Below are 57671 nucleotides of genomic sequence, written 5' to 3' on the forward strand. Positions count from 1 at the left end.
CAGAAATCTAACAAAAAAAGGTGGCAGGTGGCCAGGCGGGGGAGGAGGCCTCCTCCCCCGCCTGGCACCTCATTGATCCATCCCAGATGGATATTCTACAAGCTTACACAAACTTCTTGACGCTACCAGTATCCCGGTAGAATAGGGAGAATAACGGTACAATCGCCGCTATTTCTCTCGGATAGTCATAGGAAGCTGCGGGAGCAAAGCGGCTCTGGCATGAGTAGCCGGCTACTCGTACACAACCCCCGCGTAGAACTCCACAACATCGCGGACGATCATGAAGAACTCGCCGTTCGTGATGGCGGCGCGATCGTCGATCGCGTCCAGCGTCTCCGGCAGCAGCCAGCCTCGCGCTACGAATTCATCCAAGGTGAGCGCGGCCGCTTCTTCTCCTCCGATCGCGCTTCCGATCGTCTTCACGGCCTGCTCCAGCGACAGCGGCTGCTCGTCGAAAGGCTCCGCGACGCCAACCAGCGCGGCGGACGGGTCGCCGAGGAAGAAGTCCGGATGCTGCTTCGACACCCGCCGCATGCTGTTGACGACACGCTCCGGATTCGACTTGCCGTCCAGGTCGAAGTCCATATTGTTCTCGCCGCCGCTCGTGAGCAGCATGCTGACGGCGGCGACCAGCCCTCGGTACGCCTTGTGCGACTTGTAGTACGGCGTTTCGATCGCGTCCACGTTCATGTACAGATCCATGCCCTGGTCGGTCAGACGCTGGCGAAGCTCCGCGATCAGCTCCTTCGAGCGGGACAGCTCGCGGAACGACATGCCGTTCTCGGCGGCCAGCTTAGCCGCCGCGCCCGCCGCTTGGCCGGTCGCCATCCCGAGCGGGATGACGCGCGCGCTGCCGTGCGGCAGCGAGTCGAAGCTCGCGGCGCGTCCGACGACGAGCAGACCGTCTACCTCAAGCGGCACGAGCGTGCGGAACGGCACGCCGTACTGCGCCGGCGAATAGAGCACGTATCCCCAGTCCGTGTGACTGGCCGCTTGAATGTCGACGTCGTAGGAGCCGTAGGCGATAGCGTCCCAATGGTCGCGGTTATCGAGCAGGTCGGCCATCGTCAAGCGGTACTCGCCCTCTATATGTCTCGATTCCCTGACATACAGCTCATCGAACGTATAGGCAAACTCCAAGCTCTCGAACTGCTCGTAGGTTTCCTTCAAATACTCCACGATGCGCGGCGCCTCCGCCTGCCCGATCTCCATGGCCGCCCGAAGGCTGTCCGGATCCAGCGGATCGACCTGGAAGATGTGCATGGCGTTGATCAGAATGGTGTCGTCGTTCTGCCGGCCGACGTTAAGCCCGCGGAGCTTCACGCGCTCCGGGTTGCTGGACACGTAATCCTTCGCTTTGTGAAAGCCCCACGCGCTCATCGAATCGATGCTCGTATCCGGGATGTCGTCGAACGAATCCCATATCTCCTGCGTCACGCCCTTCAAAGCGAAGACAAGCGTAACGGCCATCTGGGCGTCCGGTTCGCCGATATCCGCCCGTCCGAGCGTGTACGGAACGCCCGCCGACGCCGCGATATCGCCATCCTGCGTGGCGTCGATGACGGATGGCGCGGTAACGTCGAGCGCGGTCCCATCCTCCTGCACGATGCGCAGGCCTTTCACGGCTCTAGTGCCGTCCGGTCCGGCCTCGACCAAGGGCTCCATCGACTGCGCCTTAAGCAGCAGGTCGATGTTCTCCTCCTCCTTCACCATGCGGTTGAACGCGTTGGCGGCCGAATGCACATCGAAGGACGTTCCTTCGAGCTGGTCGTACCATTCCTGGAAGATGCCTTTGTTCAGAAAAATAAGCTGGCCCGGAATTGCCGATTTCTTGGGCGAATAGTTAAGGTCGAGCGAATTCAGTCCGCCTTCCGTGAGCAGGCCGCCCAGAATGTCGCGCTCCCTGCCGTCGACGAGCAGCACGCTAAGGCCGTTCCGCGCGGCGGAGATAGCCGCTGCTATGCCTTCCGCGTCTGTCCCCGCCACGATGACGTCGTAGCCGCTCCGAATCTCGCTTGCGGAAGCGATCGTCTCCAGCTCCTGACGCGGATGGCCGTTCTCCGTGCTGTTCGTCCGCAGCCAGGCATAGCCCGCCGCCGTCGTTACGATGGCAATGAGGAGCAGCGATACGGAGGCAATGACGACCTTTTTCTTGACGGCGGTCCCGGATGGCCTCTCCGTCACTTCCCGAGCCGGCACTTGGCCGAACAGGATCCAGCCGAACGGGACGAAGCGGGAGACAAGCGCGACCGTGATCCAGGAGCCCGCGAGCATAACCGCCCAGCTGCCGAAGTAGCGCAAGTGCTCAAGCAGGGCCGAGCCGAAATGCGGGATAAAGCGGTCGTACAGGAACAAGAATAAGAGATGAATCAAATAAATGCCGAATGAAAGCTGTCCGATGCCGTGCAGCGTTCCCGAAATCCATTTCGGAAGATGGCGATAGATGAAGAACGAAAGGCCAAGCGCGGTGAACGCGGAAAATAGTGTATGGAAATTCCATAAATACTCATACCACAAACCATGGTAGATAACCCCGTTCGCGCGAGCGTTGTGATACATGTACACATGGGACAGAGCTACCGTAAGCCAGGCGCCGAGCAGCAGCAGCCAAAAAGCGACCCGCCCGGCCGTCGCATGCTCCCGGGTCATCGCGATCCACTTCTTCACCTTCGGGTAATAGATGCCGAGGAACGCGCCCGTGAAGAAGAACGAGAAGTAGGAAAGCGACCAGCTTCCCTTGTCCGGCACCGGCTCCACGTAATAGTTGTATACGACGAAAATCCATTGCGCCGCGAAGCCGAAGGGGATGAAGCCGTACGCGATGCGAGGCCATCTCTTCGCCACCCACAGCACGATCGGGAACAGCAGATAGAACTGAATGCTAATATAGACGAAATACAGATGCGAATAGACATCTCCCTTCCGCAGCTTCGTCCAAAATTCTTGAAGCGAATCCGGAGACAGCAGCGGCTGGTTGTTCACTAGTTTGATATAAACGAAATATATAGCCGAAAAGACGATGTACGGAATCAATATGTATAAGAGCCGCTTCTTATAAAAGCCGGTGATCAGCTTCCTGTCGAGCGGGCGGTTGTAGTAGCTGTAGAACAAGACGAAGCTGCTGAGCAGGATGAAGGTCGGCGTGCCGAACCGCATGAAGATATTGACCAGGTTATAAAAGAAATAATAAGCGGACTCCTGCATGTAGATGGTGGCCGACGCGCTTGCGTGGACGGAGAGAACGCCGATGATGGCGATCGCGCGGACGAGCTGAAGCTCGGGAATACGTTCTTTTTTTACGATTGAGGGTAGCGTGTTCATAGTCTTCCTTTCCTCTTGCGTAGTCATCACTTAATAAAACGCAATTGGAAGAAAAGATGTTGCGCTTCCTGATATTGAGAATCCGTAAAGCCAAAGAACGGAGGCCCCGTCAGGTGCGCTCCGTTCTTCGCTTTACTCTATTTTCCGCTAACGCTCCTTGTCGAAGACGTCGATCAGCTCCTTTGCCCGTTCCACATCGTTCTTGTGCACTTTCACCCGTTTCACCGTGCCGCCGTCGAATTCGACCTTGGCTTTGAGGCCCTGCTCCTTGAACAACGCGTACAGCCGGTCGATCTCATCGGCTCTTGCGCCGCTCTCCGACCGCATGACGACCCAACGATTCCCAAACAAACCCATCGTGTTCACCTCCTAGGCGCCTTGGAGTGCGCAAATTGGAGACTCGTTACATGTATATTCGGGTATGGGATGCCATGATGACGATTTCGTCGCATGATGAGAAAAGTTTCATTCTGAGGCGAGTTCGAATAAGCAAACCGCTCTTGCCCCAAACTATAAGCGACGCGGGCGGCGGACTCTTGACAACATCAACTGTAACGGATATTATTACAGTATAAAGCAGGGAGGCCCGCTGACAGTGAATAGTGAATTTACGATCGCCGTACACAGTCTCGTATATTTGGCTTATTTGCCGGATAAGATGGCAAGCAGCGATATGATCGCCGAGAACGTCGGCACGCATTCCGCGCGCGTCCGCAAGGTGATGAGCGGCCTTCGCAAGGGCGGCTACGTGGAGACGAGGGAAGGCTCGGGAGGCGGCTACCGCCTAACGATCGATCCGGATTCCGTGACGCTCGCCGACATTTACCGCGTCATGGCGCAGGGGTCGCTGATTCCGAGCTGGTGCTCCGGCAATCCGGAGATGGATTGCGTCGTAGGCTCCAACATGAACGCCGTCATGTACGGCATCTTCTGCAAGGCGGAGAAGCATCTGGAGGATCATTTCAGCGGCATTACGATAAGCGATGTGCTGAAGAAGATTCACGCCTGCTAGGAAGCTTAAGCTTGGGTGAGACGGGTTTTCCCTTAATCATACATTGGATAGAGAGGATGATTGACAATGACAGTAGCATTGACGAAAGACAACTTCACGCAAAGCATTGAAAGCGGCGTATCTTTGGTAGACTTCTGGGCCCCATGGTGCGGACCTTGCAAAATGCAGCTTCCGATCGTAGACGAACTCTCGACAGAGCTGGAAGGCCAAGCGACCATCGCGAAAATCAACGTGGACGAAGAGCCTGAGCTCGCTTCCCAATTCGGCGTAATGAGCATTCCGACGCTGATCCTGTTCAAAGACGGCCAGCCGGTCGACAAGATGGTCGGTCTGCAAAGCAAAGACGCGCTGAAAGCGAAAATTTCGAATCAGCTGTAAGAGCAATACCGGTAAGATCCGCAGGTTATGCAGCGAGAGCTGCAAGCCTGCGGATTTTTTTTGTGCGCTGCTGCAACCGATCGTCCGCTAGCCTCGTCTAAAAAATGAAGATATTTACAATTATTTAAGGAGGTTAATAACAAGTGAGCGTACATATGAGAAAGAAAATGGCTATTCTGCTTGCGGCCGCGATGCTGGTCGGAACGGCGGTCGTGCCGTCCGCTTTCGCGGAGGACGCCGTTTCGGAGTCGCAAACGACGGAGGGGACGGAGGTGCCGGCGGAATCCCCGGCAGGAGAAACCGCCGAGGATCCGGAAGACGCGGCCATCTCCAAGGAGCAAGCCGAGAAGCTGCTGCGCCAATATATCAGCATTCCGGACGATTATAAGCTGCAGCGGTCCAGCTATTCGGGCCAGAAGCTGTTCGACGGCGAGCAAAAAATATGGCGTCTGGTGTTCACGAAGACGGTGAACGGCAGAGAGATGGGCAATATATACGCGTCCTTGGATTCGGATACCGGTCAGCTGCTCGGCTTCGATTCTTATTCGAACGAGCCAGGGGCGGCCCCGACCTATCCGCTTAAGGTGGACCGCGAGGCCGCCCAAGAGCTGGCCGAAGGCTTTATTAAGGAAGTGGCCGCGGATTATGTTCCGCAGATCGCGTTCAATGAAACGGATGGCGCGGACTTGCTGCCGCCGTTGTCCGGCAAGATCGTGCATCAGCTGCGCTTCGACCGGATCGTGAACGGCATGCCGTATACGGACAATTACATTCATTTAAGCGTAGACAGCGAAGGTCACGTTCTCGGCTTCCAGCTGCAGTGGGATGACACCATCGAATTTCCGAAGCCTTCGAAAACGTTAACCGCGGAGCAAGCGACGGCGGCCGTGAAGAAGCTGGCGAAGCCGGAGCTGGCCTATATCGTGACCCATGGCGAAGGAGGAAAGCGGGAGCCTATCTTATCGTACGGCCTATCTCCGATCGTTATCGATGCGGCAACCGGCGAAGAGCTGCAGGCCGGCGGCTATGGCGCGTGGGACGACGGCGTCGTGCAGGATGCGCCGCTGACGGAGAAGCCGCTCTCGGCTCCCCCGAAGGCAGGTAAGCTGTCCGAGGAGCAAGCTGCCGAAGCGGTGAAGAAGGCGTTCGGCTTGCCGGAGGGCGCCAAGCTGACGGAATCCAATTACAATGAATACGTAACGGAATCCGGAGAGACGAGCACGAGCTGGGATTTGAGCTGGTCTCTCATGAAGGACGGCAAGGAAGACGGCTATGTCTTCGCCAGCGTGAACGGCAGCACGGGCGCCGTGCGTTCCTACTACGGGTATTCCCACAGCGAACCGGCCGCGACGGGCTCGGTCCTGCCGCTGGATCAAGCCTTACAGAAAGCAGTTGATGCCGTTAAGGCCCAACTCCCGTGGCTGACCGACGAGCTGTACCTTGTGAAGCCGAATGAGGATCGCTACAAAAACGTTGCGCCGGACGAAATCGGTTCGTACCGGATCTCGTTCAAACATAAGGTGCATGGCGCTTCGGTCGATTACGACTACGTATCGCTGAACGTCAACGCGCGCACCGGCAAGGTGGAGAGCTACGATGCGAGCATCTCGGAATACGACTACCCGTCCAATGCGCCGAAGACGATCGATGCGGCAGAGGCGGTCGAGAGCTATCTGAATTACTACGATGTCGCGCTTACATATCGCGTGTTCCAGGAATTCTGGTGGGAAGGCAATCCGCTTCCCATCGAGAAATACAAACTGATGATGGCGTCGGGCGAGATCGAAGGCAGTGAAGTCGAGTCGAAATCGAAGGTGGAGCTGGTCTACAAGCTGCAGCAGAAGCCGCTGCACGAATCCGTATTCCTCGACGCGCAGAACGGCGAGTGGCGCAGCAGAGAGACGGGCGCGGTCACGACGCTCGAGGTGCCGAAGCCGACGGACGCCGCCGGGCATTGGGCGGAGGAGCCTCTTAGTCTGATGGTGGCGTATAAAGCGCTGGATCTGGAAGACGGCAAGGTGAGACCGAACGAAAAAATAACGCGCGGCGAGCTGATCAAGATGCTCGTACTGGCGAGGAACAGCGGCGGCGGCTATTATCCAATGTACGGAATGGACCAGGCGGGATCGGCGGAGAAGTCGACGGCATCCTTCGCCGACGTGGCGGCGGACTCCGAATATTTCGCCTATGTCGAGAGCGCGCTCCAGCAGAACTTGATCGACCTCGGCGACGGCTCGTTCAATCCGGAGGGGCTGGTCACGCGCGACGAGATGGCGGAGCTGATCGTAAGGGCGCTGGGCTATAACACGCTGGCCGATTACGACCATATCTTCAAATCGAATTTCAAGGACGAAGCGGCGATCGATAACAAGGGCCAGGCGGCGATCGTGGTCGGCCTCAAGATCATGAGCTTGTCGGACGGCAAGTTCCTGCCGGACAAAGAGGTGTCGCGAGCGGAAGCCTCCATCGCGTTCTATCGTTACCTGCAGAAGCGGGCGGAGCTTCAGGAAGCGCCGCTCCGGATGTAATAGACAGACGGCTGGTCCGAAATAACCGCATATAGACGAAGAGGGACATTTCCTAGGCGAAATGTCCCTTTCTGCCGTATCGCCAGAAATGGATAGAAAGAGCACCCTAGGAAAGTATCCCTGCTTCGCGGGAATACGAAATTTCCCCCTGTTTCGGAGAAAAATCTCCCTATTTCCCAGAGGAATCTCTCCCCCGAAATGATAGGAATGTAGCCCCGCAAACCGTTGATTTCACTAGTAAATCTGCCCTAGAATTTTAAGTGTAAGGCACGCAGAACTCGGGAAATAACCCGCTCTGGTCCTACTAACTTTAAGGGGGATTTATCAGTGAAGAAATCAGCACTCACGATTCTTAGCCTTATCCTCATGATGTCGATGTTCCTCGCGGCTTGCGGCGGCGGCAACAACGGCGGCAACAACAATACCGGCGCGACAAACACGCCATCGGCAACGCCTTCGGAATCAACCGAGCCTTCTAAGGCGCCGGATCCGGTCGACCTTCGCGTATTCTCGACCTTCGGCGGCACGGACGCGGCCCGCGAAGCGTTCCAGAAAGCGCTGGACGACTTTACGGCGGCCAACCCGCACGTGAAGATCGAGAACGACGTAATGTCCGCGAACGACGACGGCTTCCGTACGAAAGTCAACACGGACATGACAAGCGGTAACGAACCAGACCTGCTGTTCTACTTCGTAGGCGCCGACGCCAACGAAATCATCAGCTCCGGCAAAGTCGTAGCGCTGGACGAAGAGCTGGCGGCCGACCCTGAGTGGAAGAACGGATTTGCTCCGGCAGCTCTCGAGTTCACGAAGCACACCGACGGCAAAACGTACGCGATTCCATTGACCGGCTTCTTCGAAGGTCTGATGGTGAACAAGAAGATTTTCGCCGATAACGGCATCGAGCTTCCTACCGATTGGGAGAAATTCAAAGCAGCAGTATCCGCTCTGAAAGCAAAAGGCATTATTCCATTGTCCGGTCCATTCGACCAATCGCACTACCTGATCGAGCACTTCGTATTGGCGGCAGCCGGCGCGGAAGGTCAGAAGAAAGGCTTGAAAGACGGCGTCGACCCGAACTGGGAGAAAGGCCTTGCGGCGATGAAAGAAGTGTACGATCTGGGCGCATTCCCCGAGGACGCGGCGACGATCGACCTGGGCATGGCGGCGAACTACTACTCCGAAGGCCTTGCGGCTATGATCCTTGAAGGTTCGTGGGCAATCGGCGGCTTCTCCGACGACGTGAAAGCGAACACGACGGTTCTTCCATTCCCTGCGATCCCTGGCGGCGCGGGCACGGGCAAAGACGTGGTAGGAGGCTTCGGTACGGGCTTCTACATGTCGAAAGCGGCTTACGACGACGCGGCGAAGAAAGACGCTACAATCGCGCTCTTGAAACACCTGACTTCCCCTGAAGTAATCAAAAACATCGCGACAGCAAACGGCGGTACGCCTGCAGCTGCCGGCGTGCAGCCGGAAGGCTTGGCGCAAGCGGTGCTTGACGGCTTCGCGATGGTATCCGAAGCGACTTCCGTGAACTCGCCGATCGACTCCAAAGTGACGCCGGAGACGTTCAACACGATCCGCGCGAACATCCAGCCGGTCGTAACGGGCAAGAAGACGCCTGCCGAAGCGCTTGCCGAAGCGAAAGAGATTGAAACCGCAGCGAAATAATAGCGGAGTTAACGCAACCCGAACGAATGATAGTCGCCGCCCCTCTGATTCAAGGGCGGCGTCATCATTTCAGAGCCTTGCGTGAAAAATAAACATCGAAGGTGATGAATGATGAAGGGCGATCGCAAGTATATCGTGATGTTTCTGCTGCCTGCGGCGGCATTCTTGTCCATCTTCTTGTATTATCCGTTCTTTAAGAGCATGTATCTTAGCTTCTTCCGGACAAAGGGCTTTACGACCAAGACCTGGGTCGGCTTAGACAACTACGTTCGAATGTTCTCCGACGACCTGCTTGGCGCCGCGACGCTGAACACGCTCGAGCTGATGGCCTACGTCATCATCTTCCAAGTCGGCTTGGCGCTGCTGCTGGCGATATTGGTCGACAATATCACCTGGGGCAAAGGCTTCTTCCGGATGGTATTCTTCTTCCCGGTCGTCATCTCCGGAACGGCCATCGCTTTGCTGTTCGTGCTGTTCTACAATTTCCAATTCGGCTTGCTGAATACGCTGCTGCAGGATATGGGTTTCGACAAAGTAAACTGGCTTAGCGAAAATATGGCATTAAAAGCCGTAGCGATTCCTACGGTATGGCATTACGTCGGTTTTTATTTCGTACTGTTCCTGACCGCTATGTCCAAGATTCCGTCCGATTTCTACGAAGCGGCCAAGCTGGAAGGCATAACCGGGATCAAGAAGACGTTCCTGCTCACCATTCCGCTTATCATGAGCGACATCAAGGTCGTCATCACGCTCGCGATTACCGGCACGCTCAAGGTGTTCGAATTCATATTCGTCTTGACCCGGGGCCAGAACGACACGGAAGTGCTCGGTACGTATATGTACAAAAAAGCGCTCGTGGACCAGAACTTCGGCTACGGCTCGACGATCGCGATCTACATCGTCGTATTCGGCGTGCTGCTGTCGCTGCTCGCGAACCGTCTTCTGAAAAGGGATGAAATCACATACTAAGTGGTATTAGGGGTGTACGCGTATGCAATCTGTGCAATCAGTGAAGAAGCCTATCCGCATAAAGCCAGGCGTCGTCTTCATCTACGTCATCTTGTTCGGCTGGGCCTTAACGACGATTTACTCCATGTTTTGGATCGTGAACAACTCGTTCAAGCTGTCCCGGGATGTCATGAACCAATCATTTACCCTTGCATTCGATCCGGTTATGGATAACTATACAAATGCATTCGACCGAATCAACATCGGCAAAAGCTATCTGAACAGCTTGATCATGTCCGGCAGCACGGTTCTGCTGGTTCTGTTGTTCGGCGGACTAGCCGCCTATGTGCTGTCCCGGTTCCAGTTCCGCGGGAGAAGGGCGCTGTTCTCGATTCTGTACGCCAGCTTGCTCATTCCTGCGTTTGCGACGGTCGTACCGGTTTATGAGCTGGTGATCAAGTGGAAGATCGTGAATACGTATTTAGGTCTTATTTTCCCGCAGACGGCAGGCAACCTGACGTTCGCCATCCTCGTTCTGGCCGGCTATATGTCGACCATTCCGAAGGAGCTCGAGGAAGCGGCTTTTATCGACGGGTGCAACCGCTGGTCGCTGTTTACCCGAATTTTGTTCCCGATTTCCCGGCCCGCGTTCGCATCTGCCGCGATATTCGTCTTCCTGTGGTCGTACAACGACCTGTTCTCGGCCCTGATCTTCGTGAACAAAGAGACGGTTCGCCCGATCGTGGCGCTGCTCAGCGAGATCAGCTCCCAGTACGGAACGGACTTCGGTCTGATGGCGACGGCCGTCTCTCTGACCGTTGTGCCGGTGCTGATCATCTACCTGTTCATCCAGAAATATATCGAGAAAGGTCTGACGGAAGGCGCGGTCAAAGGCTAATGAACCGTCGCGCGCCTGCTCCCGAACGATCGCTCTACAGCCACGCTGTAACCGGTAAGGACCGGTTATGACGTGGCTGTAGGAGTTTATGGAGACGCGTTCGGCGCAGCTGTTGACGTATAAGAAAACATTAGAAGCTGGAGTCCGTTTTTTTCTCCTTTTTGTTAGAGAAGTTCGTGACGGACTTGGCGTCCTCAATCGTGTCGTTCACGAACGCCATGTCCTGATTCTTGGCATGCATCGCGGTCGTGCCTTTGTAATTGCCCTTGTGGTTCTGATTTTCCATGGATGTCACCTCCCTCGCTCCGCATAGTATTGCCCGAGCGGACGGAGGCATTCAGGGAGAGGTAGTTCAAAAAGTCCACTTTTGATCACGAAGCATATCGAGGAGCATACTCGACGTCGAATACCTCCTGTTTCCCACGAAAGTGAAGGGAAGCTTCGAAGCTTATTCCGATTACTTTCGCGGGGCCCTGTTTTAGCCGGAACAGCATATGCTTACGAAGTATGTTTCCCTCCGGAAACATTTGAGGTGCTCACGTAGCTACCGCTAAGCGAATGCTTACGATGTCGTTTTCTTCGAAAACGTTGACCGCTCCTTATTTTCCTAGCTTCATCCGATCTTCTGCAGCGTTTTGAAAAAACGCAACTTCGTAAGCATCGTCCCATGTGCTGAAAACTGGACTTTTTGAACACTTATTAATAGCGGGCTTTGCCCTTTCATTGTGCATGCCGCTGGGGTATAATGACGGGAGTTGTTTACATTCACGGATAATAGGGAGTGTCTGATACATGGCATTGAAAGCTGGAATCGTAGGATTGCCGAACGTCGGCAAGTCGACATTGTTTAACGCGATCACGCAGGCGGGAGCGGAATCGGCGAACTATCCGTTCTGTACGATCGATCCGAACGTAGGCGTGGTTGAGGTGCCGGACGAGCGTCTGGACAAGCTCGTGGAGCTGGTCGTGCCGAAGAGCATCGTGCCGACCGCGTTCGAGTTCGTGGACATCGCGGGCCTCGTGGCGGGCGCGAGCAAAGGCGAAGGCCTCGGCAACAAGTTCCTCGCCCACATTCGCGAGGTGGACGCGATCGTTCACGTCGTGCGCTGCTTCCAGGACGAGAACATTACGCATGTCGCGGGCAAGGTCGATCCGATCAGCGACATTACGACGATCAACCTGGAGCTGATCCTCTCCGACCTGGAGACGGTGGAGAAGCGCATCGAGCGCTCGCGGAAGAACCTCAAGGGCGGCGACAAGAAAGTTGCGCAAGAGGTGGAGCTGCTGGAGCGCCTGAAGGAAACGCTCTTCAACGATAAGCCGGCCCGCAGCATGGAGCTGACGGACGACGAGAAGCTGCTCATCCGCGACCTTCACTTGTTGACGATGAAGCCGGTGCTGTACGCGACCAACGTCAGCGAAGAAGAAGCGGCGAACTCGGACGGCAACGAATACGTGCAGATCGTCCGCAAGTACGCGGCCGAGGAAGGCGCGGAGGTCGTGCCGATCAGCGCGAAGGTGGAGTCCGAAATCGCGGAGCTTGAAGGCGAGGACAAAGAGATGTTCCTGCAGGAGCTGGGCATGGCGGAGTCCGGCCTGAACCGTCTCATCCGCGCGGCTTACAAGCTGCTCGGCTTGTACACGTATTTCACGGCTGGCGTGCAAGAGGTTCGCGCCTGGACAATCCGTCAGGGCACCAAGGCGCCTCAAGCGGCAGGCGTTATTCACACCGATTTCGAGCGCGGCTTCATCCGCGCGGAAGTGGTGTCCTTCGAGGATCTGGCGGCGGCCGGCTCCATGGCGGCGGTTCGCGAGAAGGGCCAGCTGCGTCTTGAGGGCAAAGAGTATGTCGTGCGCGACGGCGACGTTATGCACTTCCGGTTTAACGTATAGAACGGCCAGATCGGTCGGCTAGTTGGTCAGGGATCAACTCGGCCGCTTGAACGGCGCGCGGGAATTGCTCCACCACGGAGCGGCTCCCGCGCGCTTTTTTTTGGAGTTATTCGATGTGGAAATCGTGTCGATTCACAGGTTGTGGACAGGGTTTTTTTGTCGAATTGTGCACATGTGGATAACTTATCGGATTGCGGGAACAATCAAAAAGAGTAGAGTTTATGCGGGTTCTCAACAGGTCATGTGGATAGTGTGTATGGAAATGTGGACACGATGTGCACAGGTTGTGCACGGACTGTGGATAAGTTGTGCCGAGTGGGTAAAACCGCATATCGATACACCTTTCGCATTGTGTTATAATATTGTATATCTTAATGGAAAGTAACAGAGGTGAATAAATGTGTTTGACCGATTACAAGCACTCGCCGACCGATATGAGAAGCTGAGCGAGCTTCTATGCGATCCGGATGTGGCCAGCGATCCGAAGCGGCTGCGCGACTTATCCAAGGAACAATCCGATCTACAAGAGGCGCATGACGCCTATACGGAATATAAGCAGGTGTCCGAGCAGCTGGACGACGCCAAGCTGATGCTGGGCGAGAAGCTAGACGACGAGATGCGCGAGATGGTGAAGATGGAGATCGACGAACTGTCGGAGCGCAAGACCGAGCTTGAGGAGAAAATGCGCATTCTTCTCCTTCCAAAGGACCCGAACGACGACAAGAACGTCATCGTGGAAATCCGCGGCGCGGCCGGCGGCGACGAAGCGGCATTGTTCGCTTACGAGCTGTACCGCATGTACACGAAGTACGCCGATACGCAAGGCTGGCGCGTCGAGCTGATGGAGTATACGGAGAACGACCTTGGCGGCTTCAAAGAGGTTATCTTCTCCATCAACGGCAAAGGCGCTTACAGCAAGCTGAAATACGAGAGCGGCGCTCACCGCGTGCAGCGCATTCCGGTAACGGAATCCGGCGGCCGGATCCATACGTCGACTTCAACAGTAGCGGTTATGCCGGAAGTGGAAGACGTGGAAGTGGAAATTCTGGACAAAGACATCCGGATCGACACGTTCTGCTCGAGCGGCGCCGGCGGCCAGTCCGTCAACACGACGAAGTCCGCGGTTCGCGTGCTTCACGTGCCGACGGGCATCATGGCGACTTGCCAGGACGGCAAATCGCAGAACGACAACAAGCAGAAGGCGCTCCAGGTTCTGCGCGCGCGCATCTACGACATTCGCCGCCAAGAGGAAGAGGCGAAATACGCGGGCGAGCGCAAGAGCAAGGTGGGAACGGGCGACCGCAGCGAGCGGATCCGCACGTACAACTTCCCGCAGAGCCGCGTGACCGACCACCGCATCAACCTGACGCTGCACCGTCTGGATTCCGTCATGAACGGCGACATCGGCGACATCATCACGTCGCTCACGATCGCGGAGCAGGCGGAAGCGCTGGAACGCGAGACGATGGGCACCAACTAATAAGGGAATCCCCGCTGGGAGTCCCGTTACAGCCGGTTCGCTGCTCCGTTTGCCTTGTGGCAGACGGACGGCGGCCGGTTTTTTTGATTGGGGACCGAACGCAAGTTGGTTTGGTGCGGATAGGCGTGCCAGGAACGTCTAAAAGAGCTCGGAAGGTCGGATTGGTGCGGATAGACGTGCCAGGAACGTCTAAATGCGCCTCGAAGCAGGTGGTAGGTTCGAGGAAAGAGGAGGAGAGAGGATGGAGCTAACGGCGACGTTTTACATACCGCCGATGACTATTCGGCAGGCGCGGGATCGAGCGGCCGGGTGGATGGAGGAGCAGGGCGTCGAGGACGGGCGGAGCCAGGCGGATCGGCTGCTGCAGCATGTGCTGGGGATGGAGCGCCCGGCGCTGCTCCTGGCATGGGGCGATCCGTTCCCCGAGGCGAAGGCGGAGGCCTGGACGGCGCTCGTCCGCCGCAGAGGGGCCGGCGAGCCGCTCCAATACTTGCTCGGCGAGGAATGGTTCTACGGGCGTCCGTTCCAAGTGACGCCCGCCGTTCTTATCCCGCGCCCCGAGACGGAGCTCCTCGTGGAAGCGGTCTTGGAAGCCGCCGGCCGGCTCTGGCCTCCGGCGGCTGCAGAGGGCGCCGCGGCGCCGACGGTCGTCGACGTCGGCACCGGCAGCGGCGCCATCGCCGTGACGCTTGCGGCGCAGCGTCACGACTGGCGCGTGATCGCGTCCGACCTGTCGCCGGACGCGCTTGAAGTCGCCCGCGCGAACGCGTCCCGCCATGGGGCGGCGGGCCGCATCGCGTTCGCGCAGGGCGACCTGCTCGCGCCCCTCATTGCTCAGGGGCGCGGGGGGACTGCCGTCGACGGCGCAGGGACGCGCGTCGACGTGCTCGTGAGCAATCCGCCGTACATTCCGTCGGCGGATATGCCGGGCTTGCAGCGCGAGGTGCGGGAGTACGAGCCGCATCTCGCGCTGGAGGGCGGGGCGGACGGGCTGGATCCGTACCGCCGCATGCTGGAGCAGCTGCCGCTGCTGCCGGCCATGCCGCGCATCGTGGCGTTCGAGCTTGGCATGGGCCAGCCGCGCATCGTCGCGGAGCTCATGCGCGGGATGGGCGAATGGGACGATATTCGCATCATTACCGACTACGGCGGAATCGAGCGTCATATCGTCGCGGTGCGGACATAGGACGGGGTTTTCGAACAGGGGTGCCGGCGGCGCCCCTATTTTATTTGGCAGGGACACTGGCTTTCGGCCGTCTCCCGCATAAAATAAAACAAGTCATCCAATCGAGGCTCCCGCCATGCGGATGGAATGGGGCACGGATGACGCAAACTAAAAAGCAGGCTTCGCCGCTGTATTACTTTTCAAGCTCGCTGCCTGCTACTTGCGGAGGTGGTAGGGATGCGGTTCAAGGATGTGTTCTCCATAATCGGTCCCGCGATGGTCGGCCCGTCGAGCTCCCATACGGCGGGAGCGGCGCGCATCGGGCGCGCGGCAAGGCAGCTGCTTGGAGATGGAGAGGCGGCGAATCCGGTCGAAGCCTTGATCACGTTCTATGGTTCTTTCGCCGCGACGTACGCGGGACACGGGACGGACGTGGCGATCGTCGGCGGCATCCTGGATTTTGCGACGGACGACCCGCGTATTCCGGACGCGCTGAACCTAGCGGAGCAGGCCGGCATGAGCGTCACGTTCCGCGAGGGCAAAGGGCTGTACCCGCATCCGAACACGGCGCGCGTCAGGCTGAAGACTTCGTCGGGACAGACGCTCGAGGCGGTCGGCATCTCCATCGGCGGGGGCAATATCGAGATCGTCGAAATTAACGGCTTCCGCGCCAAAATGACGGGCGTCTATAAGGCCCTCGCGATTTTTCATGCGGATACTCCAGGCGTCATCGCGGAAATAACGGGGCGTCTGAGGGAGGAGCATTCCAATATCGGCTACATGTCGGTGGACCGGAAGAGCAGGAGCGGCGACGCGCTCACCGTCATCGAGCTGGATACGGATATTACGGAGGAGCTGCTGACCAAGCTGGCGGCTTGTCCATCCGTACAATCGGTCAGGGTCGTGGATTTGACGGATTCATAGGGAGCTACGAATACAGAGGAGATGAGCGGTCATGAGGTTTCGCCATTTGAACGAGCTGGCTAAGCTTTGCGCGGATGAAGGGCTGACGATCGGGGAGCTCATGCTGGCCGAACAGGCGGCGGAGTCCGGGCACCCGCCCGCGTGGGAGTTCGCCAAGATGGCCGATTATTATGCCGTGATGAAGGATGCCGTCAAACGGGGGCTGACGGAGGATACGACGTCCCGAAGCGGGATTACGGGGCTGGACGCGCAGCGGGTGGCCGCCTATAACGGCGCAGGGACCTCCAATCTCGGCATCGCGGGCGACGCGATGGCCTATGCGCTTGCGGTATCGGAGGTGAACGCGTCGATGGGGCGCATCATCGCCACGCCGACGGCGGGCTCCTGCGGCATCATACCCGGCGTGTTCGTCAGCTGCCAGGAACGGTTCGGCTTGTCCGACGAGCACATGACCTACGGTCTGTTCGCGGCCGGCGCCATCGGCTATGTCATCGCGAACAATTCGTTCGTCTCCGGGGCCGAGGGCGGCTGCCAAGCCGAAGTAGGCTCGGCGATCGGCATGGCGGCCGGTGCCCTGGCGGAGCTTCGCGGCGGCAGTCCCGCGCAGGCGGTTCATGCCGTAGGCCTCGCTCTGAAGAACACGCTTGGCCTCATCTGCGATCCGGTCGGCGGTCTCGTCGAGGTGCCGTGCATCGTGCGCAACGGCTTTGGCGCCGTCACCGCGCTGGCCGCCGCCGACATGGCGCTTGCGGGCGTGCGCAGCGTCATTCCATCCGACGAGGTCATCCAAGTGATGCTGGAGGTCGGCTCCGCCATGCCCGACAAGCACCGCGAGACGGCCGGCGGCGGTCTAGCCCAGACGCCGACCGGCAAGGCCATCCTCGAGGATTTGCGTTCCAAACGCGCCAAGCGCGGCAAAGAGTAGCCGTGTCTTTCACGAATAGAGAAGAGGAGCCCGTCATGTTTGACAGGCTCCTCTGTTGGTAGCAGGGGCGGAAGAGCGCTCTCCGCTCAGGCACCCCATTACCGTCCCATTTTCCCCGACTTCGGGAAGCATACCAGAATGGCCACATAGGAACTGAATTACTCCGGCATCATGCCCGTCGAGATCGCGATGCGGTTCCAAGCGTTGATCGTCACGATCGCCATGATGAGCTCGCCCATCTGCTTGCTGTCGAAGTGGCGGGCAGCTTCGTCGTATACGCTGTCCGGCACATGATTGTTCGCGATGAGCGTCACGGCTTCCGTCAAGGCTAGGGCGGCTCTTTCCTTCTCGCTGAAGTACGGGGTATCTCTCCATGCGCTCAGCGCGTAGAGGCGCTGCTCGGTTTCTCCGGCCTTCCTAGCGTCCACCGTATGCATGTTGATGCAGAAAGCGCAGCCGTTAATCTGGGATGCGCGGGTTTTGACCAGCTCGATCAGGCTGTGCTCCAGGCTGGAAGACTTCACGAATTTCTCCAAGCCCAGCATCGCTTGATACGCGGCAGGGGCCTCGTTCAAGATTTTTACTCTTTCCGTAGCGTGTGCGTTTGTCATTCTCCACCACTCCTCGTCATGATCTCGCCGGTCTGTACTTTGGCCGGCTATGCTTCTAAGACAAATCAGCGATCGAGTTTGTGACAGAAGTGAGCTTATCGGGATTCATAATTTGAAAAATCCGCTCGATCCGCTCCCCGGCGGCATCCCATTGGAACGTCACGACGCGCTTCGGCTCGCCATTCTCGAACAATAAAAGTCCATACTGGCCATTGACCAATGCGGGGATGTATCCGCGGCTGACAATGCCTTTGCGGGCCAAGCCTTCGTAGAAGGCCGCGACGCGGTCGCGCCCGATGATCGGGAAGATGGCTGCCCGCACTTTGCCGCCGCCATCCGAGATCATGACGGCATCCTCCGTCAGTATGCCAAGCAGAGCCTCCGTGTTGCCGGTTTCGGCCGCCGCGATGAACGCGCCCGCCAGCTCAGCCGCCCGCTCGCTTCGGAACGTCGGAATTTCCGGAACGGCGCCGAGCTTTTGCTTGGCACGGCTGATGATTTTGCGGCAGTTGGCTTCGGATTTGCCCACGATCCCGGCAATCTCGTCATAATCGAACGATAGCGTCTCCCGGAGCAGGAACACGGCCCGCTCGATGCCGCTCAGCTGCTCCAGCATGACGAGCATGGCGTAGGTGATCGTCTCGTTCCGCTCCCACAGCTCCAGCGGGTCGGACGGCAAGGCGGCTCCGTACGCGACGTCCGGCTCGGGCAGCCAGTTGCCGACGTACGTCTCCCGGCGTTTGCGGGCGGAGCTCTGCAGATTCAGGCAGCGGTTCGTGACCATTCGGGCCAAATACGCTTTTTCGTGCTCGATATGGGATTGGTCCCGTTGATAGTATTCGAGGAAGACGTCCTGCACGATATCCTCGGCATCGCCCTTGGAGCCGAGCATCCGGTACGCCAGGTTGGTCAGCAGGGGGCGGTGCGTCTCGTAGGTCGGGTTGGTGTTCATGGGCCAGGACCTCCGTTATCTATTATTTTTTTGGTAGACGATAGGTTTATAGAGAAGGTTGCACGGACATAATGACGGATAGAGACGTTCCGGAACGCAAGCAGACGCACCGGCGGGTGCGCGAGAGGAGCTTGTGTAATGTCCCGAAATTATTCCTTTTATTCCGATTATACCGCTTATCGTGCAAGTGTTCGTCCGTACCGCATTCCATTCCGTTCATCTTACGGCTTTATTATAATGGCAATTCTTGTATTAATCATGAGCTGGGAAGCTCAGAAAATGGATGCCGCCATCGTGCAGTCCAGCATTCCGGAAGAGGCGATCCGTCTTCGCATTCTCGCGAATTCCGACAGCGCGTCGGATCAGCTGGTGAAGCGCATCGTGCGCGATGAGGTCGTCCAAGCGATGAACAGCTGGGCAACGGGTCAAGAAACGATCGAGGAAGCGCGCGAGACGATCCGCAAGAAGCTTCCGGAGCTGCAGGGTATTGTCGCGAGCGTGCTGGAGAGCAGAGGGTTCTCCTACGATTCCACTGCCGAGCTCGGGCTCGTCGATTTCCCAACCAAAATGTACGGCAGCGAAGTGTACCCGGCAGGCCAGTACGAAGCGCTGCTCATTACGATCGGCGAGGGCAAAGGGCAAAACTGGTGGTGCGTGCTGTTCCCTCCGCTCTGTTTTGTCGATGCGGCAACGGGCGAAGCCTCGGCTGCTTCCGCCGAGATGGCGTCCGCTGATGCAGGGACGGACGGCGGCGTGAAGGCGGCTTCGGCTGACAGCGCGGATGTGGGAGCGGGCGAAGCTCCGAAAGCGAAGTTTTTCCTGTGGGAGCTGCTGCAGTCGTTCATCGATTGGATTAAATCGTTATTCTAAAAAATATGGCGCCGCGTTCTCTTGGGAGGACGCGGCGTTTTTTGCGATGACGCCGCAGGAAGCGTCGTCGAACGGATCTGCAAGAGTAAAAATCACTCCTGCACCCGAGGTAGTGCCGCCTGGCCAAGGAGTAGATCGCCGCTCTCCGTTACCCCCGCCGCACTCTCGGCAGTGAATATGCTATAATAGCGGTGAAATGGACACTATAGGCGAAAGCAAGGATTGATTACCGATATGATCGATACGATAGTATGGCAGGAGCAAGGCATACAGCAAGCGGCGGAGACGCTTAGGCGCGGGGGGCTCGTGGCGTTTCCGACGGAGACGGTGTACGGCCTTGGAGCGGATGCGAGAAGCAGCGAAGCCGTGGCGGGCATCTTCGGGGCGAAGGGCCGGCCGTCGGATAATCCTCTTATCGTGCACATCGCGGACAGAAGCCAGCTGGGCGAGCTCGTAGAGCCCTACCCCGCGCTCGCGGGGGAGCTGATGGAGCGGTTCTGGCCGGGGCCGCTGACGATCGTGCTGCCCGCGAAGCCGGGCGCGCTGTCGCCGCTCGTCACGGCGAATCTGCCGACGGTGGGCGTCCGGATGCCGGACCATCCCCTGGCGCTCGAGCTGCTGAGCCGTGCGGGCGTGCCGGTCGCCGCTCCAAGCGCGAACCGGTCCGGCCGCCCGAGCCCGACGCTGGCGGGCCATGTGCTGGAGGATCTCGGCGGTCGCATTGACGGCGTCATCGACGGGGGCGCGACGGGAGTCGGCCTGGAGTCAACCGTGGTCGAGCTGGAGGGCAACGGCGCCATTCGTATTTTGCGACCGGGCGGCGTGACGGAGGAGGCTCTCAAGCGGGCTTTCCCGGCCGTCTCCGTTATCAGCGAAGCCGAGACGGGGGAGCAGCCCGCCAAGCCGCGTTCCCCCGGGATGAAATATACCCATTACGCTCCGAGAGGCGAGCTGACGGTCGTGCAAGGACCTGAAGAGCGGGTCATCTCGTATATCAACCTTCTGGCCGAGGAAGCCAGACATGAAGGAATGAAGACGGGCGTGCTGGCCTTCAGCGAGCATGCCGGCAGCTACAGAGCCGATCTGGTGCTCGATCTGGGCAGCGAGAACAGGCTGGACGAGGCGGCCCATCGGCTCTACGCCCACCTGAGAAAGCTCGACGAAGCCGGCGTCGGCCGGATTTGGTCGGAGGGCTGCGAGCCGGGCGGCTTGGGCGGCGCCCTGATGAACCGCATGCTGAAAGCGGCGGGCGGCCGCGCGATTCGATTAGACAGGTAGTGTTAGACAAGTAGTATGATTACCCTCTTGTCCGCATATGTTGGTAGAGAATGCGGCGGACATGGAGGGTTTATGCTAATGGATGCTAGTGCATATGCGGGACAGTTTTTGACACTGCTCATCATTGCGATGGCGCTGGGGTTCGACGCGTTTTCGCTGGGACTGGGGATTGGACTGAAGGGAATCCGGCTGCTCGATATTTTGAAGCTGGGCGTTGTAATCGGTCTATTCCATATCATTATGCCGATCGGGGGCATTCTGACGGGACAGCTTGTCAGCGGCTTGCTGGGCGACGTGGCGACTTTGGCGGCGGGCGTGCTGCTTGTGCTTCTGGGCGGGCACATGATCTACAGCTCCATCCGCGGGGAAGAGGTGCAGTCCTTCAATCACCGGTCGACGGTCGGACTTCTGGTGCTGGCGCTTAGCGTGAGCATCGACGCTTTCTCCGTGGGCGTGACGCTGGGAATGTTCTCCGCCAACATGCTGCTGACGATTCTGCTGTTCGGCTTCTTCGGCGGTCTGATGTCCATGCTGGGCCTGCTGCTTGGCCGGAAGGTGGGCGGCAAGCTGGGCGAATACGGCGAAGCTTGCGGCGGCGCGATATTGCTGGTGTTCGGCGTGATGTTTATTTTGTAGGAAACAGAGCTTACATCATCGGAAGGGGCTGACGTTATGAAGCGAATATTGTTCATCTGTACCGGCAATACCTGCAGGTCGCCGATGGCGGAGGCGATGCTTCACCATCTGGCCTTGAAGCGGGGCGTCGCCGTAGCCGTAAGGTCGGCGGGCGTCTCGACGATCGACGGTTTGCCGGTTTCCGCTAATACCTTGAACTCGCTCAAGGCGCGCAACATTGAGCATTCGGGTACCTCAAGGGCGCTTACGGCAGAGGCTGTCGGATGGGCCGACTTGATCCTGACGATGACGGCCGCGCATAAGCGGGATTTGCTCCATTATCACCCGGGCGCGGTGGATAAGACATATACGCTGAAGGAATTTGCCTATCTGGATGATCGTCTTCAGCAGGATATATGGGAGCTGGAAGGTCTGTATACGGAGATGCAGATGAAAAGCGCGCTCGGCCAGCAGCTGACCGGAGAGGAGAGACAGCGCCTGCTCGAGCTGGAGAAACGCATACCGAGCTTCGATATCGCGGATCCGTTCGGGGGCTCGCAGTCACTCTACGACAGTTGTTCGCGGGAGATAGAGGAAGCGCTTGGCAGGATGCTGGACAAGTTGGCCAAACGGGGTTAAATCGCGGCGTTTGCCGATTGATTTCTAGCGGGATTTGAGCTATGATGAGGGAGACAATAATGGTTTCCGATGTAACTGGCGACGGAAGTGGGCTAACCACGGTGGAGCATCGGAATATACGGCCGGTCGCCTGGGCAAAGAGCAGCATGCGTATTTTCGCATGTGTTGCTCTTTTTTTCTTTTTTCTGGGGGTTTTTCCGCAGAGTGGCGGCATTCAAGATCATGATGCCGAGGCGGCGGTCCTGCGACTTTTCGGACAAAACAAGGTATACTAGCTGCAGGGTGTTATGAGCAACATACAACTTAACTTGGAGGGTGTTCGCTTTGAAAATTGCAATTGGCGCCGACCATGGAGGTTACCGTCTGAAAGACGAGCTTGTTCCGATTATTGAATCGCTTGGCCATGAGATTCTGGACGTAGGCTGCAGCTGCGAGCAGTCGGTCGATTATCCGGATTACGCGCTGCCGGTATGCGAGATGGTGACCAGCGGCAAGGCCGACCGCGGCATCTTGATCTGCGGCACGGGCATCGGCATGTCGATCGCCGCGAACAAATATCCGGGCATTCGCTGCGCGCTGACGCATGATATTTTCTCCGCCAAGGCGACTCGCGAGCATAACGACACGAACGTGCTTGCGATGGGCGAACGCGTCATCGGGCCGGGGGTTGCCGGAGAGATCGTCCGCGTATGGCTGGAGACGCCGTTCTCGAATCAGGACCGTCATGTAGGCCGCATTAGCAAAGTCATGGAGCTGGAGAAACGATTCAGCGTTCACCCCTAATCCCGGGAGCAAGGGAAGGAGCTGGAGCGATATGAGCGAGATGCCAGACATGAGGGAAGACCAAATCGCGTTAACCGTCGAGAAGGTGGTTCGCGAGCTGGCTGAAGCGGGTAAGTTACAAGCAGGGCAGCTGCTCGTCGTCGGGGCGAGCACGAGCGAGGTGCTAGGGAAGCGAATCGGGACATCCGGCGCGGTAGAGACCGCCGCCGCGATCTATGCGGGCGTCGAAGCGGTCCGTCAAGCGATCGGGTTCGTCCCCGTCTTCCAATGCTGCGAGCATCTGAACCGCGCGCTGGTCATCGACCAGACGATAGCGGAGAGGCTCGGACTCGAGATCGTCCACGCGGTGCCCGTGCCCCAGGCGGGCGGATCCATGGCGGCTTACGCCTACGGTCGGATGGAGCGTCCCTGCCTCGTCGAACGGATCGAAGCCCATGCCGGGATCGATATCGGCGACACGTTCATCGGGATGCATCTGAAGCGGGTAGCCGTTCCCGTCCGGCCTACGGTCAAGTCGATCGGCGAAGCGCACGTCACCATGGCGTTCACAAGGCCGAAGCTGATCGGCGGAGCAAGAGCCGTGTACGATGAGACCTATCGGCTGCGGCCGGAACAGACCGCGCCGACCTGCGACTAAGTATAATAGGACATTCATTTTAAGGAGGATATAATAGTGGAACAACTACGCAAGCAAGATCCAGAGGTACTGAAGGCGCTAAGCCTTGAACTGCAACGCCAACGCGACAACATCGAGCTGATCGCGTCGGAGAATATCGTCAGCGAAGCGGTGCTGGAAGCGATGGGCTCCGTCCTGACGAACAAATACGCGGAAGGCTACCCGAGCAAACGTTTCTACGGCGGCTGCGAGCACGTGGACATCGTGGAAGACATCGCGCGCGATCGCGCGAAGGAGCTGTTCGGCGCGGAGCACGCGAACGTGCAGCCGCACTCCGGCGCTCAAGCGAACATGGCCGTTTACCTGGCTACGCTCCAACCGGGCGACACCGTTCTCGGCATGAACCTGGCTCATGGCGGCCACTTGACTCACGGCAGCCCGGTTAACGCATCCGGCTTGCTCTATAACTTCGTGGCGTACGGCGTGCAAGAAGATACGATGACGATCGATTACGAAGAAGTGCGCAAGCTGGCGTTCAAGCATCGTCCTCGCCTTCTCGTGGCGGGCGCGAGCGCGTACCCGCGCGTCATCGATTTCGAGAAGCTCGGCCAAATCGCGAACGAAGTCGGCGCGCTGTTCATGGTCGACATGGCGCATATCGCGGGTCTTGTAGCGGCAGGTCTGCACCCAAGCCCAGTGCCTCATGCGCACTTCGTGACGACGACGACGCACAAGACGCTTCGCGGACCTCGCGGCGGCATGATTCTCTGCCGCAAATCGTGGGCGGCGGCTATCGACAAAGCCGTATTCCCGGGCTCCCAAGGCGGACCTCTGATGCACATCATCGCGGCCAAAGCCGTTGCTTTCGGCGAAGCGCTTCAGCCTTCGTTTAAAGAGTACGCGAAGAACGTCGTGACGAACGCGAAGGTATTGTCCGAAGAGCTGATGGCCAAAGGCATTAACATCGTATCCGGCGGCACGGACAATCACCTGATGCTGATCGACACGCGCAGCCTGAACATTACGGGCAAAGCGGCCGAGCACGTGCTGGACCAAGTGGGCATCACCGTGAACAAGAACGCGATTCCGTTCGACCCGACCAGCCCGTTCGTAACAAGCGGCATCCGCGTGGGCACGCCGGCGGCGACGACTCGCGGCATGGACGCCGAAGCGATGAAGGTCATCGCGGAAGTAATCGCGAACGTTCTGAAGAGTCCGGAGGATCAAGCCGTGCTGGACAAAGCGACAACTACGGTGCGCGAGCTGACGGCGAAGTACCCGCTGTACCCGAGCATGACATACTAATCCGCTTACGGATAGAGAAACCGCCTTGGCGCATGCGCCAAGGCGGTTTCTGGTTTTGGAGAGCCTCGGGAAGCCGAGCCGACATGGCGCTCGCTACTCCAACCGAAAGTCGTGCACCCACATATTCATGTGGGGCAGCCAAGGCATTCCGGGGTGAAGCCGCAGAATATGCTGGTTGTACGCTTCTACGCTCTCATACCCTTCGGATTGCGCATCGTCATCGGACAGCTCGCCGACCTTCTGCCGGTATACGTCGATGACGACCAGCCGGCGCCCATGAAATGCAGTCGATTCCCCGGGATCGGCGTACCGCCCGTTCCTGCGGGTTGCGGTCTTGCGGCCGGCCAATACCAGCTGAATATCCGCTTCGAGCGTAATCAAACGATCAATGGAGCAGGTCTTGGGCGGCAGTTGAAGCGGTGTGTTCATCGCTCTTCGGCGACCTCCTTTCGTTTCCGGAGCTTCTGGATCAGCCGCGAGAGAAGCAGCAGCAGGACAGGGAGCAGTGCGCCCATTGTAATATTGAGCGGGGCATACACGCCGAATAGGAACGATTGGATCTCCTCGTAGTCCGCCGCGAACCAGAGAGAGCCGGCTCCGATCAGCCAGCCGAAGGGCAGCACGAGCGGGCGGTACGTCTTCAGCTTCAGCGCCTGCGCGGTTCCCAGGCATAATCCGTAATAGAAGATGGAGATGCGGAACAGCAGGCCGACCGTCCAGAACAGTACGGCGATGGCGTCGAATCGGTTCAGCACCTCTCCTGCCTCGATGTAACGGACTTCCGAGAAGGTAGGGAACGTCATCTTGGCCGCCTCGGTAGCTCCGAACATGGCGACGGGCCCGGTCACCGGGCCGAGGAAGAAGATGAGAGTCAGCGCGGCTACCCACAAATTGGCTTTCATTAGCCGCTCCGGCTTCTGGACATAAGGCAGCAGCATGCCCATAATGACGATCTCCCCGAACCATCCCATCACGGAGAGGGCGCCTGCTCCGACGGGCATCCAGCCTTCTCCCAGGATGGGAAGCAAGTTGGAGTAATCCTTGTTCGGCATGGTCAAGTAAGCGACCACGATGGCCATCACGACCAGAATCGGCAGCATGATCTGGTTCATCCTTCCGATCGTTTCCAAGCCCAAGTAGACGGCATAGGCCGAGACGAGCAGGATGATGACGATGAATGCCGTGAGAGGCGTCTCGTACAGGATCGATTTGTACGCCTCGCCGAACAGCCGGACGGCAAGCAACGTCAAGATGAAGAAGTACAGCAAATACACAATGGCCGCGATTTTCCCCGGCCAAGAGAAGTGCCGGAACAAGATTTCAATCAAGGTGAGACCGGGGAAGCGCTGAGACAGTCGAGTAACCGCCACAATGCCGATCAAGCCGAGCGCCGTACCGATAATGGCCGCGATCCATCCGTTTTCTTTGCTGTGGCTAATGACAAGCGTCAGCACGATGAGATGCCCCATAATCGTCAGGGACGTGATCGCGAGCATAGCCGACTGAATATTGCTGATGCGCCCTTTCTCAATCATGGACGGGGCCTCCTCTTTATTAAGCCTGCCAAGGGACAAGCGCTTGAAGCAGCTCGGCCATGGACGGGATCCGGAAGTTATAGATCGCCAAGATGCCGAGGACGATAGCCAGCGCCAGGATTGCGCCTTGGGCCGCCAGCACCTTGAATTGTTTGCGCCGGATCGCATCCGCCGCTTGGAAGGCGACGGATGCTACCGCTAACGCGACGAATGCCAGGCTGTATAACAAATTCATAATCCGCCGTCACCTGCGTTCATCGACCCGGATCGAATCGTGAATCAATCCGGCCCGCTTGATCTGTGCTCTAACCTCGAGCTCTACTTTCATTCTTCGAAACTCTCCTTCTCTCCACGAAGCCCTGAGCTGCTTCCACTCTTTCGGATACTTTTTGTAGATCGTGGTTCCGAACTGGAACACGTCGCTCTGCCATTCTTCCTTGGCCTTCTTCAAAGCGTGGTTCATTTCATCCATAATCGTGTTCTCAAGCTGCTCGTTTAACTGATCCATTCGATCCGGATTCAGCTCAAAGCCATCGCATGCGATCTCCCGAATTTCGGCTTCTATATCGACCACCACTTTCATAGAGATGCCGTCCGCCGTTTTCTTGGGAATGCGGCTCGACCGGGCGTTCGTAATTTCCAAGCTGATGCCGTTCCCGTTCCCTTCCGGGCAGCTCATCTTGGTCGACCCGGTCTTCACCTGGCCCACAATCCATAGCACGCCGCGGGTTTCGACCCGGTCGAGGAAGCCGGCCAGCCTGCCTTCTTTGAATGCGGCAGAACCGGTTATATTCAGTGAAGGCGTTTTTGTGCCGTCCTCCGAGATGCTGCTGCCGCGGTCTGCGGTCGAGCTGATCTCGCCGGTAATGTGGTCGATGCCGCTGCTGGAGATGGACGACGCGAAATGGCTGATATCCTGCACGATGGTCGTAGCGGTATGCTTCGAGTATTTAATAATCCCATGAATTTCCGCCCCCAGGCTTCCTTCTAGATGCGGCTTGGTCTTAACGATGTCCACCGCTTTGCCTTTGGTCACTAGAACATCGATATTTTTGCGGAACTGTTGTTCCCGCATCAGAATGTCGAGAATGGTGACCGAATGTTCGTCGGCGGCTTTGCGGCCGAGAACGATCGCTTGCAGATGAGACCAATACATTCGCTTGGATAATGTGCTGGACAGCTTCTGCATCGCTTGAAACATCGTATCTCCCACGGCCTCCGCGACAACGTAGGAGGGGTTATCTCCGCCGCCCGAGAAGCCGGAGCCAAGTCCCCCCTGCGAGATGTTGCTGGGCCGTATGACAAGGGCCGACACTTGAAATTCGCCATGCTCGTTCTGATCAATGCCAAGCACGGTTATGATGGCCAAATCATTGATCTCCGTCGTGCTCCAGCAGCCCGCGAGCGGCAAGACGAGCAGCAGGCTGATTGCCGCGGCGACGGCGCCGCGCAGTCGATTCGCCAGCCTGCTCATCCGGGTCCCTCCGTCTCCGGATCGGGCGGGTGGGGGATCGGCGTCCGCGACCGGCGCCGATTCCGAATTCCAGATTCCGGGTTGCGCATGTCCATCCTCCACCAAGGCGCGCGGTAGAACACGTCTTTCCAAGCGTCTTTGTGCGCCGGCGATATAGGCGACAAGTACGGCACGCCGAACGATCGCAGACTGCACAAGTGAGCCAGGATGAACATGAGGCCCAGAATAATGCCCATGAACCCGAATAGTCCCGCCAAGATAAGCATGGGAAAGCTGGTGTAGCGGGCGACCTGAATGAAGCCGTAGTTGGGCAGAATAAAGGTTGTCAAGGCGGTCACCGCCACGACGATAACCATCAGCGCCCCGACCAAGCCGGCCTGCACGGCGGCTTGGCCGATAACGAGCGTACCGACGATCGTGACGGCGTTGCCGATCGCCTTCGGCATGCGCAGCCCGGCTTCGCGCACCAGCTCGAATGTCAGCTGCATGAAGAACGCTTCGACGAGCACGGGGTAAGGAAGATCCTCCCGATAACCAGCAATCCGGATGAGCAGCGGCGTCTGCAGCAAATCCTGATGAATGGTCGTAATCGCGACGTAGAAGGCCGGCAGGAAGGTCGCGATCAGCAGTCCGAGCGCCCGGATCCAGCGAATGATGGAGGCGGGCATCGCACCATCGTAATAATCCTCGTTCGAGTGGAGAAACTCGACGAACACGCTGGGCGCTGTGAGCACGAAGGGCGTGCCGTCCGTAACGATGGCCACCTTGCCCTCAAGCAGCGACGCGCAGATGCGGTCCGGTCTCTCCGCTGCGGCCATCGTCGGGAAGGGAGAAAGCGGCGCGTCCTGAATGAGCTGCTCTATGTAATTGCTCTCCAGAATGCCGTCGATTTCGATGCGGGACAGACGTTTTCGGACTTCCTCGACGATGCCTTCGTTTGCAATATTTTTCAAATAAACAATAGCTATTTCCGTGCGAGTCTGCTTGCCAAGCGTAATGTATTCCACCTTCAAGTCCGGGCTCTTGATCCGGCGGCGGATGAGCATCAAATTCTTCGAGATCAGCTCGACGAAGCCGTCTCTTGGCCCCCGTACGACTTGGTCCGTAACGGGCTCGTCGATGCTCCTGCCTTCGGCATCCGAGGTGGGGAGCAGGAAGGCTTGCCGCAGCTCTTCGAACAGAAGCACGGTTTTACCCGACAGGATGGGATCAACTAGAGAGTCTACGCCATCCTCGTCCAGGGACGTGCCGCCTGCTAGCTTTGCTTTCAGCAGGTCCATCTTGTTGTGCTCCTGCCTGGACTCGTCCGATTCATTCGGCTGCATCCATGCAAGATCGGTAAGCGACTGCTCTATATTCGTTAGCGCGGTCTGGTTAATCATTTCGTGCAAATAAATGAGACGGCCTTCAAGGCCGAGTATCCGAATCGAGCGAGTGACCAGATCCTCGGTGGACGAGAACAGGTCAAGCAGCTCTTTTCCGGGAGCATCGTGTGGGGCAGCATCCTTTCGATTCCGCGTCTCCGGCATGTGCGAACCTCCCGTTTAACCGAGTTTGCATGCAGGATAGCATTCCCATGAATAAATGGTTTATGTATCGAAAACGTAAGAAGGTAATTTCGCTGAAATTTAATTCCAGAAATTATTCATTATTTTTATTTGTAAAAATATTACAGTACTGTAACGACTCAGCTTTTTGTTTTTCGTGAGAAAGGAGTATAGTGGAGATTGCCAAGCGGTGTGAAATGACCCCTGCGAGTTCGTGGGGAGAAGGGGTTGCGCCGTTAATGCATCGCATATCCGCATTAATACACATTCGCCATAATGCTAGCAAGCATCACCACAAACCCGCATTAATGCTTATACGCAGTAGTGCTTGTCTGTTTTAATACATAACCCTATCAAAGCGATAAAGCCGTGCGAATTTTCAAGCGTGTATAAGGCTGCTCATAAAATTTTTAGCAATAGGAAATAGTAAAAACAATGAAGCAGAGCCATTTAGACATTGTTTTTGTTGACAATTGTTCAAATGAAGTTGTATATTGTTTTACGTCGAATAAATATTAAAACCATGTTAAATAATCTTACATTCATGGTTTATAACAGCTCCGCCTCATTACTTATGGTTTTAACAAAAATTATATAGAAAGTGGGAGTTGATGTTGGTGAAAGGAAATTTCAAAAAGCCTGTACACCTGATGCTCGTACTCGTACTTGCATTCAGCATGCTGCTAGCGGCTTGCACAGGTAACAACAACAAGCAAGATCCTGCGAACAACGCAGGAAACGAAGGAACAAACGCGACAGACGCACCGAAAGAGCCGCAAGAGTTCCGTTTCACGCTTGCAAGCGAACCGCCTAGCTTGGACCCAGCCCTGATGACGGATGCTCAATCCTCCATCGTTGCAGCTGGTCTGTACGAAGGCCTGACTCGTCTGAACACAAAAGGCGAGCCTGAGAACGCTCTTGCAGAATCGATTACAGCTTCCGAAGACGGCAAAACATATACAATCAAGCTTCGTCAAGACGCAAAGTGGAGCAACGGTGACCCTGTTACCGCTAACGACTTTGAATTTGCTTGGAAACGCGCTCTGAACCCAGAGACGGCATCCGAGTACGCTTACATGCTGTTCTACCTGGCGAACGGCGAGAAATATAACTCCGGCAAAGGCTCGGCTGACGAAGTAGGCGTTAAGGCTTCCGACGAGTACACGCTGGAAGTAACGCTGAATTCTCCAGCTCCTTACTTCACAAGCCTTCTGTCGCACTACACGTACCTGCCGGTTCACCAAGCAACGGTAGAAGCTGCTGCTGACTGGGCTGCAGAAGCAAGCACAATCGTATCCAACGGTCCTTTCAAACTGACCGAGTGGGCTCATGCGGACAAGCTTGTTCTTGAGAAGAACGCTGATTACTACAACGCTGATGCGATCAACTTCGACAAAGTAACGATTTCCTTGGTTGAAGACGAGAACACGGTTTACCAATTGTATGAAACAGACAAGATCGACTGGATCGGCGCGCAAGCTGGCTCCGTACCTTCCGACCTTGTACAACAGCTCGTATCCGAGAAGAAAGCTGAAATCACAGCTGTTGCTTCCGTATACTACTACCTGTTCAACAACAACAAAGAACCTTTCAACAACGTAAAAGTTCGTAAAGCATTCTCGATGGCTCTTGACCGTCAATCCCTGATCGACAACGTGGCGCAAGCGAACCAACAACCGGCATTCGGTCTGGTGCCGCCGTCCATCACGGGTCCAGAAGGCAAAATGTTCCGTGAAGTTTACCCAGATACTGGTTACTTCTCCGAGAACGTAGAAGAAGCGAAGAAGCTTCTTGCCGAAGGTCTTGCGGAGCTTGGCCTGTCCTCGTTCCCTGCTGACGTAACACTGCTCTACAACACAAGCGAAGGCCACAAAGCACTGGCTGAAGCGGCTGTTGACATGTGGCGCAAAAACCTTGGCGTCGAAGTGAAACTGGCGAACCAAGAGTGGGGCACATTCCTTGAAACAAGAAAAGCTGGCGGATTTGATATCGCACGTTCCGGTTGGGGCGCAGACATCAACCACCCGATCAACTTCACGTACGACCTGATTCACTCGAAATCCGGCAACAACGACGGCAAATACAACAACCCTGCGGTAGACAAACTGCTTGACGACTCCCTTGTCGCTGCAACTCCGGAAGAAAGCCAACAGAAGATGGCTGAAGCGGAAAAAATCGCGGTTTCCGAAGATATGGGCGTATTGCCGACTTACTACTACACAACTGTAACGATGCTGAAACCAGGCTTCGAAGGCGTTGTGTCCGACTACGCAGGTCACCTGGACTGGGTACACGGCAGCAAAAAGTAGGTCACTCAACCTTGTCCATTCATAACGGCTAACTTAGAGTAACTTATTCCAGAAGGGTATATATAGTCTCCCTATATATACCCTTTTGAAATGTTAAAAAGATTGTGAGAGAGTGGGTGATCGAAATGCTCCGTTTCATCTTAGGCAAATTGGTATTCATGGTGGTGTCGCTGTTTTTGCTTATTACCGCGACGTTCATGCTGATGAACGCGATTCCGGGCAGCCCGCTGCAATCGGAGAAAGCACCGAATCCAGCCGTTCAGAAAAACTTGGAAGCGTATTACGGCCTGGACAAGCCGTTAATTGTCCAATACGGGAAGTACCTGGCGAATCTCGCCAAAGGCGACATGGGTATTTCCATGAAGAAGAAGTTCCAATCCGTTGACAAAATGATTAAGCAATCGTTCGGCCCATCCCTGAGACTCGGCATTTCCGCCATTATTACGTCGGTCTTGGTCGGATGTATTTTAGGTATTTTGGCTGCTATGTACCACCGTAAATTTATTGATAATCTGGCCATGATTTTGGCTGTTATAGGACTAGCGATACCGAGTATCGTGCTCGCTCCCATTATGCAGTACTTCTTAGGCACGAAGTTAAGATGGTTTGAGGTAGCCGGTTTGAACGGTCCGATGGACTATGTATTGCCTACAATCGCTCTCGCTTCCGGTCCGATTGCTTTTATCGCAAGACTTTTGAGATCGACCATGATTGAAGTATTGAACGCTGACTTTATTAAAACTGCCAAATCCAAAGGGCTTTCCGGTTACGTGATCGTCGTGAAGCATGCGCTGCGCAACTCGATGCTTCCAGTCGTTACGTATTTGGGTTACTTGACCGCCGGCATTATTACGGGTTCGGTTGTCGTGGAGAAGATCTTCGCGATTCCGGGCATCGGGAAGCACTTTGTTACGAGTGTCATAGATCGCGATTATCCGCTTATTATGGGGATTACCATTTTCTACGCTGTTATTCTGATGCTAAGCCGTTTCTTGGCGGACGTCGCCTACGTGCTGGTGGATCCGCGCATGCGTGCCGGCGGAAAGGTGGCGAAATAACTTATGTCCGACTTCAATTTAAATATTCCTTCGACGGAGCGCTCCGATAAGCTGTCTCCCGAGATGTTCGAGAAGCTGGAGAGGGACGAGGTTCGCGTCGACGAAGTCGGCCGCAAAAGCTTGACGGCTTGGCAGGATATCCGCCAAAGACTGGTAAGCAACAAGCTGGCGATGTTCGGCTTCTGGATTATCGTCGCAATGGTCCTGCTTGCCATATTCGCGCCGATTTTCTGGCCGTTCGATCACTTCACGAACGATCTGGAGAATAAGAACATGCCTCCTGACGCGACGCATTGGTTCGGCACGGACGATCTGGGCCGCGACATGTTCGAGCGCGTATGGAAAGGCGCCCAAGTATCCTTGTTCGTCGGCATAGTCGCCGCATTGATCGACTTGATCATCGGCATCATCTACGGCGGCATTATGGGTTATTTCGGCGGCAAAGTCGACGAAGTAATGAACCGTTTCTCTGAAATTTTGGCCGCGATTCCTTACCTGCTCATCGTTATCCTGCTGCTGGTCGTCATGGAGCCGAGCATAACGACGATAATCGTCGCGATGTCGATTACCGGATGGATCAATATGGCTTGGATCGTGCGCGGTCAGATCATGCAGCTGAAGAATCAGGAATACGCGCTTGCTTCGAAATCTCTGGGCGCCGGCGCGATGCGCATTATTTTCCGACATCTTATACCGAATGCTATGGGTCCGATTCTCGTTACCCTGACGCTTACCATTCCGAACGCGATCTTCACGGAAGCGTTCCTGAGCTTCCTGGGTCTCGGCGTTCAATCGCCGGTCGCATCGTGGGGAACGATGATCGACGACGGCGCGGGCGCGATGATGAGCGGTTATACATGGCGCCTGTTCTTCCCTGCGCTATTCCTAAGCTTAACCATCTTTGCCTTTAACGTCTTCGGAGACGGTCTGCGCGACGCATTCGATCCGAAGCTGAAAAAATAACAACACAGCTTTAGCTGAGAGGAGGTCACTCTAGGATGAAGAAGACCTTACTGGAAGTCAAAAACCTGAGCGTTTCTTTCGATATATACGCCGGCGAAGTCCAGGCGATCCGCGACATTTCCTTCGACGTGAAGGAAGGGGAAGCCGTCGCGATCGTCGGGGAATCCGGCTCGGGCAAGAGCGTTACCGCCCAATCCATTATGAGATTGAACCCTTCTCCGCCGAGCCGCATTAAGAGCGGCTCCATCAAGTTCGACGGCCAAGAGCTGCTGAGCTTGTCGGAGAAGGAAATGCAATCCGTGCGCGGCAACAAAATCGGCATGATCTTCCAAGATCCTATGACATCATTAAATCCTACGTTGACCGTGGGCGCGCAAATTATGGAAGGCCTCATTAAGCATCAGAACGTAAGCAAATCCGAAGCGAGATCAAGAGCGATCGAGATGCTGAACTTGGTCGGTATTCCGAATCCGGAATCCCGCATCAAGCAATACCCGCATCAATTCTCGGGCGGTATGCGCCAGCGCGTCATGATCGCCATCGCGCTTGCGTGCAATCCTTCGCTGCTGATCGCCGACGAGCCGACGACGGCTCTCGACGTGACGATTCAGGCGCAGATCATGCGCGTAATGAAGGACCTGCAGCAGAAGATGGGCACGTCCATTATTCTAATCACGCATGACCTCGGCGTCGTTGCCGACGTCTGCGACCGCGTTATCGTAATGTACGCCGGCCGTATCGTCGAGACCGGCACGAAGTGGGAGATCTTCCAGAACCCGCAGCATCCGTACACGCGCGGCTTGCTCCGCTCCCTGCCTCGTCTGGACCAGAGGAAAGACGAGCCGCTTATCCCGATTCCGGGCACGCCGCCGGACCTCATCAAGCCGCCTGCGGGCTGCAGCTTCTGCGCGCGCTGCGACGAAGCGATGAAGGTGTGCGTGGACAACGACCCGAATCTGCATCATATTAAGGGCAGCGAATCGCATGCGGCGGCTTGCTGGATGCTGCATCCTTACGCGAAACGGGAGGTGCCGGTATAATGAGCTCTCCACTCGTTCAAGTCAATGATCTGCGCAAGTTCTTCAACTTGGGCAAAGGCAATATTCTGAAAGCCGTGAACGATATCTCGTTCAACATCGCGCGCGGCGAGACCGTAGGCGTCGTCGGCGAGTCCGGCTGCGGCAAGTCGACTGCAGGACGCACGATTCTTCGCCTGTACGAGCCGACAAGCGGCGGCGTGACGTTCGACGGCAAGGACATCTACAAGCTGAAGGGCGCCGAGATGAAGGCGCTGCGCCGCAACATGCAGATGATCTTCCAGGATCCGTACGCGTCGCTTAACCCTCGTATGACGGTAACCGATATTATCGGCGAAGCCTTGGATATTCATAACCTGGCAGGCAGCCGCGCCGAGCGTAAACGCAGGGTCGAGGATCTGCTGGATCTCGTCAACCTGAATCCGGAGCATGCGCTGCGTTATCCGCATGAGTTCTCCGGCGGTCAGCGTCAGCGGATCGGCATCGCCCGCGCTTTGGCGGTCGATCCGAAGTTCATCATCGCCGATGAACCGATCTCCGCTCTCGACGTGTCCATCCAGGCGCAGGTCGTGAACCTGATGCAGGATCTGCAGCGCAAGATGGGGCTGACTTACCTGTTCATTGCGCATGACCTGTCCATGGTTAAGCATATTTCCGACCGCGTGGCGGTTATGTACCTCGGCAAGATCGTCGAGCTCGCGGAAAGCAGCGAGCTGTACGACAACCCGCGCCATCCGTACACCCGCGCGCTTCTGTCCGCGATTCCGATTCCGGATCCGCAGGTCGAAGCGGAACGCGAGCGCATCGTGCTGAAGGGCGACCTTCCGAGCCCGATCAACCCGCCGAGCGGCTGCCAGTTCCACACGCGCTGCCCGATCGCGACGGACAAATGCAAGACCGACGCGCCGAAGCTGCTCGACGTGGGCAAAGGCCACTTCGCGGCTTGCCATTACGCATAATCGAAAGACGAGGACGGAGTTCAATCCGCCTCGTCTTTTTTTTGTTGGGTGACGCGTGCTTGAGGTGCTTTGTTTGCATGCGGCGGGCATGGGAATGTGTTGCTAGTTTGTCTCTTGTTGTGCCGCGCGCAGCACCAGTAACGATCTGACGTGTCGCTAAAGCGTCTCATGTTGTGTCGTGCGCACCAGTAATGATCTGACGTGTTGCTATTTCGCCTCATGTAGTGCCGCGCACACCAGTAACGATCTGACGTGTTGCTATTTCGCCTCATGTAGTACCGCGCGCACCAGTAACGATCTGACGTGTCGCTAAAGCGCCTCATGTTGTGCCGTGCGCACCAGTAGCGATCCGACGTGTCGCTATCCCGCCTCATGTTGTGCTACGCGCACCAGTAACGTCTGTTGTGTCGTTATTTCGCCTTATTCCGTGCGTGCTTGAATCAACCAACTAAAACAGCCCTGCTCCGCAACGTTCGATCGTTGCGGGCAGGGCTGTTTGATTTGTTTCGTGTTGCTCGTTACTTCACCGTGATCCGAATGGAGGCGGTTTTGCCGCCGAAGGCTGCTTTAATTGTAGCGCTGCCTTTGCGGACCGCCGTAATCTTACCGTCCTTGACGGTAGCGACCGACGTGTTGGAAGAACTCCAAACGGCGCCTTCCGTCGCATCCACCGGGCTGCCCGTGTAATAAACGGCCTGCACCGTGACGGTAAACGTGCCGCCTGCCGCCAGCTGCGCGGACTTGCTGGAGAGCTGCAGCGCCTTCAGCTTCGGCGTCACGGTAACGGGGACCTCCACCGTTTTCCCTTGATAGATGCCCGTCACTTTCGTCGTGCCTACTTCAAGCGCTTTGACGGCAGAGGAGCCGCTGATTGTCGCGATTTCCTCGTTCCCTACGACCCAGTTCATCTTGGTGCCGACGGATACCTTCTTGCCGCTCTTGTAGTAGCCGGTGACCTTGATCGACTTGGAGCGTCCCGGATTGAGCTCGAGCTTCGCCGGCTCGACGACGAGCTTGACGATCTCTTCTTCGATTTTGACGCGAACGGAGACGGTTTTGTTCAAGTAAGAGCCCGTCAGGGTAACGGTGGATGTCTCCAGCCCTTTCATCGTTTTCTCCATTAGCACGATGTTATCCGAGGTCGTGGTCCATTCGATTGCTTCCGAAATATCGGCTTCCTCCCCGTCTTCATAGACGACCGTTACCTTAGGAAGATCGGATGCTTTTCCCAAAATAATGCTTACATCCTTGGCTTCCGCCAATAGCTTGATCGGCTTCAAATGAACGACCAGGTCCACTTCGACCTTCATGCCCTGCAGGGTGCCCGTGAAGGTTGTCTCGCCAAGCTTCTTGGCCGTCCAGACGCCGTCTTCAAGCTCGGCGATTTCGTCATCCGAAACCGTCCACTTCACGAGCTTCGAGACGTCGACGCTGGAGCCGTCGAAGGTAGTTCCCGTAATTTTCGGCAGCTCGCCTTCAATTCCTTTGAACCCGTCGATCGTCGTTTTTTCGGCTTTCAGCTTGGTGATGCTCGGATACACCGTCACATCGATGCTGCGGCTGACGCCCCGGTACGACACCGTGATTTTCGTTGTGCCGATCGCCTTCGGCGTTACTTTGCCTTGCGCGACCGTAGCCACGGTAACGTCCGAAGATGTCCAGTCGCCGGCAGCCGTAATGTCTGACGAAACATTCGAATTGCTCAGCACCTCGGCTTTGATCTGAAGAGGCGCGTCCTGCAATTGCATGTGATAAGCCTTCTCCGGAGCAATCTTGATGGACTGGTATGGCGTCCGTACGACGACGGTCAGCGTGTCGGTCACTCCCAGATGGGATACCGTAACCGTCGTCTTGCCGGCGCCGACCGCGGTGATGACGCCTTTGCTGACGGTCAGAACCTTCGTGTTAGCGCTTGTCCATTTGGCTTCGTTCGTCACGTCGAGCGTTCCGCCCGATTTGGGCGCGGCGGCTGCTTTCAGCGCGAATTCGTCGCCGCCTACTTCAAGCTCGAGCAGATCGTTTGCTGGTTCCGGGCTGATCTCGATGGACTTGTAAGGCGAAGACACCGTCAGCTTGATTGAATCGGACTTGCCTTTGTACTTCGCCGTAATGGTAGCCGTGCCTGCGCCGACCAGCGTGATGCGGCCTTCGTCGACGGTGGCGACGGACGAGCTGGAGGTGCTCCATGCTGCGACGTCGCTAATATTCTGGCCGTCTCCGTCGAGCGTGAAGACAAGCGATTGACCGAGCAGCACATCGCTTAAGGCCGCGGGAGCGGACTGGCTGTTCTGCATGATGGTGACTTGGTCATACACGAAATCCGAAGCGGCCTTGATGGATAAGGTAAAACCTTTATAAGTAGCGGTAATCGTGGCCGTTCCTTTGCCAACCCCGCTTAACGTGCCTTTGTCGACTTTGACGATAGAGCTGTTGGATGATTTCCATGCGGCGTCCGCCGTTACGTCTTTTTTGGAAGCCGAGCCCGATATAGACGCGAGCACGGAGAGCTTGACGCTGCCATCCTCCACATACATCTCGAGCGACGACGTGCCGGTATTGTAATCCGATTCCGCATAGCTCCATTCGATGCCGGTCACGGTATCCTCTGCCGCATACGCGCCTCCGGCCAGACTGCCCATGACTAGCGTCAATGTGAGCGCGGCTGCAAGCCACCTGCGGGCCAACTTGAACGACAGAATTCTATTGCTGTTTCCTTTCAATACGTCCCTTCCCTTTCCTTGGAAAAAGTTTCTTCCTTTCATTAATAACGGCATTTTCGTGGAAAAAATGAACAGCAGCCGCCAAAAGAATTGAGCTATGTGAACATAAAGAAGAAGCCGATGGCCGGCTTCCGCCCTTATGGAAAACTTCAGGGATCCTCAGAATGATTTAAGCTTTTATTATGTTTTGCTTACAAGCCTCTTAACGAATAGGGAGTATCTTTAGTTGCAGATAGCCAATTCGAGCGTGGAGGAATGCTTTATGAAAATAAATTTGTACGTTCTGTACGGCGGCAAATCGGTGGAACACGAAGTGTCTCTTCGCACGGCCCTCACCGTGCTCCGAGCCGTCGACCGCCGGAAATTCGACGTGTATCCGATTTACATTACGCAAGACGGCCTATGGTGCGGAACGGGCGTTCAAGAGCTGCCTCCGGGTTCGATGGAAGAGCTGGTGCTCGTTCCGGAGGAGAACACCGTGCCGCATTCGATCGGCGCCGCTCTTCTGAAGCTATTTCTAGTCGAAGGGAAGAAGGTTGCCCTGCCTCTGCTGCATGGCTCGAACGGCGAAGACGGAACGGTGCAGGGCTTCATGGAGCTGCTGAATATCGCCTACGTGGGCAACGGGGTGCTCTCTTCCGCGCTGACGCTGGACAAAGCCGTCACCAAGCAGCTGATAGAGCAAGCCGGCATCCGGCAAACGGAGCACGTCAGCTTCCGCATCCATGAGTGGCGGGAGAAGAACGGCCTCCTTCTGGAGGAGATGATGAGCCGAATCGGCTTCCCTTGCTACGTGAAGCCGGCGTCGCTCGGCTCCAGCATCGGCATCAGCCGCTGCGAAGACTTGGCCCGGCTGCTCGCGGGCATCGAGACGGCGTTCCGTTACGACGACAAGCTCGTCGTGGAGAAGGAAGTCGCCGGCAGGGAGATTCAAGTGGCCGTCATGGGCAACGAGCGTCCGCTCGCTTCCTTCCCGGGCGAGTTCATTCACCGGAGCCGCTTCTTCGACTTCGAGTCGAAGTATGAGGACAAGGAGCTTGTGATGTCCGTGCCGGCGGAGCTGCCTCCGGGCGTCTCTGATCGAATTCGGCGGAATGCGGTTGACGCCTACCAGGCGCTCTGCTGCTCGGGCCTCGCGCGAGTCGACTTTTTCCTCGATGGCGAGGGGGAGCTTTATTTGAATGAGATCAACGCATTGCCAGGGTTTACGGCGACGAGCATGTATCCCGTCATGTGGGAACGCACGAACGGAACGACGTATGCCGAGCTGATCGAGAAGCTGATCGATTACGCCTTTACCCGCCATGCGGATAAGCAGGGCATTCAATATACGAGGTGAGGACATGCACAGGGATACGGTAGCGGAAGTAAGCATTGGCGCGATTCGGGATAACGTCGCGCGGATAAAGCGCGCTTTGCCGGCTCGCGTGAAGCTGATGGCCGTCGTCAAAGCGGACGGATACGGTCACGGGGCTGCCGTGGCGGCCGCGGCGGCCGAGCGGGCGGGCGCCGACTTGCTCGCCGTCGCTTATTTGGACGAGGCGCTTCAGCTGAGAGCGAAGGGGACCCTGCTTCCTATTCTTATTCTGACTCCGATCCATCCCGCCGAGGTGATGTTTGCCTTGGAGCATGACCTCATGATTACCGTCGCAAGCGCGGATTGGTTCCGGCGCATGGCTCCCTACCGCCACTCCTCCTGCAGGAAGAAGCTGAAGGTGCATGTCAAAGCCGATACCGGCCTTGGGCGAATCGGCCTGAGAACCCGGGAGGAGTGGGACGAGCTTGCGCCGTGGCTGAGCGCGGAGGATGTGGAGGTCGACGGCTTCTATACCCATTTCGCGACGGCTTCAAGGGAGGACACAAGGTTTCTGCGGCAGCAAGCGGACACGTTCCTGGCGATGAAGACGTGGGTCGCCGAGTCCGGAATCGCCGTCCGGCATTATCACTGCGCGGGCAGCGCCGCGGCGCTGAGGTTCCCCGAGCTTGCCATGGACATGGTCCGCATCGGAGCCGCCATGTTCGGCTTTTATCCGGAGGAGCTCGTGCGAGACGTGTCGCTTCGTCCCGCGCTGAGCCTTCGAAGCCGTCTGATTCAGGTCAAGCTTCTGCGCAGGGGAGAGTGTCTCGGCTACGACAATTCTTACGTTGCGGAGGAAGACCAATGGATCGGCACCGTGCCGATCGGCTATGCGGACGGCTGGTCGCAGAGCTTGCGGCATTCGGAAATGCTGGTGAACGGGATCAGGGTGCAGGTGGTAGGAAAAATTTGCATGGACCAGCTCATGGTGCGCCTGCCCGGTCGCTGCGAGCCGGGGGACGAGGTGGTGCTGATCGGCAGACAGGGGGAGGAACGGATTACGTTCAAGGAGCTTGCGGCCTGCGTGGGCAGCGTGCCTCAGGAAATCTCGACCGGGCTTTCGGAACGGGTCGAACGCATTTATACGGAATAGAGAAGGAGGGGGCGGCGTGAGCAAGGAGAGAGGGATTCACTGTGAAGAGAACTTTCGGTCTTCCGAGAAGTCCCTTTATTTACAGATGGATCGGGAACGGGTCTATCTAGGGAGGCTGCTGCTGATCAACGCGGAGCATCCGCTTCGAGGCCAGGGAGAGCCTGCGAGCCTCGCGCGCGCGGGCAGCCTTCCGGGCATTCGGTCGCTCGAGCCGCGAATTGCGCTGGAAGAAACATGCTTGCATGCGTTGGCCGCGCTATTAGCGGAGGCGGAAGCCGAGGAAGACATCCTAGTCGTCAGCGGTTACCGTTCCATGGAGGAGCAGACGTTGCTATACGAGCAGTCGCTAAGGGATAACGGTCCGGTCTATACGGCGAGCTATGTCGCGCTGCCCGGCAGAAGCGAGCATCAATCGGGTCTCGCGGTCGACGTAGGCGAGCGGAGGTATGACGACGTACTGGATTTGATCGCGCCTTCCTTCCCGGATGAAGGTCGATGCTTGGCGTTCAAGAGGCTTGCCGCGAAGCATGGCTTTATACAGCGATATAAGGAAGGCAAGGAGCAATGGACGAGCATCGCCTGCGAGCCTTGGCATTTCCGGTATGTTGGCGCGCCTCACGCGGAATGGATGGAGCGGCTGGGCTTCTGTCTGGAGGAATATATCGGTTTTCTTAAGCGGTATTCTTATGAAGGAGAATGGCTGGCGAAGGATGGGGATGGGGAGAAGTCGGCGATTTATTTCGTGCAAGCCGAGGAGAGCGGACCGACCGTCGTGCCGATCCCCGTCTGCGACCGGTATGAGCTGTCGGGCAACAACGCGGACGGCTTCGTTGTAACGGCGTTCTGGAAGGAACGGCAGCCGGACCGCAACGGGTAATAGCCAGAGCCGCAAACAAACCCCTTAATCGATAGGTTAAGGGGTTTGTTGCTATTTATTTTTCCCGGCATCTTCCTCAATCTTGCCCCGCAGGATGACCGTTCCGTGCTTGGCTTTCGTCAATGCGGGACGTTTCGAGCTTTTGACCTTCCTGACGATTTTGACGGGCTCTTTCCTTCCCAGTATCCTATCCACCGCATTCAACATTCCAATCGGCTCCTTCAGCTATAATGGACGACGAATCTGACCAGCTTGTCGATGTGCCCCAGCATGGTGAAAGGCTTGACGATCTGCTCCCATTCCGCGATATGCGGCTCGACGTCTACGGAGCCGGCGATGGCGATCAGACAGCCGAGCTCAAGCTTTCCGCTGTTGCGGAAGAACAGAAGCGTGTCGGAATCCGAATGGTCGAAGTGGGTCTTCACCTCCTGCCAGATGGGATACGTAAGCTCTGTTTCGAGAAATTTATCGATGGCCTTGGAGTCCATGCGGTCCTGGTCCGGCGTGCAGGCGCGTCCCCACCGCCATCCCGTCAGCTTGTGCCTGCCCCGGCTGTTGTTCGCGACGAGCACCGCGCGCACGTCGGTTCTCTGCACTTGGAACAGGTTGCACACGTCGTCGATCAAGGCGTCGAACAAGCTGTCGATTTTGTCGGCCTTCAGCTCCTTCGGCGCTTGCCGGTCCTTGACCGTTTCCTTTACGTCCGCGATGAGCTTCTCGTAATCATGGCAGGATCGGTAGGGCGGCTCGGACGTTTTTTTTCGTTTCGACAGATAAGCGAATAGAATGACGACCGGAGAGGCGTACAAGACGAATAAAACAAGAAATTTGATCCGGCCTTCCAAGGTGCCTCCGGTATTCCAATCGGCTAGCAGCCCGAAGGGCATGGAGAGGAAACGATTCAGCTCGAACAGCTCTTCCACGATAGCCGGCAGCATCACGACGAGCAGCACCCAGACGGTCAGTTTGCCTAACGCGGAGCCGATAACGGCTTGTCTGATTTTTTTCATGCCTGCGAAGCACCTCCTCCTTGACGAGCTACTGTATATATATGTAAGGGCTTTCGGGAAAAGAATAAAGACCCCTAATTCCTTAGGAGTCTTATCGATATCCTGGCGGCGGATTATTGCTTGCCGAGCAGCATGACGGTTCCGTGCGATGCGGGAGGAATCGGTTTATCCAGGTGAATCTCGTACTGCACGACCTCGCGGCCCGAAGGGGCGAGTATCGTTTTTCTTCCGGATATGCCGAGAAAAGCTTTGACCTTCTTCACTTTTTCGATCAACCTTATCCTCTCCTCTGCTCGCGGGCGCAGGCCATAACGAATGGTTGGCGGTACGATGACTATTTTATGCGCGGGGGGAGCAATTATTTCCGCTTTTTCTGTCGAAACGGGCTTACATTATTTTTTTCTAACCCCAGATGCAACGCTTTCTTTACAGTGCTATAATATATGGGATTGTGACCATGCTAATAGGTAAAAGGTAATTGCAAAGGCAGGGCCTGTCGATTAGGAGATTGGGAGGAATTACGCTCCATGAGCAAACTGGTTATCTGTGACCATCCCTTAATTCAGCACAAATTGACGTTTATTCGGAATAAAGAGACGAATACGAAAGATTTCCGCGAGCTGGTGGATGAAGTTGCAACGTTGATGGCTTACGAAATTACGCGGGACATTCCGCTGGACACGATCCAGGTGGAGACGCCCGTCGCCGTGACCGACGCGAAGATCGTGTCGGGCCGCATGCTCGGCCTCATTCCGATCCTGCGCGCGGGACTCGGCATGGTGGACGGCATCTTGAAGCTGATCCCATCGGCGAAGGTCGGCCATATCGGGCTCGCCCGCGACCATGAGACGCTGCAGCCCAAGGAATATTACATTAATCTGCCGACGGACGCGCCGAATCGGCTTCTGATCGTCATCGATCCGATGCTGGCGACGGGGGGCTCGGCGATTGCTGCCATCTCCTCGCTTAAGAACCGGAACTGCGACCAGATCAAGCTGATGTGCCTGATCGCCGCGCCGGAAGGCGTGAAGGCGGTGCAGGAAGCGCACCCGGACGTGGATATCTATATCGCCGCGCTGGACGAGCGTCTGAACGAGAAGGGCTACATCGTCCCTGGCCTCGGCGACGCCGGCGACCGCATGTTCGGCACGAACTGAGTTTCGGTCTAAATATAATGATAGTTCAAAAAGTTTGTCTTTCAGCACCGAGAAGATTGGATGAAGCCGAGAACTGAGGAGCGGAGCGTAGCAGCGCTACGTGAGCACCGGAAGTTCCGGCTGAATTCAATATTCGATGTCGGGAATCTCCCTGGAGGAGCTTCGTGATCAAAGACATACTTTTTGAACAACCTTTTAGTGGGAGTGGAATGTTTTGTCGAAATTAAAGGTAATGACGATATTTGGCACCCGTCCGGAAGCCGTAAAGATGGCGCCGCTCGTGCTTGAGCTCCAAAGACGAGATGACAAAATTCAATCGATCGTGTGCGTTACGGCCCAGCATCGCCAGATGCTCGACCAAGTGCTCGACTTCTTCGAGATCAAACCGAATTACGACCTCAACGTCATGAAAGAACGCCAGACGCTGACGGAGACGACGGTTCGCGTGCTGGAAGGACTGGAGCCCGTGCTGGCGGAAGCGAAGCCGGACATCGTGCTTGTTCACGGCGACACGCAGACGACGTTCCTCGCGAGCTACGCCGCGTTCCTGAAGCAGATCAAGGTCGGGCACGTAGAAGCGGGGCTCCGCACCTGGAACAAGATGTCCCCGTACCCGGAGGAGATGAACCGTCAGCTCGCCGGCGTTCTCTCGGATATCCATTTCGCGCCGACGGAATGGTCCGCGAACAATCTGCGCAAGGAGAACAAGTCCGAAGATTCGATCTACATTACGGGCAACACGGCTACCGACGTGTTCCAATACACGGTAGACGAGTCGTTCGCGCATCCCGTGCTGGAGTGGGCGAGGGGCAAACGGATGATCCTGATGACGGCGCATCGCAGGGAGGCGCTCGGCGAGCCGCACCGCAACATCTTCCGCGCGGTCAAGCGCATCGCCGACGAGCACGAGGATGTCGTCATCGTCTACGCGGTCCATCCGAATCCTGCGGTAAGAGAGCCGGCTAACGAGATTCTCGGTGACCACCCGCGCATTCGTCTAATCGAGCCGCTCGACGTGTTCGAATTCCATAACTTCTATCCGCATGCGTACATGATTATGACGGACTCCGGTGGACTGCAAGAAGAGGCGCCTTCGTTCGGCGTGCCGACATTGGTGCTGCGAGACACGACGGAGCGTCCGGAAGGCATCGAAGCCGGCACGCTGGAGCTGGTGGGTACGGACGAAGAGACCGTATATAGCAGAGCGAAGGCTCTTCTGAACGACTCCGCCCTATATTGTCGAATGAGCCAGTCGGCTAATCCTTATGGCGACGGACGGGCTTCCGAGCGGATCGTTGACGCCATTCTCCATCATTTTGGCCGAAATGCGCAGCGTCCCGACACGTTCACACAACGTTCATAGTTTGGCTCCAGCGGGCGTATAAAGCCGGAATGTACAGCATACAGTGGCACTGTACGGTTTTAAGTGGTCAGAAATCCTTGTTTTATAAGGGTTTTCCCCCCTTTGTTCACGCAATGTTTGCCGTTTAATCAATTGACAAACCTTGCGCCGCTTGGATAAAATAAATGAGGATTGACAGGGGTTGGGACAATATGAATGAGAAGCGCAATGATGACAATCCATGGAAGGCCGCGGCTCTTATGGGCGGGCTTGGCATCGATGTCGGGATTTGTATATTCTTGGGGTATTGGCTCGGCTCGCTCGCCGGAGAACGGTTCGGCGATCCGAAGTCCTGGATGCTTTCCGGGCTGCTTGTCGGTCTGGCTGTCGGCATTCTTTCAGCCATTCTGATTGTCAGGAAGGTGATGAGGAAGACCGATGGTAGATAATATTTTCAAAACGGCGATGCGTTGGGCGCTTATCTTTGCGGCTGCCTGCCTGCTGCTCTGGGTCATTATGCCGGAGTGGAAGAGCGTATGCGCTGGTCTACTGCTGGGCGTGTTCGCGAGCTTCTTGAATGCGCTTATGCTGAGACGCAGAGTGGAGATTGTAGGACAAGCCGCAGGCGGCAACCGCCGCATGGGGATGGGACTCGGCAGCCGCATCGCGATGGTGCTGCTCGTTGCCATGGTCGCCTACAAGAATCCCGAAACGTTCAACCTGCCGGCTACGCTTGCGGCAAGTATGGTGATGCCGTTTTTCACGCTGGTATCCGCTTTTCTACACCATAAACGCCATTAACATGTGAAAGGGGTGAAATTGTTACATGCATGAATTTCCCATAACGAAATTGGGTGGCTTTAACATCGATTTGTCCACGTGGGGAGCTATCATCATCTCCGCGATCATCACCTTTCTGCTCGCGCGTCTAGCCGTTCGGAATTTGTCCGTGCACAACCCGGGCAAGCTGCAGAACTTCATGGAGTGGGTTGTCGAGTTCGTCCACACGACGATCGCGAGCACGATGCCGCTCGAGAAGGTTAAGCGTTACATTTCGCTCGGCCTGACGCTGATTATCTTCATCTTCGTGTCCAACATGCTTGGTTTGCCATTCGGTATCGTGTTCGATTTCCACCACGAGAACGAATTCCTCGGCATTACGAAGGAAGTACTTGAGCAACATCACGGAGCCGTTCACATGGCATTCTGGAAATCGCCGACTGCCGACCTTGCGGTTACGGCCGGTCTTGCGATAACGGTGATCTTCCTGGTCCACTACCTGGGCCTGAAAGAAAACACGAAGCACTACATCAAACACTATGTGGAACCATTCCCGGTGTTCTTGCCGCTTAACATCATCAAGGAGATTTCGAAACCGGTTACGCTGGCTCTTCGTCTCTACGCGAACATCTTCGCGGGCGAGGTCCTGATCTCCACGATTCTGATGCTGGGCTGGGTCGGTATTCCGTTCCTGGCGGTGTGGCAGGGCTTCAGTATTTTCGTAGGCGCCATCCAGGCGTTCCTGTTCACAATCCTTACAATGGTGTACATCTCGCAAGCGACGATTCATCATCACGAGGAAGAAGCTCATTAATGTTTGGTTTAAGCCCCGTCTGAGGGTCGGGATCGATTACTTGCGCGGGATTAGTTATAAACAAGCACCACAACAAATCTAAAACCTATTTTCGAGGAGGATTTTTAAATGGATTACGGAGTTTTGGCAGCAGCACTAGCAGTTGGTTTGGGCGCACTTGGCGCTGGTATCGGTAACGGTATGATCGTAAGCAAAACAATCGAAGGTATCGCTCGTCAGCCTGAGCTTCAAGGCAAGCTTCAAACAACAATGTTTATCGGCGTTGGTATCGTCGAAGTCGTGCCGATCATCGGCGTAGTTATCGGCTTCCTAGCGTTCTTCGGCTAATAAACGAAACACAAGCCATTGGCGGGGAAGGCCTAGCCCTCTTCGCCTTCGTTATGAATACGAAAACATTTCGAAATGAATGTAAATAAATCTTCAAATAAGGTTCAAAAATCCCGGTTTTCAGCACCGAGAAGGTTGAGTGAAGCTAGAAAATGAGGATCGGAGCGTAGCAGCGCTACGTGAGAACCGGAAGTTTCGGCTGAACTCAAGATTCGATGCCGAGTATGCTTCATGAATAACTTCGTGATCAAAATCGGGCTTTTTGAACTACCTCTATAAAGTTGGTAGGAAGGAGTGGCACAATGGATTTTGTATGGGAATCGACGGTATTCGCGATCGCGGCGTTTCTGATCTTGTACTGGCTGTTGAACAAATACGCTTTTGGCCCGTTGTTCTCGATCATGGAGCAGCGCAGACAGCTGATCCAACAGCAGATGAGCACGGCGGAGACTAGCCGCAAAGCAGCAGAGACATCGATGGAAGAGCAGAAGGCGGCGCTCGAGCAAGCGCGCAAAGAAGCTTACGCCATTATCGAGCAAGCAAGAACGACTAGCACGAAGCAAGCGGACGAAATCGTTCAATCCGCTAGAAACGAAGCGTCCCGCCTGAAGGACGACGCTTTGAAGGATATCGAAAGCGAAAAGAACAAAGCGATCGCAGCGCTCCGCACAGAGGTTGGCGGCATCTCCGTCCAAATCGCTTCCAAGATCATCGAGAAGCAAGTGGACGAGAAATCGCAAGAGCAGCTGGTTGATCAATACCTGAAAGAGGTAGGAAGCAAATGAGCCGCGACACGGTAGTAGCGAAGCGCTACGCAAAAGCCTTGTTCGAGCTTGCTTCCGGCGAAGGTCTCGTTTCGGAAGTGGAAGGCCAGCTGAAGCTGATCTCCGAAGCCCTGAACCAAGACCCGCAAATCGGGAAATTTCTTTCCTTGCCTAGCGTTGCTCCGGCATCCAAGATCGACGTGCTGAAATCGGCATTCGGCGACAAAGTGTCGGGACTCGTACTGGACACGCTGAAGGTTCTCGTATCGCGCGGCCGTCAAGAGCTGATCGGCGACGTATACGAAGCCTACACGAAAATCGCGGGAGACGTGCTGGGTCAAGCGCATGCGACGGTATACACCGCGCAGAAGCTGTCCGACGCCGAGCTCGCGGGAGTAGCGGAGCAATTCGGAAGCATCACGGGCAAGAAAATCATTGCACAGCAAATTGTCGAGCCAGCGCTGCTTGGCGGCATTCAAGTCCGCATCGGCGACCGTCTGTACGACGGAAGCTTGTCCGGCAAGCTGGAACGTTTACAAAAATCCTTAAATTCCAAAGCACTGTAGATAGGGGTGAACGAATTGAGTATCAGACCTGATGAAATCAGCACGCTGATTAAACAACAGATCGAACAATATAAATCCGAGATTCAAGTCGTAGACGTCGGCACGGTCATCAACGTCGGTGACGGTATCGCTCGCGTACACGGCCTTGAGAACGCGATGCAAGGCGAGCTGCTCGAATTCGCGAACGGTGTTGTCGGCATGGCGCTCAACCTCGAGGAAAGCAACGTAGGTGTCGTTATCCTCGGTCCTTACACGGACATTCGCGAAGGCGACCAAGTGAAACGCACGGGCCGCATCATGGAAGTACCTGTTGGCGACGAGCTTCTGGGCCGCGTCGTTAACCCGCTGGGCCAGCCGGTTGACGGCAAAGGTCCGACTAACACGACTCAAACTCGTCCGGTTGAATCCCCGGCTCCTGGCGTTATCGACCGTAAATCGGTTCACGAGCCAATGCAGACGGGTATCAAAGCCATCGACGCGATGGTGCCAATCGGCCGCGGACAACGCGAGCTGATCATCGGCGACCGTCAAACAGGTAAAACGGCGATCGCGATCGACGCGATCATCAACCAAAAAGGCAACGGCGTAAAATGTATTTACGTCGCAATCGGCCAAAAGCAATCCACGGTAGCCAACGTTGTGGAAACCCTTCGCCGCCACGGCGCGATGGAATACACAATCGTCGTAACGGCGAGCGCTTCCGAGCCAGCTCCGCTGTTGTTCTTGGCTCCTTACGCGGGCGTATCCATGGCCGAGTACTTCATGTACAAAGGCGAGCACGTCCTGATCGTATACGACGACTTGTCGAAGCAAGCCGCGGCATACCGCGAATTGTCCTTGCTTCTCCGCCGTCCTCCGGGCCGCGAGGCTTATCCGGGCGACGTATTCTACCTGCATTCCCGCTTGCTGGAGCGCGCGGCTAAGCTGAGCGACAAGCTCGGCGGCGGCTCCATCACAGCTCTGCCGTTCATCGAGACGCAAGCATCCGACGTATCGGCGTACATCCCTACGAACGTGATCTCGATCACGGACGGTCAGATCTTCCTCGAGTCCGACCTGTTCTACTCCGGCCAACGTCCGGCGGTTAACGTCGGTATCTCCGTATCCCGCGTAGGCGGTTCCGCGCAGATCAAAGCGATGAAGAAGGTTGCCGGCACGCTCCGTCTGGACCTTGCGGCATACCGCGAGCTTCAAGCGTTCGCTCAGTTCGGCTCCGACCTCGACAAGTCGACTCAGGCTCGTCTGAACCGCGGCGCGCGCACAATGGAAATCCTGAAGCAGGGCGTTAACATGCCGATGCCGGTCGAGAAGCAAGTCATCTCGATCTACACAGCGGTTAAAGGCCACCTGGACGACGTGGCGATCGAGAAGATCGGCCGCTTCGAGAAGGAGTTCCTGGCGTTCCTGGATTCCAACCATCCGGAAATCGGCGCTTCCATCCGCGACACCAAAGACTTGGTAGCGGACAACGAGAAAGCTCTCGTGGCAGCGATCCAAACATTCAAGAAAAGCTTCGCCTAAGATCGAGAGAAGCGCAGGGCGGCGTTAGGCCGTCCCGCTGAATCTATCGAATGGGCTGCAGAATAGACTTCCTACGCTCGGCGCCACCGTCCGGGCGTAGACCCTTACCACGCCCCGAATCGCTTCGGGGCACTCGAAGGCGGGTGAAACGAAATGGCAAAAGGCATGCGCGATATTAAACGCGAGATCAAAAGCAAACAGAACATGAAGCAGATCACGAAAGCGATGGAGATGGTTGCCGCATCGAAGCTTAGAAGAGCGCAAGAGGCGGCGACGCAATCCCGTCCTTACGCGGATAAGCTGAAAGAGGTAGTCGCGAGCATCGCGGCGGGCACCAAGGATGTCAAGCATCCGATGCTGGAATCCCGTCCGATCAAGAAGACCGGGTATCTGGTTATTACCTCCGATCGTGGTCTAGCTGGCGGTTACAATGCGAACGTCTTGCGCAAAGTGACGCAAACCATCAAGGAAAAGCATAAATCCGCGGACGAGTACGCTCTGTTCGTTATCGGACGCAAAGGCCGCGATTACTTCAAGCGCCGCAACATGCCGATCATCGAAGAAGTGATCGGACTGTCGGATTCTCCGCAGTTCGCCGACATCAAGTCGGTCGCTTCCGCCGCCGTGAAGATGTTCTCGGAGGGCGCCTATGACGAGCTTTACCTGGTCTACAACAAGTTCGTAAACGCGATTACCCAAATTCCATCGGAAATCCGCTTGCTGCCTCTCGAGGAAATCAGCGGAGGAACATCGGTAGCGTCTTACGAATACGAGCCGTCGCCGGAAGGCGTGCTGGAGGTGCTTCTGCCGAAGTACGCGGAAACGCTGATCTACAGCGCCGTGCTTGACGGCAAGGCTTCCGAATTCGGCGCGCGTATGACGGCCATGGGCAGCGCGACGAAGAACGCCACGAAGATGATCAACCAATTGACGCTCACATACAACCGGGCGCGTCAAGCGGCGATCACGCAAGAGATTACCGAGATCGTTGCGGGTGCTAACGCACAATCGTAATTTCATATTCAGCATATAAGAAGGAAGCAGGAGGGAAAGCAATGAAAAAAGGACGCGTTGTATCCGTCATGGGTCCAGTCGTCGACTTGGAGTTCGAACGCGGCAATCTGCCGGAGATTCTGAACGCCGTCAAGATCGACCAGAAGGCCACAAACGGCGGTGTCGACATTAACCTTACGCTTGAAGTTGCCGTTCACCTTGGCGACAACATGGTGCGCGCAATCGCGATGAGCACGACGGACGGTCTGGTTCGCGGCATGGAGGCCGTTGATACTGGAGCTCCTATCACAATCCCTGTCGGCGCTCCGACGCTTGGTCGCGTATTCAACGTACTGGGCGAGCCAATCGACGAAGCTGGCGACGTAACATCCGAAGTGAATCTTCCGATTCACCGTTCCGCTCCGGCGTTCGACGAATTGTCGACGCAAGCGGAAATCCTGGAAACAGGAATTAAAGTTATCGACTTGCTCGCGCCATACACCAAAGGCGGCAAAATCGGCCTGTTCGGCGGCGCCGGCGTAGGTAAGACGGTAACGATCCAAGAGCTGATCAACAACATCGCTCAGGAGCATGGCGGTATCTCCGTATTCGCCGGCGTAGGCGAGCGTACGCGCGAAGGTAACGACTTGTACCACGAGATGAAAGACTCCGGCGTACTTAGCAAAACCGCGATGGTATTCGGTCAGATGAACGAACCGCCGGGCGCGCGCGCGCGCGTTGCTTTGACGGGTCTGACAATGGCTGAATTCTTCCGCGACGAAGAAGGCCGCGACGTTCTTCTGTTCGTCGACAACATCTTCCGCTTCACGCAAGCGGGCTCCGAGGTTTCGGCCCTTCTGGGACGTATGCCTTCCGCGGTAGGTTACCAGCCGACGCTGGCAACCGAGATGGGTCAGCTTCAAGAGCGTATCACTTCCACGAAGAAAGGCTCCGTTACATCGATCCAGGCGATCTACGTTCCTGCGGACGACTACACGGATCCGGCTCCTGCTACGGCGTTTGCTCACCTTGACGCAACGACGAACCTTGAGCGTAAAATTTCCGAGATGGGTATCTTCCCTGCGGTTGACCCGCTGGCGTCCTCTTCTCGTATCCTGTCGCCTGAGGTTCTGGGTGAAGAGCACTACAACGTAGCTCAAGGCGTGAAGAAAATTCTTCAGCGCTACAAAGAGCTTCAAGATATTATCGCGATCCTCGGTATGGACGAGCTGAGCGAAGAAGACAAAGTAACGGTTGGCCGCGCGCGCCGCATCCAGCTGTTCCTGTCCCAACCGTTCCACGTAGCCGAGCCTTTCACAGGCAACAAAGGTATCTATGTTCCTGTTAAGGAATCCGTTCGCAGCTTCAAGGAAATTCTCGAAGGCAAATACGATCATCTTCCGGAAGAAGCATTCCGTTACGTAGGAGTCATCGAAGACGCCGTGAAGAAAGCCGAAACGCTTTAATAGCGGAAGGCGGGAGGAATCCACATGAGTACCTTTCAGGTAGAAATCGTAACGCCTGAGCGCAAGGTGTACGAAGAGACGGCGAACATGGTTAGCGTAACGGGAGTGGAAGGCGAGCTCGGCATCCTGCCGAACCACATTCCGCTTGTAACGCCTCTTCGCATCGCTCCGGTTACAATCAAGCGCAATGGCCAAGTCGATGTCGTAGCCGTGAACGGCGGCTTTATCGAAGTCCGCAAGGACAAAGTCGTCATCCTAGCCGAAAGCGCTGAGTTGGCGAGAGACATTAACGTGGATCGTGCCGAGGCTGCCAAGCAACGCGCTCAGCAGCGCCTAGGCGCAAGACAAGATGAAGTCGATTTCCGTCGCGCCGAGCTAGCGCTTCAGCGCGCGATGAATCGTCTGAACGTCTCGAAGCGTTAATCGAATAATAAGAAGAAGGCATCCGCAGGCTTAACAGCCGGGATGCCTTTTTTTGTTGTGTGCGCGTCTAGCTAAGCGGTAGCGACATCTCGTGTTGCTACTGGATATCGACAGGAGGGCATCCCGCTCTCGGGCGCGGCATCCTATTTGCTGGCTTTGGTTCGATCGGGAATAGCGGCATTTTCGGAGTTATTTGCATGGATTTATTCGATTGGTCAGGAATAGCGGCAATAGTACCGTTAATTTTTAGGGCTGGTGACTGACCGGGCAATATAGGCTGAAATAACGGTAGAATCGCCTCTATTCTCGGAAAAAGGGAAAGTTAGCTCGAAATAAGGGTACAATGTCCGTTATTTCGTTGCTGGTCGCGAATAAATATTTTTACCCATTACTAAAGACTTATGTTAGAATAGTTAACATCAAAAGAGAGAGAGAATTGTCGAAGAGAGTGGGGAGATGCTTGTGTTTGATTGGCTGGGCATGAAAACAGGTTTTCCGCTTTGGGTATCGTGGCAGTTGAACAAGGATTGGAAGGAAGACGTGGAATCGACGTTTGAAGGCTTCGCGGAGACGCGCAAGGAGCTGCTGCTCAGCTGGGCAAGCGACAACTGGACCTTGATGGAACGGCTGCGCGCGGAAGTGGAAGCTGCTCTGAAGCCGGAATTGCCTCATTCGCAAGAACCGTTGAAGATGCCGATCGCGTCCAAGTCTTCTAAGGGATCGGCCAGCGTCGAACACTCTGTTACTGTGCAGAAGGCGCGGATCGAAGCCTTACTGAGAAGCACGTACAACAGGGCAACCGATATGACGGAGCTTTTCTATTTGGATAGGGACGGAAGCGTTGCGGCGACAACGCATGAATCCCATCTAGGCGAAAAGTATGGCGCGGACAGCATATTGCATGAAGCCATGCAATATGCGGGAGAGGGCATCGAAGGGCGAAACTGCTTGTTCGGTCCGTATCGCGATCCGGTCACGCTGCGGCTTGGCGCAAGAACCTCCTCGTTTCATGACGCCGTTACGCTTCTGTTCGTTGCACCGGTGAAGCAAAGCGGAGATATAGCGGGCTTCGTATGCGGCCGCGTGCCGAACGATTGCCTCGGCGATCTAATCCAACGGGAATCGGGTCATATCTATCCGGATTCCGGGGACAACTACCTGTTCATGGCCGAGCCGGTATTGAACAAGCGCATCAAACCGGGAACGGCGCTATCCCGCAGCCGGTTCGAGGATCATACGTTCACCCACGGCGAGAATCTGAAGGACGGCGTCAAGACCGAATGGGGAATGGTGACGGTGAAGGAGCATACCGAGCTGGAGCTGCTCTTCACGGATCCGGCGACGGGCGAGCTTCATCCGGGCGTGGCGAACACCATTCGTAACGGAAGCAATTGCTTCGTTGAATTTCCCGGGTACTCCGATTATCGGCATATTCCCGTAATCGGGAAGGGCGTTACCTTCCGGCTGCCGCATTGTCCGGACAAGTGGGGCATGATGTGCGAGGGCGATCTCGAAGAGGTGTACAGGCTGCGAAGCCTCAAATACCGTCAGCGCAGGCTGCATGTTCTGACGACGATAACGGCAAGCGCGCTTCTGGCGATTCTCGTGACGTTCGTAGCCATGCAAGCTCCGGTCTGGGCGATCGGGCTGGCAGCAGGCGGCTTTAATCTGTTATTCGGCCTCGGCGTGATCGGGTTTTTCAAGAAAAAAGAAGACCATCGCGTCGTAACTCATATACGTGACGTGACAAGGTTCATCCGCATGAACGCGGAAGGGAAGGGCGACCTGACCAAGCGTCTCCCTCTCGGCTCGTTCGATAACGATGAAGTGAAGGACATGGCCAAGTGGCTGAACAATATGATGGATTCCCTCGAAGGCATCATGCTGCAAGTGAGGGCCGCCGCATCCGATGTCACGGCCAGCCAGCGGGCGCTTAACGATTCGGCGAACGCCACCTCCCGTTCGACGGGCAGAGTCAGCGGCCAAATATCCGAGATGATCGGGAGCATCCGCCTGCAGTTGAAGGACATCGACATGGCCAAGGAAACCGCGGATACGATGCGAGAGACTCTGCTTAGACTGGAGGAGCAAGCCGCCGGGCAAATCGTTATGGCGCAGAAGGAAGTGGAGCGCATCGGCGATAAAATGGGACATATCTCGAGCAAGGTAGGCGAAACGAACCAAACGATTCGCTCCTTCATGGCGACGGTCCAGGACATTCAAAACGTGCTGCAGGTCATCGAACAAATATCCTCCCAGACGAATCTGCTGGCGCTTAACGCTTCGATCGAAGCGGCCCGCGTAGGCGAGCAGGGACGAGGGTTCGCCGTAGTCGCAAGCGAAATCCGTAAGCTCGCAAGCAGCACGAAGGAGTCGACGGAGGAAGTACACGCCATTACGCAAAAAATTTATCGGGAGGCGGAACGGGCATACGCATCCATGGATGAAGGCACGCAGGTTGTCGAAGAGGGCAATCAGTACGTGGCCGCCGCCAGAGCCACGCTATCCGCGGCCCATACTCAAGACGCGAGAAAGTCGGAGGTTGTCGACGCCGTCGTGCAGCTGCTCGAGAATATCGCTTTGGTCAGCCGCGAGAACCGGAAGGTGTCCGGCGAAGTGGAGAGCCGGATGAACGAGCTGATCGACGAGATGAAGAATGTCCAGCAGACGTCTCAGAACGTGGAATGGATTACGACTCTGATGCATCAGATGGTGGGGCAATTCAAACTGACGGAGAGCCGCATTCGTTAATGGTACGCTAATCATGCAATCATCCATGTACAATTCGAAGGAATGGCCAGGCCCCCTTAAGCGGGCTTGGCTTTTTTTGATGTTTTAGAAACTATGCCTCGAAAAAAAGCGGAATAACTGACGTTATTCCATAAGAGCCATACATAATTTACCCATGGAAGAGCTACCCTAAGGAGTGATCTTAGCCCAGTAAAAAGGAGGCTGCCGCCCATGTTCCCGCAAGGTAAAACCAAAACGCTGAAACCGAAAGCCGGCGGACAACGCGAATCCCCAATGGCGCGGCAGCACGAGGCGCAGCAGATGAGCGTCTACGAAGAAATGCCGATCGACCCCAGCCTCGCTTCCATGACGGAACGGCTTCAAGAGGAGCTGGGGCAGAGCGCAGACCTTATCGTAAGGGAGTTCGGCGGCAGCGAGCCGAGCAGCGCCAAGACGATAGCGGTCGTCTACATTCAAGCCATGATCGACGATACGAGGCTCGACGAGTTTATTATCCAGACCATGCAGGAGGATATGCTGTCGGGCGAAGAGCCGGAGAAGGATTATGTCCGGATGAAGGACAAGTTGCTTGCCATAGGCATCGTATCGGAGCTTAAGACCTTCAAGGACTTGTTCGAGAAGCTGTTCCTGGGTTACGCGATCGTGCTGATGGAAGGCCAAGAGCAAGGCATTTCCGCTCATATCGTGGGAGGAGCAAGCAGGGGAGTCGACGATCCGAAGACGGAGATGACCATACGAGGCCCTCGCGAGGGATTCACGGAATCCATCCGCGTGAACTCCATGATGGTCCGGCGCAAAATCCGGAGCCCCAAGCTCTGGCTGGAACAGCATAAGGTAGGAGAAATCACGCAGACGCCGGTGGCGATCATGTACATTCAAGGGCTCGCCGGCGAAGAGATCATCGAGGATTTGCGCGACAGGCTGCAGGCGATCAAGATCGACGGCATTCTGGAAACCAATTATATCGAGGAAATGATCAGCGACCAGAAGTGGTCGCCGTTCCCTACGATTATGTACAGCGAGCGTCCGGACGTCGTGGCGGCCGCGCTCCTGGAAGGCAGAATCGCGCTGCTCGTGGACGGCACGCCCTTCGCGCTGATCCTGCCGGTGTCGCTTAACGCGTTCTTCCAGGCGGCGGAGGATTATTACCAGACCTTCCAAATGGCGACGTTCCTGCGGATGCTTCGATTTGTCTCCTTTGTCATCGCTCTCTTAATGCCGTCGGTCTACGTGGCCATTATCGGCTACCATCAGGAGATGATTCCGACGCAGCTGCTGCTCAAGCTCGCGGCGCAACGCGAGGGCGTGCCGTTCCCCGCTTATCTGGAGGCGTTCCTGATGGAGTTCGTGTTCGAAATATTGCGCGAAGCCGTACTCCGAATGCCGAGCGCCGCCGGCAGCGCCGTGTCGATCGTCGGCGGTTTGGTCATCGGCCAGTCGGTCGTGGAAGCCGGCATCGTATCCTCGGCCGTCGTTATCGTCGTCTCCTTCACGGCGATCGCCAGCTTCGTGTCGCCGATCTATAACTTGGGCATCGCGGCAAGGCTGCTCCGGTTTTTCCTGCTGTTCGCCGCTTCGACCCTCGGCTTCTACGGCATCGCGCTCGTGACGCTCGTTATTCTGCTGCATCTAAGCAATATCCGCTCCTTCGGCGTGCCATATCTGAAGCCGTTCGCGCCTTTCTATTGGAAGGACATGAAGGATTCCCTGATTCGCGTGCCGATGTGGCTCATGAAGCAGAGACCGCAGAAAGCGGCCGAAGACGACAACATCCGCCAGAGCACGAAGCTGAAGCCACGGAAGGAGCCCTCCCAATGAGACGCGCGGCTGGAATTGGACCAGGCAAACTCCGGGCGAGACTTGTCAGGCTAATGCTCCTTGTCCTGTTGATGGCGGCCTGCGCGCCGCTCTCCGCGTGCTGGGACATTCAATATTTGGATCAGCTCGGCGTCGTGCTGGCGGTAGGCGTCGACGACGATCCGAAAGGGAAGTTTCGCTACCAGGTGACGGTGC

The 57671-nt window shown here is 56.4% G+C and carries 55 protein-coding genes and 1 riboswitch (1 of these 56 running past the window's edge); of the genes, 41 read left to right on the forward strand and 14 right to left on the reverse strand.

Going from position 1 to position 57671, the window contains the following annotated elements; all coding sequences use genetic code 11:
• Window positions 1-231: 231 nt before the first annotated feature.
• On the reverse strand, window positions 232-3321 hold the full coding sequence (locus NQZ67_RS26395) for an FAD-dependent oxidoreductase (protein ID WP_257451883.1): 3090 nt from the start codon (window positions 3319-3321) through the stop codon (window positions 232-234).
• 147 nt (window positions 3322-3468) lie between these two features.
• Window positions 3469-3678, reverse strand: coding sequence for a hypothetical protein (locus NQZ67_RS26400; protein ID WP_257451885.1), 210 nt, complete (start codon window positions 3676-3678; stop codon window positions 3469-3471).
• 238 nt (window positions 3679-3916) lie between these two features.
• On the opposite strand from NQZ67_RS26400, the gene NQZ67_RS26405 reads away from it, so the two are divergent.
• The 6 genes from NQZ67_RS26405 (at window position 3917) to NQZ67_RS26430 (ending at window position 10759) form a co-directional block, all read left to right on the forward strand.
• On the forward strand, window positions 3917-4333 hold the full coding sequence (locus tag NQZ67_RS26405; RefSeq protein WP_257451888.1) for an RrF2 family transcriptional regulator: 417 nt from the start codon (window positions 3917-3919) through the stop codon (window positions 4331-4333).
• A gap of 66 nt (window positions 4334-4399) precedes the next feature.
• A complete protein-coding gene (gene trxA, locus NQZ67_RS26410; protein WP_257451890.1) occupies window positions 4400-4711 on the forward strand; it encodes a thioredoxin in 312 nt (103 codons plus the stop codon).
• Window positions 4712-4854: 143 nt separating this feature from the next.
• Complete coding sequence (locus NQZ67_RS30740) at window positions 4855-7239, forward strand: S-layer homology domain-containing protein (RefSeq protein ID WP_257451893.1); 2385 nt, start codon at window positions 4855-4857, stop codon at window positions 7237-7239.
• A gap of 327 nt (window positions 7240-7566) precedes the next feature.
• Window positions 7567-8913 (forward strand): ABC transporter substrate-binding protein, encoded by a 1347-nt coding sequence (locus NQZ67_RS26420; protein ID WP_257451895.1) that lies wholly within the window; start codon window positions 7567-7569, stop codon window positions 8911-8913.
• Window positions 8914-9021: 108 nt separating this feature from the next.
• Complete coding sequence (locus NQZ67_RS26425; RefSeq protein WP_257451898.1) at window positions 9022-9882, forward strand: carbohydrate ABC transporter permease; 861 nt, start codon at window positions 9022-9024, stop codon at window positions 9880-9882.
• A 22-nt stretch (window positions 9883-9904) separates the two neighbouring features.
• Entirely contained in the window at window positions 9905-10759 is an 855-nt protein-coding gene (locus NQZ67_RS26430; RefSeq protein WP_257451900.1) for a carbohydrate ABC transporter permease, read from the forward strand.
• A 130-nt stretch (window positions 10760-10889) separates the two neighbouring features.
• Here the strand turns inward: NQZ67_RS26430 and NQZ67_RS26435 are convergent, their stop codons facing one another.
• Entirely contained in the window at window positions 10890-11045 is a 156-nt protein-coding gene (locus tag NQZ67_RS26435; RefSeq protein ID WP_257451902.1) for a hypothetical protein, read from the reverse strand.
• 506 nt (window positions 11046-11551) lie between these two features.
• Between NQZ67_RS26435 and ychF the strand changes: the two genes are divergently transcribed.
• The 5 genes from ychF to sdaAA all read left to right on the forward strand — a co-directional run bounded on the left by ychF (window position 11552) and on the right by sdaAA (window position 17146).
• Window positions 11552-12652, forward strand: a complete 1101-nt coding sequence (gene ychF / locus NQZ67_RS26440; protein WP_257451904.1) for a redox-regulated ATPase YchF — start codon at window positions 11552-11554, stop codon at window positions 12650-12652.
• Between the two features lie 400 nt (window positions 12653-13052).
• Entirely contained in the window at window positions 13053-14132 is a 1080-nt protein-coding gene (gene prfA, locus NQZ67_RS26445) for a peptide chain release factor 1 (protein WP_257451906.1), read from the forward strand.
• Window positions 14133-14373: 241 nt separating this feature from the next.
• Window positions 14374-15318, forward strand: coding sequence for a peptide chain release factor N(5)-glutamine methyltransferase (prmC, locus tag NQZ67_RS26450; RefSeq protein WP_371825363.1), 945 nt, complete (start codon window positions 14374-14376; stop codon window positions 15316-15318).
• A 216-nt stretch (window positions 15319-15534) separates the two neighbouring features.
• On the forward strand, window positions 15535-16221 hold the full coding sequence (gene sdaAB, locus NQZ67_RS26455; RefSeq protein WP_257451908.1) for an L-serine ammonia-lyase, iron-sulfur-dependent subunit beta: 687 nt from the start codon (window positions 15535-15537) through the stop codon (window positions 16219-16221).
• Window positions 16222-16252: 31 nt separating this feature from the next.
• Window positions 16253-17146, forward strand: coding sequence for an L-serine ammonia-lyase, iron-sulfur-dependent, subunit alpha (gene sdaAA, locus NQZ67_RS26460; RefSeq protein WP_257451910.1), 894 nt, complete (start codon window positions 16253-16255; stop codon window positions 17144-17146).
• A gap of 158 nt (window positions 17147-17304) precedes the next feature.
• Here sdaAA and NQZ67_RS26465 read toward each other — a convergent pair whose 3' ends face one another.
• Both NQZ67_RS26465 and NQZ67_RS26470 read right to left on the reverse strand, forming a co-directional pair.
• Window positions 17305-17757 carry a carboxymuconolactone decarboxylase family protein gene (locus NQZ67_RS26465; RefSeq protein WP_257451913.1) on the reverse strand — a complete coding sequence of 151 codons (453 nt, stop codon included), beginning with the start codon at window positions 17755-17757 and terminating at the stop codon, window positions 17305-17307.
• A 55-nt stretch (window positions 17758-17812) separates the two neighbouring features.
• Window positions 17813-18709 carry an RNA polymerase sigma-70 factor gene (locus NQZ67_RS26470; RefSeq protein ID WP_257451915.1) on the reverse strand — a complete coding sequence of 299 codons (897 nt, stop codon included), beginning with the start codon at window positions 18707-18709 and terminating at the stop codon, window positions 17813-17815.
• A gap of 138 nt (window positions 18710-18847) precedes the next feature.
• Here NQZ67_RS26470 and spoIIR point away from each other — a divergent pair, with 138 nt between their 5' ends.
• The 7 genes from spoIIR (at window position 18848) to glyA (ending at window position 24815) form a co-directional block, all read left to right on the forward strand.
• Window positions 18848-19579 carry a stage II sporulation protein R gene (gene spoIIR / locus NQZ67_RS26475; RefSeq protein WP_306813079.1) on the forward strand — a complete coding sequence of 244 codons (732 nt, stop codon included), beginning with the start codon at window positions 18848-18850 and terminating at the stop codon, window positions 19577-19579.
• Window positions 19580-19813: 234 nt separating this feature from the next.
• Window positions 19814-20857, forward strand: a complete 1044-nt coding sequence (locus NQZ67_RS26480; RefSeq protein WP_257451918.1) for an L-threonylcarbamoyladenylate synthase — start codon at window positions 19814-19816, stop codon at window positions 20855-20857.
• 72 nt (window positions 20858-20929) lie between these two features.
• Window positions 20930-21493 (forward strand): manganese efflux pump MntP, encoded by a 564-nt coding sequence (locus NQZ67_RS26485; RefSeq protein WP_257451920.1) that lies wholly within the window; start codon window positions 20930-20932, stop codon window positions 21491-21493.
• A 36-nt stretch (window positions 21494-21529) separates the two neighbouring features.
• Complete coding sequence (locus NQZ67_RS26490) at window positions 21530-22111, forward strand: low molecular weight protein arginine phosphatase (RefSeq protein WP_257451923.1); 582 nt, start codon at window positions 21530-21532, stop codon at window positions 22109-22111.
• Window positions 22112-22172: 61 nt separating this feature from the next.
• Window positions 22173-22254, forward strand: a riboswitch (ZMP/ZTP riboswitch).
• 181 nt (window positions 22255-22435) lie between these two features.
• Window positions 22436-22894 carry a ribose 5-phosphate isomerase B gene (rpiB, locus tag NQZ67_RS26495; RefSeq protein ID WP_257451926.1) on the forward strand — a complete coding sequence of 153 codons (459 nt, stop codon included), beginning with the start codon at window positions 22436-22438 and terminating at the stop codon, window positions 22892-22894.
• A gap of 40 nt (window positions 22895-22934) precedes the next feature.
• Window positions 22935-23531 carry a TIGR01440 family protein gene (locus tag NQZ67_RS26500; RefSeq protein ID WP_371825364.1) on the forward strand — a complete coding sequence of 199 codons (597 nt, stop codon included), beginning with the start codon at window positions 22935-22937 and terminating at the stop codon, window positions 23529-23531.
• A gap of 36 nt (window positions 23532-23567) precedes the next feature.
• On the forward strand, window positions 23568-24815 hold the full coding sequence (glyA, locus tag NQZ67_RS26505) for a serine hydroxymethyltransferase (protein WP_257451931.1): 1248 nt from the start codon (window positions 23568-23570) through the stop codon (window positions 24813-24815).
• Between the two features lie 93 nt (window positions 24816-24908).
• Here glyA and NQZ67_RS26510 read toward each other — a convergent pair whose 3' ends face one another.
• The 5 genes from NQZ67_RS26510 to NQZ67_RS26530 are packed head-to-tail and all read right to left on the reverse strand — an operon-like array spanning window position 24909 to window position 29353.
• Window positions 24909-25244: an ASCH domain-containing protein gene (locus tag NQZ67_RS26510; RefSeq protein ID WP_257451934.1), complete on the reverse strand. Its 336-nt coding sequence runs from the start codon at window positions 25242-25244 to the stop codon at window positions 24909-24911.
• The gene (locus tag NQZ67_RS26515; protein WP_257451936.1) at window positions 25241-26350 is read right to left on the reverse strand and encodes a GerAB/ArcD/ProY family transporter; all 1110 of its coding nucleotides are present in this window, start codon (window positions 26348-26350) and stop codon (window positions 25241-25243) included. Before NQZ67_RS26515 ends, NQZ67_RS26510 begins: the two co-directional genes overlap by 4 nt.
• 19 nt (window positions 26351-26369) lie before the next feature.
• Window positions 26370-26585: a hypothetical protein gene (locus tag NQZ67_RS26520; protein ID WP_257451938.1), complete on the reverse strand. Its 216-nt coding sequence runs from the start codon at window positions 26583-26585 to the stop codon at window positions 26370-26372.
• 9 nt (window positions 26586-26594) lie between these two features.
• Window positions 26595-27824, reverse strand: coding sequence for a Ger(x)C family spore germination protein (locus NQZ67_RS26525; protein ID WP_257451941.1), 1230 nt, complete (start codon window positions 27822-27824; stop codon window positions 26595-26597).
• Window positions 27821-29353, reverse strand: a complete 1533-nt coding sequence (locus NQZ67_RS26530; RefSeq protein ID WP_257451943.1) for a spore germination protein — start codon at window positions 29351-29353, stop codon at window positions 27821-27823. The genes NQZ67_RS26525 and NQZ67_RS26530 overlap by 4 nt, the downstream gene beginning before the upstream one ends.
• A 635-nt stretch (window positions 29354-29988) precedes the next feature.
• On the opposite strand from NQZ67_RS26530, the gene NQZ67_RS26535 reads away from it, so the two are divergent.
• The 5 genes from NQZ67_RS26535 to NQZ67_RS26555 all read left to right on the forward strand — a co-directional run bounded on the left by NQZ67_RS26535 (window position 29989) and on the right by NQZ67_RS26555 (window position 35697).
• Window positions 29989-31680, forward strand: a complete 1692-nt coding sequence (locus NQZ67_RS26535) for a peptide ABC transporter substrate-binding protein (RefSeq protein ID WP_257451945.1) — start codon at window positions 29989-29991, stop codon at window positions 31678-31680.
• A 125-nt stretch (window positions 31681-31805) separates the two neighbouring features.
• A complete protein-coding gene (locus NQZ67_RS26540) occupies window positions 31806-32738 on the forward strand; it encodes an ABC transporter permease (protein WP_257452023.1) in 933 nt (310 codons plus the stop codon).
• A gap of 3 nt (window positions 32739-32741) precedes the next feature.
• Window positions 32742-33701 carry an ABC transporter permease gene (locus tag NQZ67_RS26545; protein WP_306813080.1) on the forward strand — a complete coding sequence of 320 codons (960 nt, stop codon included), beginning with the start codon at window positions 32742-32744 and terminating at the stop codon, window positions 33699-33701.
• 35 nt (window positions 33702-33736) lie between these two features.
• On the forward strand, window positions 33737-34741 hold the full coding sequence (locus NQZ67_RS26550; RefSeq protein ID WP_257451947.1) for an ABC transporter ATP-binding protein: 1005 nt from the start codon (window positions 33737-33739) through the stop codon (window positions 34739-34741).
• Entirely contained in the window at window positions 34741-35697 is a 957-nt protein-coding gene (locus NQZ67_RS26555) for an ABC transporter ATP-binding protein (protein WP_257451949.1), read from the forward strand. The genes NQZ67_RS26550 and NQZ67_RS26555 overlap by 1 nt, the downstream gene beginning before the upstream one ends.
• Window positions 35698-36215: 518 nt before the next feature.
• Here the strand turns inward: NQZ67_RS26555 and NQZ67_RS26560 are convergent.
• Window positions 36216-38417 (reverse strand): Ig-like domain-containing protein, encoded by a 2202-nt coding sequence (locus tag NQZ67_RS26560; RefSeq protein WP_257451951.1) that lies wholly within the window; start codon window positions 38415-38417, stop codon window positions 36216-36218.
• 262 nt (window positions 38418-38679) lie between these two features.
• Here NQZ67_RS26560 and NQZ67_RS26565 point away from each other — a divergent pair, with 262 nt between their 5' ends.
• The 3 genes from NQZ67_RS26565 to NQZ67_RS26575 are packed head-to-tail and all read left to right on the forward strand — an operon-like array spanning window position 38680 to window position 41744.
• Window positions 38680-39756: a D-alanine--D-alanine ligase family protein gene (locus NQZ67_RS26565; protein WP_257451954.1), complete on the forward strand. Its 1077-nt coding sequence runs from the start codon at window positions 38680-38682 to the stop codon at window positions 39754-39756.
• A 4-nt stretch (window positions 39757-39760) separates the two neighbouring features.
• Entirely contained in the window at window positions 39761-40867 is a 1107-nt protein-coding gene (gene alr / locus NQZ67_RS26570; protein ID WP_257451956.1) for an alanine racemase, read from the forward strand.
• Window positions 40868-40883: 16 nt separating this feature from the next.
• On the forward strand, window positions 40884-41744 hold the full coding sequence (locus NQZ67_RS26575) for a D-alanyl-D-alanine carboxypeptidase family protein (RefSeq protein ID WP_257451958.1): 861 nt from the start codon (window positions 40884-40886) through the stop codon (window positions 41742-41744).
• A gap of 51 nt (window positions 41745-41795) precedes the next feature.
• On the opposite strand, the gene NQZ67_RS26580 is transcribed toward NQZ67_RS26575, so the two are convergent.
• The 3 genes from NQZ67_RS26580 to NQZ67_RS26590 all read right to left on the reverse strand — a co-directional run bounded on the left by NQZ67_RS26580 (window position 41796) and on the right by NQZ67_RS26590 (window position 43029).
• Window positions 41796-41951, reverse strand: coding sequence for a hypothetical protein (locus tag NQZ67_RS26580; protein ID WP_257451960.1), 156 nt, complete (start codon window positions 41949-41951; stop codon window positions 41796-41798).
• Between the two features lie 14 nt (window positions 41952-41965).
• On the reverse strand, window positions 41966-42754 hold the full coding sequence (locus tag NQZ67_RS26585; RefSeq protein ID WP_257451962.1) for a hypothetical protein: 789 nt from the start codon (window positions 42752-42754) through the stop codon (window positions 41966-41968).
• Between the two features lie 113 nt (window positions 42755-42867).
• Entirely contained in the window at window positions 42868-43029 is a 162-nt protein-coding gene (locus NQZ67_RS26590) for a hypothetical protein (protein WP_257451965.1), read from the reverse strand.
• 252 nt (window positions 43030-43281) lie between these two features.
• Between NQZ67_RS26590 and upp the strand changes: the two genes are divergently transcribed.
• From upp to NQZ67_RS26665, 15 genes are all read left to right on the forward strand, one after another.
• Entirely contained in the window at window positions 43282-43911 is a 630-nt protein-coding gene (gene upp / locus NQZ67_RS26595; RefSeq protein ID WP_257451967.1) for a uracil phosphoribosyltransferase, read from the forward strand.
• Between the two features lie 214 nt (window positions 43912-44125).
• Complete coding sequence (gene wecB, locus NQZ67_RS26600; protein ID WP_306813081.1) at window positions 44126-45274, forward strand: non-hydrolyzing UDP-N-acetylglucosamine 2-epimerase; 1149 nt, start codon at window positions 44126-44128, stop codon at window positions 45272-45274.
• A gap of 191 nt (window positions 45275-45465) precedes the next feature.
• Window positions 45466-45702, forward strand: coding sequence for an AtpZ/AtpI family protein (locus tag NQZ67_RS26605; RefSeq protein ID WP_257451969.1), 237 nt, complete (start codon window positions 45466-45468; stop codon window positions 45700-45702).
• Entirely contained in the window at window positions 45692-46054 is a 363-nt protein-coding gene (locus NQZ67_RS26610) for an ATP synthase subunit I (protein ID WP_257451971.1), read from the forward strand. The genes NQZ67_RS26605 and NQZ67_RS26610 overlap by 11 nt, the downstream gene beginning before the upstream one ends.
• Window positions 46055-46079: 25 nt before the next feature.
• Window positions 46080-46847: a F0F1 ATP synthase subunit A gene (gene atpB / locus NQZ67_RS26615; protein ID WP_257451973.1), complete on the forward strand. Its 768-nt coding sequence runs from the start codon at window positions 46080-46082 to the stop codon at window positions 46845-46847.
• Between the two features lie 108 nt (window positions 46848-46955).
• The gene (gene atpE / locus NQZ67_RS26620; RefSeq protein WP_257451975.1) at window positions 46956-47174 is read left to right on the forward strand and encodes a F0F1 ATP synthase subunit C; all 219 of its coding nucleotides are present in this window, start codon (window positions 46956-46958) and stop codon (window positions 47172-47174) included.
• Window positions 47175-47476: 302 nt separating this feature from the next.
• The gene (gene atpF / locus NQZ67_RS26625) at window positions 47477-47959 is read left to right on the forward strand and encodes a F0F1 ATP synthase subunit B (protein ID WP_257451977.1); all 483 of its coding nucleotides are present in this window, start codon (window positions 47477-47479) and stop codon (window positions 47957-47959) included.
• The gene (locus NQZ67_RS26630; RefSeq protein ID WP_257451979.1) at window positions 47956-48504 is read left to right on the forward strand and encodes a F0F1 ATP synthase subunit delta; all 549 of its coding nucleotides are present in this window, start codon (window positions 47956-47958) and stop codon (window positions 48502-48504) included. Before atpF ends, NQZ67_RS26630 begins: the two co-directional genes overlap by 4 nt.
• A 15-nt stretch (window positions 48505-48519) precedes the next feature.
• A complete protein-coding gene (atpA, locus tag NQZ67_RS26635; protein ID WP_257451981.1) occupies window positions 48520-50025 on the forward strand; it encodes a F0F1 ATP synthase subunit alpha in 1506 nt (501 codons plus the stop codon).
• 153 nt (window positions 50026-50178) lie between these two features.
• Window positions 50179-51039: an ATP synthase F1 subunit gamma gene (gene atpG / locus NQZ67_RS26640; RefSeq protein ID WP_257451983.1), complete on the forward strand. Its 861-nt coding sequence runs from the start codon at window positions 50179-50181 to the stop codon at window positions 51037-51039.
• Window positions 51040-51080: 41 nt separating this feature from the next.
• Window positions 51081-52484, forward strand: coding sequence for a F0F1 ATP synthase subunit beta (gene atpD / locus NQZ67_RS26645; RefSeq protein ID WP_257451984.1), 1404 nt, complete (start codon window positions 51081-51083; stop codon window positions 52482-52484).
• 24 nt (window positions 52485-52508) lie between these two features.
• Window positions 52509-52907, forward strand: coding sequence for a F0F1 ATP synthase subunit epsilon (locus NQZ67_RS26650; RefSeq protein WP_257451985.1), 399 nt, complete (start codon window positions 52509-52511; stop codon window positions 52905-52907).
• A gap of 456 nt (window positions 52908-53363) precedes the next feature.
• A complete protein-coding gene (locus NQZ67_RS26655; protein WP_257451986.1) occupies window positions 53364-55658 on the forward strand; it encodes a methyl-accepting chemotaxis protein in 2295 nt (764 codons plus the stop codon).
• Between the two features lie 210 nt (window positions 55659-55868).
• On the forward strand, window positions 55869-57476 hold the full coding sequence (locus tag NQZ67_RS26660) for a spore germination protein (protein ID WP_257451987.1): 1608 nt from the start codon (window positions 55869-55871) through the stop codon (window positions 57474-57476).
• Window positions 57473-57671, forward strand: the 5' end (the start) of a protein-coding gene (locus tag NQZ67_RS26665; RefSeq protein ID WP_257451988.1) for a Ger(x)C family spore germination protein. It continues 1055 nt past the right edge of the window; the window shows 199 of its 1254 coding nt (coding positions 1-199); the start codon lies at window positions 57473-57475; its stop codon lies beyond the right edge, outside the window. The genes NQZ67_RS26660 and NQZ67_RS26665 overlap by 4 nt, the downstream gene beginning before the upstream one ends.

Source organism: Paenibacillus soyae (assembly GCF_024623455.1).
Classification (GTDB): domain Bacteria; phylum Bacillota; class Bacilli; order Paenibacillales; family Paenibacillaceae; genus Pristimantibacillus; species Pristimantibacillus soyae.

Coding starts and splice junctions, on each gene's coding strand:
- NQZ67_RS26650 (WP_257451985.1), top strand. CDS start 52,509: ATGAGTACCTTTCAGGTAGAAATCGTAACGCCTGAGCGCAAGGTGTAC.
- atpB (WP_257451973.1), top strand. CDS start 46,080: ATGCATGAATTTCCCATAACGAAATTGGGTGGCTTTAACATCGATTTG.
- NQZ67_RS26425 (WP_257451898.1), top strand. CDS start 9,022: ATGATGAAGGGCGATCGCAAGTATATCGTGATGTTTCTGCTGCCTGCG.
- NQZ67_RS26610 (WP_257451971.1), top strand. CDS start 45,692: ATGGTAGATAATATTTTCAAAACGGCGATGCGTTGGGCGCTTATCTTT.
- spoIIR (WP_306813079.1), top strand. CDS start 18,848: ATGTCCCGAAATTATTCCTTTTATTCCGATTATACCGCTTATCGTGCA.
- NQZ67_RS26565 (WP_257451954.1), top strand. CDS start 38,680: ATGAAAATAAATTTGTACGTTCTGTACGGCGGCAAATCGGTGGAACAC.
- trxA (WP_257451890.1), top strand. CDS start 4,400: ATGACAGTAGCATTGACGAAAGACAACTTCACGCAAAGCATTGAAAGC.
- alr (WP_257451956.1), top strand. CDS start 39,761: ATGCACAGGGATACGGTAGCGGAAGTAAGCATTGGCGCGATTCGGGAT.
- ychF (WP_257451904.1), top strand. CDS start 11,552: ATGGCATTGAAAGCTGGAATCGTAGGATTGCCGAACGTCGGCAAGTCG.
- NQZ67_RS26480 (WP_257451918.1), top strand. CDS start 19,814: ATGATCGATACGATAGTATGGCAGGAGCAAGGCATACAGCAAGCGGCG.
- NQZ67_RS26400 (WP_257451885.1), bottom strand. CDS start 3,678: ATGGGTTTGTTTGGGAATCGTTGGGTCGTCATGCGGTCGGAGAGCGGC.
- sdaAB (WP_257451908.1), top strand. CDS start 15,535: ATGCGGTTCAAGGATGTGTTCTCCATAATCGGTCCCGCGATGGTCGGC.
- prmC (WP_371825363.1), top strand. CDS start 14,374: ATGGAGCTAACGGCGACGTTTTACATACCGCCGATGACTATTCGGCAG.
- NQZ67_RS26510 (WP_257451934.1), bottom strand. CDS start 25,244: ATGAACACACCGCTTCAACTGCCGCCCAAGACCTGCTCCATTGATCGT.
- NQZ67_RS26525 (WP_257451941.1), bottom strand. CDS start 27,824: ATGAGCAGGCTGGCGAATCGACTGCGCGGCGCCGTCGCCGCGGCAATC.
- NQZ67_RS26555 (WP_257451949.1), top strand. CDS start 34,741: ATGAGCTCTCCACTCGTTCAAGTCAATGATCTGCGCAAGTTCTTCAAC.
- NQZ67_RS26550 (WP_257451947.1), top strand. CDS start 33,737: ATGAAGAAGACCTTACTGGAAGTCAAAAACCTGAGCGTTTCTTTCGAT.
- NQZ67_RS26470 (WP_257451915.1), bottom strand. CDS start 18,709: ATGAACACCAACCCGACCTACGAGACGCACCGCCCCCTGCTGACCAAC.
- NQZ67_RS26655 (WP_257451986.1), top strand. CDS start 53,364: ATGCTTGTGTTTGATTGGCTGGGCATGAAAACAGGTTTTCCGCTTTGG.
- NQZ67_RS26395 (WP_257451883.1), bottom strand. CDS start 3,321: ATGAACACGCTACCCTCAATCGTAAAAAAAGAACGTATTCCCGAGCTT.
- atpE (WP_257451975.1), top strand. CDS start 46,956: ATGGATTACGGAGTTTTGGCAGCAGCACTAGCAGTTGGTTTGGGCGCA.
- NQZ67_RS26465 (WP_257451913.1), bottom strand. CDS start 17,757: ATGACAAACGCACACGCTACGGAAAGAGTAAAAATCTTGAACGAGGCC.
- NQZ67_RS26660 (WP_257451987.1), top strand. CDS start 55,869: ATGTTCCCGCAAGGTAAAACCAAAACGCTGAAACCGAAAGCCGGCGGA.
- atpG (WP_257451983.1), top strand. CDS start 50,179: ATGGCAAAAGGCATGCGCGATATTAAACGCGAGATCAAAAGCAAACAG.
- NQZ67_RS26485 (WP_257451920.1), top strand. CDS start 20,930: ATGCTAATGGATGCTAGTGCATATGCGGGACAGTTTTTGACACTGCTC.
- NQZ67_RS26500 (WP_371825364.1), top strand. CDS start 22,935: ATGCCAGACATGAGGGAAGACCAAATCGCGTTAACCGTCGAGAAGGTG.
- NQZ67_RS26530 (WP_257451943.1), bottom strand. CDS start 29,353: ATGCCGGAGACGCGGAATCGAAAGGATGCTGCCCCACACGATGCTCCC.
- upp (WP_257451967.1), top strand. CDS start 43,282: ATGAGCAAACTGGTTATCTGTGACCATCCCTTAATTCAGCACAAATTG.
- NQZ67_RS26430 (WP_257451900.1), top strand. CDS start 9,905: ATGCAATCTGTGCAATCAGTGAAGAAGCCTATCCGCATAAAGCCAGGC.
- NQZ67_RS26490 (WP_257451923.1), top strand. CDS start 21,530: ATGAAGCGAATATTGTTCATCTGTACCGGCAATACCTGCAGGTCGCCG.
- NQZ67_RS26605 (WP_257451969.1), top strand. CDS start 45,466: ATGAATGAGAAGCGCAATGATGACAATCCATGGAAGGCCGCGGCTCTT.
- NQZ67_RS26540 (WP_257452023.1), top strand. CDS start 31,806: ATGCTCCGTTTCATCTTAGGCAAATTGGTATTCATGGTGGTGTCGCTG.
- NQZ67_RS26515 (WP_257451936.1), bottom strand. CDS start 26,350: ATGATTGAGAAAGGGCGCATCAGCAATATTCAGTCGGCTATGCTCGCG.
- NQZ67_RS26520 (WP_257451938.1), bottom strand. CDS start 26,585: ATGAATTTGTTATACAGCCTGGCATTCGTCGCGTTAGCGGTAGCATCC.
- atpF (WP_257451977.1), top strand. CDS start 47,477: ATGGATTTTGTATGGGAATCGACGGTATTCGCGATCGCGGCGTTTCTG.
- NQZ67_RS26545 (WP_306813080.1), top strand. CDS start 32,742: ATGTCCGACTTCAATTTAAATATTCCTTCGACGGAGCGCTCCGATAAG.
- atpD (WP_257451984.1), top strand. CDS start 51,081: ATGAAAAAAGGACGCGTTGTATCCGTCATGGGTCCAGTCGTCGACTTG.
- sdaAA (WP_257451910.1), top strand. CDS start 16,253: ATGAGGTTTCGCCATTTGAACGAGCTGGCTAAGCTTTGCGCGGATGAA.
- NQZ67_RS26630 (WP_257451979.1), top strand. CDS start 47,956: ATGAGCCGCGACACGGTAGTAGCGAAGCGCTACGCAAAAGCCTTGTTC.
- NQZ67_RS26435 (WP_257451902.1), bottom strand. CDS start 11,045: ATGGAAAATCAGAACCACAAGGGCAATTACAAAGGCACGACCGCGATG.
- NQZ67_RS26585 (WP_257451962.1), bottom strand. CDS start 42,754: ATGAAAAAAATCAGACAAGCCGTTATCGGCTCCGCGTTAGGCAAACTG.
- NQZ67_RS26580 (WP_257451960.1), bottom strand. CDS start 41,951: ATGTTGAATGCGGTGGATAGGATACTGGGAAGGAAAGAGCCCGTCAAA.